Source organism: Luteitalea sp. TBR-22 (assembly GCF_016865485.1).
Lineage (GTDB): Bacteria > Acidobacteriota > Vicinamibacteria > Vicinamibacterales > Vicinamibacteraceae > Luteitalea.
This window is the reverse complement of the sequence record NZ_AP024452.1, coordinates 4,321,016-4,378,686: the sequence shown is the minus strand read 5'-3', so window position 1 is coordinate 4,378,686 and position 57,671 is coordinate 4,321,016. Positions and strand designations below refer to the sequence as shown.

The 57,671-nt window shown below is 70.3% G+C and carries 42 protein-coding genes (2 of these 42 running past the window's edge); 18 read left to right on the top strand and 24 right to left on the bottom strand.

What is annotated here, in order from left to right:
• A protein-coding gene (locus tag TBR22_RS18305) for an aldehyde dehydrogenase family protein (RefSeq protein ID WP_239489292.1) crosses the window boundary here: on the top strand, positions 1 to 621 show its 3' portion. 873 nt of this gene lie to the left of the window's left edge; 621 of the gene's 1,494 nt are visible here — the last part of the coding sequence; the start codon falls outside the window, past its left edge; its stop codon occupies positions 619 to 621.
• Positions 622 to 974: 353 nt separating this feature from the next.
• Here the strand turns inward: TBR22_RS18305 and TBR22_RS18300 are convergent, their stop codons facing one another.
• The 4 genes from TBR22_RS18300 to TBR22_RS18285 all read right to left on the bottom strand — a co-directional run bounded on the left by TBR22_RS18300 (position 975) and on the right by TBR22_RS18285 (position 9,326).
• Entirely contained in the window at positions 975 to 4,127 is a 3,153-nt protein-coding gene (locus tag TBR22_RS18300; protein ID WP_239489291.1) for a TonB-dependent receptor, read from the bottom strand.
• Positions 4,128 to 4,408: 281 nt separating this feature from the next.
• The gene (locus TBR22_RS18295; protein ID WP_239489290.1) at positions 4,409 to 5,824 is read right to left on the bottom strand and encodes a TolC family protein; all 1,416 of its coding nucleotides are present in this window, start codon (positions 5,822 to 5,824) and stop codon (positions 4,409 to 4,411) included.
• Positions 5,824 to 7,176 carry an HlyD family secretion protein gene (locus tag TBR22_RS18290; protein WP_239489289.1) on the bottom strand — a complete coding sequence of 451 codons (1,353 nt, stop codon included), beginning with the start codon at positions 7,174 to 7,176 and terminating at the stop codon, positions 5,824 to 5,826. Before TBR22_RS18290 ends, TBR22_RS18295 begins: the two co-directional genes overlap by 1 nt.
• Positions 7,173 to 9,326 carry a peptidase domain-containing ABC transporter gene (locus TBR22_RS18285; RefSeq protein WP_239489288.1) on the bottom strand — a complete coding sequence of 718 codons (2,154 nt, stop codon included), beginning with the start codon at positions 9,324 to 9,326 and terminating at the stop codon, positions 7,173 to 7,175. The genes TBR22_RS18290 and TBR22_RS18285 overlap by 4 nt, the downstream gene beginning before the upstream one ends.
• 245 nt (positions 9,327 to 9,571) lie before the next feature.
• On the opposite strand from TBR22_RS18285, the gene TBR22_RS18280 reads away from it, so the two are divergent.
• Positions 9,572 to 9,943: a metalloregulator ArsR/SmtB family transcription factor gene (locus tag TBR22_RS18280; RefSeq protein ID WP_239489287.1), complete on the top strand. Its 372-nt coding sequence runs from the start codon at positions 9,572 to 9,574 to the stop codon at positions 9,941 to 9,943.
• Here the strand turns inward: TBR22_RS18280 and TBR22_RS18275 are convergent.
• Positions 9,932 to 10,636 carry a TRAP transporter TatT component family protein gene (locus TBR22_RS18275; RefSeq protein WP_239489286.1) on the bottom strand — a complete coding sequence of 235 codons (705 nt, stop codon included), beginning with the start codon at positions 10,634 to 10,636 and terminating at the stop codon, positions 9,932 to 9,934. The two genes, TBR22_RS18280 and TBR22_RS18275, sit on opposite strands and share 12 nt — an antisense overlap.
• 25 nt (positions 10,637 to 10,661) lie before the next feature.
• On the opposite strand from TBR22_RS18275, the gene folE reads away from it, so the two are divergent.
• Complete coding sequence (gene folE, locus TBR22_RS18270; protein WP_239489285.1) at positions 10,662 to 11,207, top strand: GTP cyclohydrolase I FolE; 546 nt, start codon at positions 10,662 to 10,664, stop codon at positions 11,205 to 11,207.
• 115 nt (positions 11,208 to 11,322) lie between these two features.
• Here the strand turns inward: folE and TBR22_RS18265 are convergent, their stop codons facing one another.
• The 3 genes from TBR22_RS18265 to TBR22_RS18255 all read right to left on the bottom strand — a co-directional run bounded on the left by TBR22_RS18265 (position 11,323) and on the right by TBR22_RS18255 (position 14,970).
• Positions 11,323 to 11,946 (bottom strand): LON peptidase substrate-binding domain-containing protein, encoded by a 624-nt coding sequence (locus TBR22_RS18265; RefSeq protein WP_239489284.1) that lies wholly within the window; start codon positions 11,944 to 11,946, stop codon positions 11,323 to 11,325.
• Between the two features lie 94 nt (positions 11,947 to 12,040).
• A complete protein-coding gene (locus TBR22_RS18260; RefSeq protein WP_239489283.1) occupies positions 12,041 to 13,285 on the bottom strand; it encodes a VWA domain-containing protein in 1,245 nt (414 codons plus the stop codon).
• Positions 13,286 to 13,437: 152 nt separating this feature from the next.
• Positions 13,438 to 14,970 (bottom strand): hypothetical protein, encoded by a 1,533-nt coding sequence (locus TBR22_RS18255; RefSeq protein ID WP_239489282.1) that lies wholly within the window; start codon positions 14,968 to 14,970, stop codon positions 13,438 to 13,440.
• A gap of 131 nt (positions 14,971 to 15,101) precedes the next feature.
• Between TBR22_RS18255 and TBR22_RS18250 the strand changes: the two genes are divergently transcribed.
• The gene (locus TBR22_RS18250) at positions 15,102 to 15,884 is read left to right on the top strand and encodes a glycerophosphodiester phosphodiesterase (protein ID WP_239489281.1); all 783 of its coding nucleotides are present in this window, start codon (positions 15,102 to 15,104) and stop codon (positions 15,882 to 15,884) included.
• Positions 15,885 to 15,986: 102 nt separating this feature from the next.
• Here the strand turns inward: TBR22_RS18250 and TBR22_RS18245 are convergent, their stop codons facing one another.
• From TBR22_RS18245 to TBR22_RS18225, 5 genes are read right to left on the bottom strand one after another with little or no spacing between them, the layout of a single operon-like run.
• Positions 15,987 to 16,715, bottom strand: coding sequence for a hypothetical protein (locus TBR22_RS18245; RefSeq protein ID WP_239489280.1), 729 nt, complete (start codon positions 16,713 to 16,715; stop codon positions 15,987 to 15,989).
• Positions 16,712 to 17,230 (bottom strand): hypothetical protein, encoded by a 519-nt coding sequence (locus tag TBR22_RS18240; RefSeq protein ID WP_239489279.1) that lies wholly within the window; start codon positions 17,228 to 17,230, stop codon positions 16,712 to 16,714. Before TBR22_RS18240 ends, TBR22_RS18245 begins: the two co-directional genes overlap by 4 nt.
• On the bottom strand, positions 17,227 to 17,919 hold the full coding sequence (locus tag TBR22_RS18235; protein WP_239489278.1) for a lactate utilization protein: 693 nt from the start codon (positions 17,917 to 17,919) through the stop codon (positions 17,227 to 17,229). Before TBR22_RS18235 ends, TBR22_RS18240 begins: the two co-directional genes overlap by 4 nt.
• On the bottom strand, positions 17,916 to 19,328 hold the full coding sequence (locus tag TBR22_RS18230) for a LutB/LldF family L-lactate oxidation iron-sulfur protein (protein ID WP_239489277.1): 1,413 nt from the start codon (positions 19,326 to 19,328) through the stop codon (positions 17,916 to 17,918). Before TBR22_RS18230 ends, TBR22_RS18235 begins: the two co-directional genes overlap by 4 nt.
• Positions 19,325 to 20,116, bottom strand: coding sequence for a (Fe-S)-binding protein (locus TBR22_RS18225; RefSeq protein ID WP_239489276.1), 792 nt, complete (start codon positions 20,114 to 20,116; stop codon positions 19,325 to 19,327). Before TBR22_RS18225 ends, TBR22_RS18230 begins: the two co-directional genes overlap by 4 nt.
• Before the next feature lie 145 nt (positions 20,117 to 20,261).
• On the opposite strand from TBR22_RS18225, the gene TBR22_RS18220 reads away from it, so the two are divergent.
• A complete protein-coding gene (locus tag TBR22_RS18220; RefSeq protein WP_239489275.1) occupies positions 20,262 to 21,248 on the top strand; it encodes a Gfo/Idh/MocA family protein in 987 nt (328 codons plus the stop codon).
• Positions 21,249 to 21,348: 100 nt separating this feature from the next.
• On the opposite strand, the gene TBR22_RS18215 is transcribed toward TBR22_RS18220, so the two are convergent.
• Positions 21,349 to 23,661 carry a fused MFS/spermidine synthase gene (locus TBR22_RS18215; protein WP_239489274.1) on the bottom strand — a complete coding sequence of 771 codons (2,313 nt, stop codon included), beginning with the start codon at positions 23,659 to 23,661 and terminating at the stop codon, positions 21,349 to 21,351.
• A gap of 37 nt (positions 23,662 to 23,698) precedes the next feature.
• Here TBR22_RS18215 and TBR22_RS18210 point away from each other — a divergent pair, with 37 nt between their 5' ends.
• Both TBR22_RS18210 and TBR22_RS18205 read left to right on the top strand, forming a co-directional pair.
• Positions 23,699 to 25,870, top strand: a complete 2,172-nt coding sequence (locus tag TBR22_RS18210; protein WP_239489273.1) for an ATP-dependent RecD-like DNA helicase — start codon at positions 23,699 to 23,701, stop codon at positions 25,868 to 25,870.
• Between the two features lie 97 nt (positions 25,871 to 25,967).
• The gene (locus tag TBR22_RS18205) at positions 25,968 to 26,897 is read left to right on the top strand and encodes a universal stress protein (RefSeq protein WP_239489272.1); all 930 of its coding nucleotides are present in this window, start codon (positions 25,968 to 25,970) and stop codon (positions 26,895 to 26,897) included.
• Positions 26,898 to 27,174: 277 nt separating this feature from the next.
• Here TBR22_RS18205 and TBR22_RS18200 read toward each other — a convergent pair whose 3' ends face one another.
• The 8 genes from TBR22_RS18200 to TBR22_RS18165 all read right to left on the bottom strand — a co-directional run bounded on the left by TBR22_RS18200 (position 27,175) and on the right by TBR22_RS18165 (position 38,183).
• Positions 27,175 to 28,470 carry a virulence factor gene (locus tag TBR22_RS18200; RefSeq protein ID WP_239489271.1) on the bottom strand — a complete coding sequence of 432 codons (1,296 nt, stop codon included), beginning with the start codon at positions 28,468 to 28,470 and terminating at the stop codon, positions 27,175 to 27,177.
• A 10-nt stretch (positions 28,471 to 28,480) separates the two neighbouring features.
• Positions 28,481 to 29,614: a UDP-galactopyranose mutase gene (gene glf, locus TBR22_RS18195; RefSeq protein WP_239489270.1), complete on the bottom strand. Its 1,134-nt coding sequence runs from the start codon at positions 29,612 to 29,614 to the stop codon at positions 28,481 to 28,483.
• 7 nt (positions 29,615 to 29,621) lie between these two features.
• Complete coding sequence (locus tag TBR22_RS18190; RefSeq protein ID WP_239489269.1) at positions 29,622 to 30,842, bottom strand: glycosyltransferase family 1 protein; 1,221 nt, start codon at positions 30,840 to 30,842, stop codon at positions 29,622 to 29,624.
• Positions 30,843 to 30,965: 123 nt separating this feature from the next.
• Complete coding sequence (locus tag TBR22_RS18185) at positions 30,966 to 32,750, bottom strand: glycoside hydrolase family 2 protein (RefSeq protein ID WP_239489268.1); 1,785 nt, start codon at positions 32,748 to 32,750, stop codon at positions 30,966 to 30,968.
• A gap of 64 nt (positions 32,751 to 32,814) precedes the next feature.
• A complete protein-coding gene (glpK, locus tag TBR22_RS18180; RefSeq protein ID WP_239489267.1) occupies positions 32,815 to 34,308 on the bottom strand; it encodes a glycerol kinase GlpK in 1,494 nt (497 codons plus the stop codon).
• Between the two features lie 103 nt (positions 34,309 to 34,411).
• Complete coding sequence (locus TBR22_RS18175) at positions 34,412 to 35,203, bottom strand: MIP/aquaporin family protein (RefSeq protein WP_239489266.1); 792 nt, start codon at positions 35,201 to 35,203, stop codon at positions 34,412 to 34,414.
• An 8-nt stretch (positions 35,204 to 35,211) separates the two neighbouring features.
• Entirely contained in the window at positions 35,212 to 36,639 is a 1,428-nt protein-coding gene (locus tag TBR22_RS18170) for a hypothetical protein (protein WP_239489265.1), read from the bottom strand.
• A gap of 155 nt (positions 36,640 to 36,794) precedes the next feature.
• On the bottom strand, positions 36,795 to 38,183 hold the full coding sequence (locus TBR22_RS18165; RefSeq protein ID WP_239489264.1) for an APC family permease: 1,389 nt from the start codon (positions 38,181 to 38,183) through the stop codon (positions 36,795 to 36,797).
• Positions 38,184 to 38,605: 422 nt separating this feature from the next.
• Here TBR22_RS18165 and TBR22_RS18160 point away from each other — a divergent pair, with 422 nt between their 5' ends.
• From TBR22_RS18160 to TBR22_RS18150, 3 genes are all read left to right on the top strand, one after another.
• On the top strand, positions 38,606 to 42,733 hold the full coding sequence (locus TBR22_RS18160; RefSeq protein WP_239489263.1) for an SBBP repeat-containing protein: 4,128 nt from the start codon (positions 38,606 to 38,608) through the stop codon (positions 42,731 to 42,733).
• Between the two features lie 369 nt (positions 42,734 to 43,102).
• The gene (locus TBR22_RS18155; RefSeq protein ID WP_239489262.1) at positions 43,103 to 47,251 is read left to right on the top strand and encodes a hypothetical protein; all 4,149 of its coding nucleotides are present in this window, start codon (positions 43,103 to 43,105) and stop codon (positions 47,249 to 47,251) included.
• A gap of 91 nt (positions 47,252 to 47,342) precedes the next feature.
• On the top strand, positions 47,343 to 47,843 hold the full coding sequence (locus TBR22_RS18150) for a nuclear transport factor 2 family protein (protein ID WP_239489261.1): 501 nt from the start codon (positions 47,343 to 47,345) through the stop codon (positions 47,841 to 47,843).
• A gap of 129 nt (positions 47,844 to 47,972) precedes the next feature.
• Here the strand turns inward: TBR22_RS18150 and trxA are convergent, their stop codons facing one another.
• On the bottom strand, positions 47,973 to 48,443 hold the full coding sequence (gene trxA / locus TBR22_RS18145) for a thioredoxin (RefSeq protein ID WP_239489260.1): 471 nt from the start codon (positions 48,441 to 48,443) through the stop codon (positions 47,973 to 47,975).
• Between the two features lie 326 nt (positions 48,444 to 48,769).
• On the opposite strand from trxA, the gene TBR22_RS18140 reads away from it, so the two are divergent.
• The 8 genes from TBR22_RS18140 to TBR22_RS18105 are packed head-to-tail and all read left to right on the top strand — an operon-like array spanning position 48,770 to position 57,002.
• Complete coding sequence (locus tag TBR22_RS18140) at positions 48,770 to 51,148, top strand: heavy metal translocating P-type ATPase metal-binding domain-containing protein (RefSeq protein ID WP_239489259.1); 2,379 nt, start codon at positions 48,770 to 48,772, stop codon at positions 51,146 to 51,148.
• Complete coding sequence (gene ccoS, locus TBR22_RS18135) at positions 51,145 to 51,309, top strand: cbb3-type cytochrome oxidase assembly protein CcoS (RefSeq protein ID WP_239489258.1); 165 nt, start codon at positions 51,145 to 51,147, stop codon at positions 51,307 to 51,309. The genes TBR22_RS18140 and ccoS overlap by 4 nt, the downstream gene beginning before the upstream one ends.
• A gap of 13 nt (positions 51,310 to 51,322) precedes the next feature.
• Positions 51,323 to 53,527, top strand: a complete 2,205-nt coding sequence (gene ccoN / locus TBR22_RS18130; protein WP_239489257.1) for a cytochrome-c oxidase, cbb3-type subunit I — start codon at positions 51,323 to 51,325, stop codon at positions 53,525 to 53,527.
• Complete coding sequence (locus TBR22_RS18125; RefSeq protein ID WP_239489256.1) at positions 53,527 to 53,742, top strand: hypothetical protein; 216 nt, start codon at positions 53,527 to 53,529, stop codon at positions 53,740 to 53,742. The genes ccoN and TBR22_RS18125 overlap by 1 nt, the downstream gene beginning before the upstream one ends.
• On the top strand, positions 53,739 to 54,329 hold the full coding sequence (locus tag TBR22_RS18120; RefSeq protein ID WP_239489255.1) for a cbb3-type cytochrome c oxidase N-terminal domain-containing protein: 591 nt from the start codon (positions 53,739 to 53,741) through the stop codon (positions 54,327 to 54,329). The genes TBR22_RS18125 and TBR22_RS18120 overlap by 4 nt, the downstream gene beginning before the upstream one ends.
• 7 nt (positions 54,330 to 54,336) lie before the next feature.
• Entirely contained in the window at positions 54,337 to 55,827 is a 1,491-nt protein-coding gene (gene ccoG / locus TBR22_RS18115) for a cytochrome c oxidase accessory protein CcoG (RefSeq protein WP_239489254.1), read from the top strand.
• Between the two features lie 3 nt (positions 55,828 to 55,830).
• Complete coding sequence (locus TBR22_RS18110; RefSeq protein ID WP_239489253.1) at positions 55,831 to 56,277, top strand: FixH family protein; 447 nt, start codon at positions 55,831 to 55,833, stop codon at positions 56,275 to 56,277.
• Entirely contained in the window at positions 56,274 to 57,002 is a 729-nt protein-coding gene (locus TBR22_RS18105; RefSeq protein ID WP_239489252.1) for a sulfite exporter TauE/SafE family protein, read from the top strand. The genes TBR22_RS18110 and TBR22_RS18105 overlap by 4 nt, the downstream gene beginning before the upstream one ends.
• Before the next feature lie 187 nt (positions 57,003 to 57,189).
• Here TBR22_RS18105 and TBR22_RS26805 read toward each other — a convergent pair whose 3' ends face one another.
• Positions 57,190 to 57,671: the 3' end of a sigma-54-dependent Fis family transcriptional regulator gene (locus tag TBR22_RS26805; protein WP_305068738.1), read on the bottom strand. The gene runs 649 nt beyond the window's last position; 482 of the gene's 1,131 nt are visible here — the last part of the coding sequence; its start codon lies beyond the right edge, outside the window; the stop codon is at positions 57,190 to 57,192.

The following is a 57,671-nucleotide window of genomic DNA, read 5'->3' as shown; positions in this document are numbered from 1 at the left end:
GTGCACGAGAAGGTGTACGACCAGTTCCTCGAGCGCTTCGTGGCTCGGGCGCGTCAGCTCGTGGTGGGCGACGGCCGCAAGGACGGCGTGCAGATGGGGCCGTCGATCCACGAGGACCAGCTCGCGAAGGTGATGGAGTACGTGGCGATCGGCAAGGCCGAGGGCGCGCGGCTGGTGCTCGGAGGCTCACGCCTGCAGGAAGGCGCGCACGCCCGCGGCTGCTTCCACGAGCCGACGATCTTTGCCGACGTCACGCCGTCGATGCGCATCGCGAAGGAAGAGATCTTCGGGCCCGTCGTGTCGGTGATCAAGGTGGGCTCGCTCGACGAGGCGATCGCGGTGGCCAACGACGTCGCGTACGGCCTGTCGGCGGCCATCTACACGCAGGACATCAACAACGCCTTCACGGCGATGCGCGACGTGTACACGGGGCTGTTCTACGTCAACGCGCCGACGATCGGCGCGGAGGTCCACCTGCCGTTCGGCGGCGTCAAGGCCACTGGCAACGGCCACCGCGAGGCGGGCATCGCGGCACTCGACGTGTTCAGCGAGTGGAAGTCGATCTACGTCGACTTCAGCGGCAAGCTGCAGCGCGCGCAGATGGACACGGAGCAGGTGTGACGCAGGACGCGTGCGTCCTGCGTCACACACGTCTGACGTTTAACGTCTAACGTCTGACGTTTAACGTCTAACGTTTGACGTTTAACGTTTGACGTTTGACGTTTAACGCATCGAACGCTTGAAGCTTGAAGCTTGACGTTGACCGGACGCGACTAGACCGCCGAAGCCCTCAGGCGAAAAGGTGAGGGCGAAGGCGGAAGGCCGAACGTGAAAGACAAAGGGCCCGGCGGGAGATTCCCACCGGGCCCTTCGTGTGTTCAGGCTGGCGTCAGCTTAGAACTCTGCCGAACGTCCCTGAGGACGTTCGGCAGTGAGCGTCGTGCACCGAGCCCGCGGCTGCGGGCGGAGGTGCACTAGAACTGGAACTTCACGCCGAACCGCACCGTGCGGAAGCCCTGGAAGGAGTTGGCCATGCCGTAGGCCGTGTCCTTGCGCTGGGGCGCCGCCGCGTTGTTCAGGTACGCGTTGTAGTTCGAGGTGATCCCGTTGGTCAGCACGTAGTTCAGCGCCGACGGCTCGTCGGTCACGCTGGCCGGCAGACCCAGGGTGCTGATGCTGGGGTTGACGCCCGCGTTGTTGCTGTAGAGGCCGAGCACGTTGGCCTCGTCGAACAGGTTCAGCACGTTCAGCTCGAGCGCCAGGGAGCGGCTGCCGAAGCGGAACCGGTGCGAGACCATCAGGTCCGTGTTGGTGAACATGGGCGTGCGGCCCATGTCGTTGCGGCCGTAGGCAACCGCCGCGGCGTAGAACGTGTAGAAGGTCGTCTGCGGCGTGCCCGACTGGAAGGTCGTGAAGGCCGAGATGTTGGTCGACTGGCTGCCGCCCCAGTTGAACAGGTACGACCCGAACAGGTTCAGCACGTGCGGACGGTCGGTCGCCAGCACGCCGTTGTCCGGGGTGCCGGCCGTCGTGAAGCCCAGGTGCGGGAGGTCGAAGAAGCGGTTCACACCCGGGGAGGTGCGGCCGTTCTCGTCCGAGCTGGCCAGGCCCGAGTAGTTGCCCTGCAGCTTGCTGTAAGTGTAGGCCGCCGTGAACTGGAAGTTGTTGGCAAAGCGGCGCTCGATGCGCGTCTCGAGGGCGTCGTAGATGCGCTCCGGCATGGTCGTCTTGGCGTAGCCGAACTGGCGCGCCGTCTCGGCGTGCAGGCCCTCACCGGGGTTGCCGATGATGTACGCCTCGGAGCCCTCGGCCGTCGGGAAGCCCGCGTCCTCGATGGCGTGGTCGACCTGCTTGTGCGTGTAGCGGACGCTGAGGAGGTACGAGCTCATGAGCTCGCGCTCGAGGCCGACCGTCCACTCGGTCTGCGTGAAGGGCTTCAGGTCGGGGTCGACCTTGCCGGTGTAGATGTCGGCGTTCGGGTCGTTGGACGCGATGCGGTAGTCGTACTGGCAGCGCGAGAGGCCGGTGCTGCCGGGGATCGGGCACTTGCCACCCATCACGTCGGTGTTGCTGCCGAGCACGCGGTTGAACGTGTAGTAGTCGTAGTTGGTGTTCTGCGGGAAGATCTCGAAGAAGTCGACGCGGTAGAAGTCCCCACCGAACGAGCCGCGCGGCAGCTCGAACTTCAGGCGATCCTGGAACCGGTTGAACGAGCCGAACAGCTTCGTGCGGCCGTCACCGGTCAGGTCGTACGCCACGCCGAGGCGCGGGACGACCTTGTCGCCCCAGCCGAAGTTGATCGGCGGCGCGTAGCCGTTGAACGACGGCAGGTCTTCCTTCTCCATGCGCACGCCGGCGTTGATCGTCAGGCGGTTGGTCGGCTGCCAGCGGTCCTGGAAGTAGAGCGAGTTGGCCGTGTTGGCGGCGGCGCCCACCGTGCCGAAGCGCAGCAACTGGCCAGCGCCGATCGCGCCAGGCGTGTCGGGGTCGTTGCGACCAGTCAGGTCGTTGATCGAGTAGCCGTAGTAGAGGTCCACGCGCCCGAGGTCCGCATAGCCGGTGTTGACGTCGTTGGCGACGCGCGAGTACTGGTGACCGACCTTGAACTCGTGACGGCCCGCGAGGTTGTCCACCAGGAACGCCGCGCTCGTGTCCACCGTCCAGCGCTCCGAGCTGTCCTCATAGCGCTGCGAGTTGCCCGAGGGCAGGTTGTCGAAGCCCAGCGAGCAGCCGGCACCCGCGGGCGGGGCGTTGCCCACGCAGCGGAAGCGCGTCTCCTGCGGGATGGCCTTGGAGTTGAGCAGCTCGTTCAGGTAGCCGCGCGCGACGCGCGAGCTCAGCACGACCCGGCTGCCCGGCGTCCAGGTGGCGCCCACCGAGAAGTTGTTGCCGTCCTGCTTGCCGCCCTGGCGCGAGGTCAGGTCGTTGCCCGTGAGGGTGCCCGTCGAGCCACCGAAGTTGACCGACGGCGGCGTGTTGCCCAGCGAGATCTGGTTGTGCGGGAAGATGCCGTCCTCGATGTACGGGTTGTACGTGTAGGTGCCCGTCAGGCGCAGCGTGTTGAGCGGCTGCGCGTCGACGCGGCCCTGGAAGTACTCGGCCTTGCGCTGGCGCTCGTAGGTGGCCTGGCCCGTCTTGGTGCGGGTGCGCGGATCGGAGGTGAAGTACTCCGTCGTGCGCTCCTCGTTGAAGATCTGCGGCGAGTAGCTGCCGAAGAACCACATCTTGTCGCGCAGGATCGGGCCGCCGATGCCGAAGGCCGGGTAGTAGTTGGTGTACTGGTCGGTCTTGTCGTTCAGGTACTCGTTCACCTGCACGAAGTTGGCGCCCGTGCCGCTGCGGAAGCGGTTCAGGCGGCCGCGCGGATCGCCGTTCAGGCCGTCGCTCTCGACTTCGACCCCGGCCATGCCGCGGAACTGGTTGGTGCCGCTCTTGGTCACCACGCTGATCACGCCGCCGGTCGCCCCGCCGAACTCGGCGTTGAACCCGGACGTCTTGATCGACATCTCCTGGATGAACTCGAAGGGCAGGTTGTTGTTGACGTTCAGCACGCCGGTGCGGAAGTTGCTCGTCTCGAGACCGTCGATGACGAACGAGTTCTCCGAGCCGCTGGCGCCGTCAATCTGGTACTGGCCGCTGAGGGGTTCGGCGCGCGCCGCCGGCGAGAGCTTGAGGAGGCTGCCCATGTTGGTCCCCTTGGGCAGGTTCTCGATGGCCGCCGCCGTCACGTTGGTCTGGATGGTGGTCTGCGCCGTGTCCACCCGGACCGCCGACGCCTCCACCGTCACCTGCTCGGCCAGGCCGCCGACGCTCAGCGACACGTTGACCGTCGCCGACTTGCCGATGGCCACCTGCAGATCGTCGACCACGCTGGTCTTGAAGCCCTGCAGCGTGGTGGTGAGCCGGTACGTGCCCGGGGGCAGCGCCGCGAACGAGAACTTGCCCTCGCCGTCGGTCACGGCCATCTGGTTGACCGCGCCGCCCTCGATCTTGACGGTGGCGCCAGGGATGGCCGCATTGGAAGTGTCGACCACCGTACCCGCAACGCGGCCCGTCGTTTCCTGGGCGAGCGCCGGGGTTGCGCAGAGCACTGCCGCAAGCAGCACCCAGAATGCGCGACGAATCATGTCCTACCCTCCTGAATTTCCAGGTCCCCACGTAATGTGGAACCGAGACCCGCGAAGGAGGGCAACTGGCTGATGAACTTACCTGCCAGCTCGCCCCACCAGCGGGACAGAGCGGCAATTGCACGGTGTGTACCGGATCTCTGGCGTGATGGAATCGTGACTATTTGCGAGATTCCGGCGGCAAGGGCTCATCGGATCCATGATGATGGATGATGACTATTCAATTTATTGAACCATAACCAGGGGCAGGGTGCCGGGATTCCGGGACGAGACGCGGTCGATCAGGGGCGGGCCGCCAGTGCCCCCAGGCGCGCCGTCGCCACGTCGTAGGCGACCCTCGCCTTGTGCGCCTCCGCCGTCGCGCTGATCTCCCGGAACGCCGCGTCGGCCGTCGCCAGCTCCCGCAGGTTCACCAGGAACTGCGTCGAGTCGCCCAGCGAGAACTTGTCCCGCTCTGCCTGCTCGAGTTCGCGGGCCACCGCCACCTCCGACCGCACCACCTCGAGCACGTCGAGCGCGGCGGTCAGCGCACTGGCCGCATCCTCGATTTCAGCCCGCACCCGGTCGCGCGCGATCCGGAGCTCGGCGTCGAGCCGCGACAGCGCCGCCAGCGCCACCCGGGCCTGGCCCTTGCCCTGCCGACGCTGCACCGGCAGCTGGAACGTCGCGCCGGCGTCCAGTTCCGTGCCCTGCAGGGTCCGCGAGCCGTCGCCGACGTCGCGCGACACCTCGGCGAACAGGTCGAAAGTGGGCAGCAGCTCGTTCCTGGCCAGTTCGAGCGCCACCTCCTGCTGCTGTCGGCTCAGGACGATCGCCCGTACGTCGGGGCGGGCGTCGAGCGCCTGCTGGATGTCGGCGTCGACCTGGGCGCGCGTCAGGCGGGGCGGGGGCGGCGGCATCGTGCCCGGCAACTGCCCCTCGACGGGGCGCAGCATCGTGCCGTCCGTGGCGCGGTAGTAGAGCGACACGTTGATCGCCTGGCGCTCCGTGTTGCGGCGCGCCGTGACCACGCCGCCCTGCCGCTGCAGGATGGCGCGCCGGTTGTCTACCCGCTCGACGGGCGCGATCGACCCGAGGCCGATCGCGTCGGCGAGGTCCCGGTCGCGCGCTTCCGCGATCTGCAGCAACTGCGCGGCCACCCCCTGCTGGCTGCCGGCCGCCACCCAGTCCCAGTACCGCACCGCCGCTTCGCCGAGGAAGCGCAGCCGCGACGCCGCGACGCGCTGGTCGGCCAGTTCACGGCCGATCGCGGTCCGCTCGAGCGCGCCACGCCGGCTGTCGAGGGCCCGATTGCGCAGCAGCGGCAGCGACAGGCCCGCCTTCCACTCACCGTCGGTGAGCGTCTGCGCCTTACCGTCGTAGGGAGCGTAGGTGCCGCGCCCGATGCGGTAGCCGCCGAACACGTTGGCGCCCGCGAACGTGAGCGGCTGGTAGAGGCTCACCGAGGCGCCCTCGTTGTCGTACACGTTGCCGCGGAACACGTCGGCGCTGCCCAGCAACCGCAGGTCGAACGCCCCCTGCGCGGCCGTCGCCTCACCGGCGGCGGCCTCCTGTTCCTGCCGCGCGGCGTCGAGCAACGGGTACGCCCGGTCCACCGCCGCCAACACCTCGTCGACCGTCAGGGGGGACTGCGCCCCCGCGGGGCGCGCCGCGCCCGCCAGGGCCGCCAGCGCGGCGGCCATCACGAGTGCGCGCATCACTTGGCGCCCTTGACCTTGACGACGTTGCCGTCGGCGTCCTTGCCGCCGTCGGGATCCTCCATCGCGACGACCGGCGGGAAGCCGTTGAACTGGCGCCACAGCTCGTAGCCGAGCGAGACCACGTCGAGGAGCACCCAGCCGTTGGCGCGGACGCCCTGACGCAGGTACTGGGCCGCCGGCCATGGCTCGTCGTTAGGATCCGGCTCCACCAGCACCCGGAACTTGCCCTTGCCGTCGTCGGTCGCGTCGACCAGCAGCACCCGCCCGCCGAACGTGCCGACCGCCACCGACGGCCACCCACTGAACTGCAGCGCGGGCCAGCCCTCGAACTGCAGCCGCACGGTGCGGCCCTGGCGCACCATCGGGACGTCGTTGCCGTTCAGGTACAACTCCACCACCGTCCGGCTCGTCGTCGGCACGATGACCACGAGGGTGGCGCCGGCCTTGAGGTACTCGCCGTTCTGGCGCGCGACGACGCGCCAGACGGTGCCGTCGACCGGCGCGTGGACCTTCTGGGTGGCCTGGCGCGCCACGCGCACGTCCAGCCGCGTGAGGTCGGCGCGGGCCTTGGCCAGGTCACTTGCCGCCGAGGCGTGGGCCGCCCAGGCCTCGTCGATGCGGGTGCCGGCGTCGGCGCCGGTGCGCAGGCGCTCCTGGTCGAGCGAGCTCTGCTCGGCACGGGCGGCGTTCAGCGCGGCGACGGCGCGGTCCACGTCGGCGACGCGCGTCGCCGCCTCGAGTTCCGCGAGTTCGACGAAGCGGGTCGAGGTCAGGCCCTTCTTCTCGAGCGCGCGCTGCCGTTCGAGGTTCAGGTCGGCCGTGTACTTGGCGGCCTTGGCCGCCGACAGCGCCTGATCGGCGGCCGAGACGCGCTCGCGCGCCATGCGGACGCGCAGGTCCGCTGCCTCGACGCCGGTGACCTGCGTGTCCTTGAGGCCGGCGACGCGCTGCTCGATCGCGCGCATGCGGCGCTCGGTTTCGGTGATGCTGCGGACCAGCGACTCGCGCTCCTCGGCGAGGCGCTGCATGATCGACGGGTCGTTGTCGGTGAGGTCGACGATGGGATCGCCCTTCTTCACGGGCGAGCCCTCGACGACGTACCACTGCGCGATCCGCCCGTCGATGGGCGTCTGCACGTTCTGCGGCCGCTCCTCCGGGCTGTAGGCGATCACCCGCCCGGTGCCCGGGATGTTCTGCTGCCACGGCGTCACCACCAGCAGCACGGCGGTCAGGCCCAGCAGGAGCAGCAAGAGGCGGGCCAGCACGCGCGAGGCGCGCGGCGCGTGCAGCGCCTGCAGCGCCACGCGTCCTTCGGTTCGCCACTGGTTCGAGGTCGTCACGGGCTTCATGCCTCCACCTCCCTGGCGCCGAACCCACCCTCGCGCACCTGGCCGTCCTGCAGCGTGACCACGCGCGAGCAGCGGGCGAGCAGGTCGGGATCATCGGTGATGCAGACCAGCGTCCATGGCGCGTCGGCGCCGAACAGCAGCTGCATCAGTCGCTCGCGGTCCTCGGAGTAGTCGATCTGGTCCAGCACGCCGTCGACCACCAGCAGTCGCGGGCGGCCGGCGATGGCGCGCGCCACCATCAGCCGCCATGCCTGGCGCGACGACAGCGGGCGCGCCGTCGGGTGCAGCTTCGTCGAGAGCCCGTCGGGCAGCGCCTGCAGTTCGTCGAGCAGGCCCACCCGGCGCAGCGCCTCGTTCACCTCGGTCAGGCCGAGATCGTCGCGCCCGAGCCGGACGTTGTCGATCACCGTGCCGGGGAACACCTCGATGCTGCGCACCAGCGACACGCACTGCCGCAAATCGGCCAGCGGGATGTCGCGCGTGTCGAAGCCGTCGAGGACCAGCGTGCCTCGCGACGGGGCGCGCAGGCCGAACAGGATGTCGGCCAGCGTGCTCTTGCCGGAGCCGATGGGCCCCGACACGCCGAGGCGCTCGCCCGCGGCGATGTCGAGCCGGGCGACGCTCAGCGCCGCGTCCTCGCCATCAGGGTAGCGCACCTGCACGCCCTGCACGCTGACCGCCGCCGGACCCGCCGGCGTGAGGATCGCCTCGCCGCCGGCAGGCTCCAGCGGCAGGTCGACCAGGGCGCCGAGCTTGTCGATCGCGGCCGCCAGGTCGTAGAACACCTCGAGCTGCTTGCCGAACTTGGTGAACGCGCTGACCATCAGCGCGACGATGAGCTCGCTGGCCACCAGCTGGCCGAGCGTCAGCTGGCGCTCGATGACCAGCCACCCGCCGATGCCGAGCAGCGCCGAACTCGCCACCGCCTGCAGCGCGAACGAGCCGATGATCTGCCGCAGCAGGATCTTGAAGTGCTTGGCGCGATAGGTGAGGTAGTCCTCGAGCAGCGCCTGCGACCGGCGCGTGGCGTACTCGGCGCCGCCCTTGGACTTGAACGTCACCAGGTGCGAGGCAATCTGCTCCAGCCAGGCTTCGAGCGCGTACTTGGCCTTCGACTCGCCGATGCTGGTGTAGATGGCGCCGCGTCCGAGCACGAACACGATGACCAGCATCGCCGCCACCATCAGCACGTCGAAGGCGAGCAGCCACGGGTGGTACAGCGCGAGCAGGACCATCCCGATGATCGTCTGCATCACCACGCTCAGGCCGTCGATGAGCAGCAGCGCCGCCGACTTCTGCACCGTGACGACGTCGAAGAAGCGGTTGACGAGCTCGGGCCCGTGATAGCGGTCGAACGCCTCGGCGCGCACGCGCAGGAGGCGGTGCGTGACGTCGATGGCCGTCCGCGCGAACAGGCTCCGCTGGATGATCTCGACCACGCCGGCCCGCAGGGCGTTGATCGCCGCCGAGAAGCCGAGGCCGACCGCGACCAGCAGCGTGAGCACCACGAGTGGCTGCGTCGCCGAGCCGAACGCGATGGTGTTCACCAGCGACTGCACCGCGATCGGCACGACCAGCGACAGCAGCCCGATGACCACCGAGTAGACGACGGCCACCCACAGCGTCTGGCGCTCCCCCTGCAGGAGGGCCTTGAGCCGGGCGATGGGGTCCATCGGCTCGTCGCCGCGGGAGCGCATGGCCGCGAGGGGCGCCACCGACTCGGCCACCATCCAGCGGACGTGGGCGCTGGTGTCGGGCAGGCCGAGCTGCTCGGCGAGGTCGCGCAGGCGCACCGTCCGCGGCCGTGGCGAGTTCATGGGGTCGACCACCGTCACGTGACCCCGGCGGGCGGCGCCGAGCACCGCGACGGGGGACAGGCGGTCGTGCCTGGCGCCGAAGGTCACCCAGGGATGGGCAGGCTCGGCGTCGCGGACGACCTCGTCGAAGGGCCGGTCGACCAGGATGCCGTCGAGGCCGACCTGCTGCAGCACCCACACCAACTGGTCCACGGGCGCGTCGGTGTGGCGGACTTCGAGGCGGCGGATGGCGGCGTCGAGGGCGTCCTGCGAGACCTCGACATGGTGAGTGCCGGCCATCCAGCGGACGAGCGCGCGCCACGCGGCCGGATCGAAGGTAGATGAGGTGGACATGGGGTCACTCATGGCTCGTCATAATGTGCAAACATTTGCACATACAGACATACGTGAGAGATACGACGCATGTCAACCCAAATTGGTCGCCATTCCTGCTGCCATCCGGGACTGGCTGTAGGACGCCCTACCTGAAGCATTGGCTGCATGAGTCGCGGCCTCTCTCGCTTGACGGCGGGAAAGGAGGGGCGTAGCCTCAATCCTGTCGTCACATGCACATATCTGCATGTGAGCAAATCTGAGCCATGCCCCATCGCCAACTGGTCGCCAAGGAACTGGGACAGCTGTTCGCCGTCTTCAGCCACCCCGACCGCATCCGCATCGTCGAGGAACTCCGCGGCGGAGAGCGCGACGTCAACGCGCTGCAGGCCGCCCTCTCGACCACCCACTCCCGCGCCTCGCAGAACCTGGCCATCCTGCGCGCCCACCGCCTCGTGTCCGAGCGACGCGAGGGCCGGCACGTCTACTACCGGCTCGTGAACCCCGACATGGCCCGGTGGGTGCTCGAGGGCCTGCGCTTCATCGAGGCCGACCTGGAACACGAGCAGCGCCGCCGCTCGGCAATCGAGGAAGTCCGGCAGTTGTGGCAGCCCGAACCCGGCCCCTCATCGTCGTGAGCTGAGCGAGCGGAGGCGTTCGAGCGCCTGGGCCTTGTACGCGCGGTCCTCGGCCGCCCATTCCTTGTGCACCGGCGTCTCGAGCACCTGCTGCAGCAGCCGGCGCGCTTCCTCGGGACGGCCCTCGTCGGCATACAACTCGGCGAGGAAGAAGAGGCTCACCGTCGACTGCGGGTTGTACGTGAGGCTCTTGCGCAGGTGCTGCTCCGCCTTGGCCGCGCTGCCGCCGAACAGGCCGGGCACCTTGTGGTACCAGCGGCCGAGCGCGCGGTCGGCAGATCCCTCCATGAAGGCCGGATCGATCGCCAGCACGCGCTCCAGGGCCTGCCTGATACGAGTGCGGTACTTGAGGCCCTGGCGCAATCCGTACGACTCGGCGAGCGCGCCCATGTTGGCCGCCAGCCAGAAGTGGCCCTCCGGGCGAGCCTGGTTCAGCGCGATCGCGTCGTTGGCCGCCGCCAGCCCGGTCTCCAGCCACATGCGGCGGTCGCCGGCAGGGCCTTGCGTGCCCATGAAGTAGCTGACGCGCGCCAGCTTCCACGCGCCCACGAAGTCCTGTGGCGACGCGCGGTGGTGCGACAGATACTGGTCGGCCGCCTGTCGCGCCGCCACCGGATCCTCGCGTCGCGCGAACAGCGCGTCGGCCGACGCAGGAACCTGCGCCGCGAGCGCGGCGTCCACACACAGGGCCATGACGGCCGTAAGGTAGACTGACCTGATGCAGACTCTCATCCGATCCCTGCTGGAGCAACTGGGAGAAGATCCTAGCAGGGAGGGGTTGCTGAAGACGCCGGAACGCGTCGAGAAGTCGATGAAGTTCCTGACGAGCGGCTACTCGGCCGACGTCGAGCAGATCCTCAACGGCGCGCTGTTCACCGTCGACTACAGCGAGATGGTGATCGTCCGGGACATCGACTTCTACAGCCTCTGCGAGCACCACCTGCTGCCGTTCTTCGGCAAGTGCCACGTCGCCTACGTGCCGCGCACGCGGGTGATCGGGCTCAGCAAGATCCCCCGCCTGGTGGACGTGTTCAGCCGTCGCCTGCAGGTGCAGGAGCGGCTCACCAACGAGATCGCCGAGTGCATCCGCGAGGCCATCGACCCGCTCGGCGTGGCCGTCGTCATGCAGGGGACGCACCTGTGCATGGCGATGCGGGGCGTCGAGAAGCAGAACTCGGCAACGGTCACCAGCGCCATGCTCGGCACCTTCCGCAGCGACGCGCGGACCCGCGCCGAGTTCCTGCAGCTCATTCAGCGCACGTAGCGGCCTGCGTCGGCCAAGGCCGACGCCTACACCCGGTACCAGGTAGGGCGGGGTGTCCCACCCCGCCGTTGGTTAGGGAATGACGGCGCGGTCGGAGACCGCGCCCTACCCTGGCCTAATGGACCTGTCCTGATCCGGACAGCCGGATCAGCAGGCGCTCCAGAATCGGCAGCAACGCGAGCCCGCGCGTCACCACGTCGGGCTTCTCGAGCAGGGCGAGCTTCTCCACGATCGGCACGTCGATCGCCTGGCACACGGCGTTGACCAGCGCCTGGTCGCTCAGTTCCGTCGGCAGGCGCACCTCGCCACGCGCCACGGCCGGCAACAGCAAGGTCTCGACCTGCCGCCGCACGCGTGTGACCGCGGGCCGTGTGCCCTCCGCGTCGGTCTCGGCGTGCCAGCGTACCTGCGCGACGCGATACGGCGCCCCGGTCTCGAGCTCCCGCTCCACCTCGAAGCGCGCGACGCCCTTCAGCACGATGTTGTAGCGCCCGTCCTGCAGGCGCTCGTGGTGGACGATCGTGCCGGCGCAGCCGGTGGCGTAGATCGGCGGTGTCCCTTCGTAGTCGCGCTGCCAGCCCTCGCGCAGTACGGTCATCCCGATCAGCGCCTGCCCGGCCAGGGCATCGCGCGTCATGGCCCGGTACCGCTCCTCGAAGATGTGCAGCGGCAGGAACACGTCCGGGAAGAGGACGACGTTGGAGAGCGGGAAGAGCGGGAGTTGATCTGGAAGCGTCACGGGACGGCCTTCGTCATGCGGCCTTGGGCCTTCGAGACTCCATCACCCGACCCGGCCGCCGACGGCGCGGTGGGACACCGCGCCCCACCGCCGGTCAGTGGACGGTGCGCGTCTTGTTGTTCATGTAGTCGGTCAGCACGTACTGCCCGAGCGTCATCGGCGTCGTGAAGTACGCCTTGCCATGACAGATCTGGGCGACGCGCCGCACGAACGCCATCAGCTCGTAGTCACGCGCCAGCATGAACGTGTTGATCATGATGCCGGCCTTGCGGCAGGCGGCGACCTCGGCAAACGTCTCGGACACGATGTAGGGATCGAGGCCGAAGGCGTTGCGGTAGATCTGCCCGTCGGGACGCGTCAGCGCCGACGGCTTGCCGTCGGTGATCATCACGATCTGCCGCATGTCCTTCATCTGCCGCTCGAGGATGCGCCGGGCCAGCCGCAGGCCCTCGCGCGTGTTGGTGTAATACGGCCCGACGCGCACGCGGGCGAGCTGCTCGACCGGGACTTCCTCGGCCGAGTCGTGGAACAGCACCGCATTGAGCGCGTCGCCGGGGTACTGGTGCCGAATCAGGTTGGCCAGCGCGAGCGCCACGCGCTTGGCCGGCGTGAACCGGTCCTCGCCGTACAGGATCATGCTGTGGCTGCAGTCGAGCATGACGACCGTGGCGCAGGAACTCTGGTACTCACCCTGCGTGACGTGCAGGTCCTGGTAGTCGAGGTCGAAGCCCTCGCCGGGGCGGGGCAGGCCGTTGCGGCTCACCGCGCTGAGCAGCGTCGCGGCCGGATCGAGGTTGAGCGTGTCGCCGAACTCGTAGGGCTTCACGGCGCCGCCGGCGTCGATGCCGGTGGCCATGTCGCGCGTGTCGTGTCGGCCGGCGCTGCTGCGACCCAGTGAGCCGAGCAGGTCGCGCAGGGCGCGGTAGCCGAGGAAGTCGATGCCCTTGTCGGTGACCTCGAACTTCACCGGCGGCAGGTCCTTGCCCTGCTGGCCGCCGCTGAGCGTGCCCTGCTCGGGCTGCGGGGTGAGGTAGCCCTGCTGGCCCATGCGATCGATGAGCTTGTCGAGCAACTGCTCGAGACCCGACGTGCTGTCGCCGTCGGCAGGCTCGCCGAGCAGTCGCTCCATCTGCTCTGGCGAAAGCAGCCCGTTGGTGAGCAGCGCCTCCATGATGGCGTCACGCAACTCGTCGCGCGTGTGCCCATGTGCGTTGGGGTCCGGCTCGTACGGATTCTCGAAGCCGCTCGACAGCAGCAGGTCCGACAGCTTCGAGAGCAGCTGCTCGAGGTCGATGCCCTCGAGGTCGTCCGGGATGAACTTCGTGTACTTGTATTTCATGTCCCGGCCTTCGTCATGGGGCCTTCGGCCTTGGTGACCGCCCGAGAATCGCAGGATTTCAGGAACTTCAGAATTTCACTCGCGCGCGGTTGCAGGTCGTCGATGCCCGGTGATGAACTTCTGCAATTCCTGCAATTTCGAAATGGCCTGCGTCAGTTGTAATACCGTCCGCCCCCGCCCCCACCGAACCCGCTGTCATCGTCATCGTCTTCGCGCAACTGCCGCTCGCGACGCTTGTCGGCCTTGCCGCTGCGCCGGACGGGTTCCTCGCCTGCCGTGTACTTGCCCGCCTCGGTCCGGCTGATGCGCTTCTGGGCGTGCAGGCCTTCGAGGATGAAGTCGAGCGCCGAGGCGACCGACGGCGCCGGCGCGCCGCCCGGGATGCCGAGGTGTTCGGCCAGGTCGGTCAGCCCCTGCACCTTGCGCGTCGCGTCGAGCAGGGTCCGCGCCGAGGAGGTGTCGTCGAGCTGCAGCGACCCGCCCATGTCGAACCACTCGACCACCTGCCGCACGTTGGCCGAGCCGAGGTGGGCCTCGAAGACCTGGCCGACAGCCGCGCGGATGATGTCGGTTGCGACCTTGTCGGCGCCCTTCAGCTCACCCTCGTACTCGAGTTCCAGCTTGCCGGTGATCGCCGGCAGCGCCGCGTAGACGTCGGACACCCGCGGCACGGCGATGCCCTCGCCGTTGAGCACGGCCCGGCGCTCGGCGTTCGACACGACGTGCTCCAGCACGGTGATCGGCAGGCGCTGGCTCACGCCGGAACGCTTGTCGACCTTCGGTTCCTTGCGCGCCTGGAACGCGACTTCCTCGACCACCTCGCGCACGTACCGGGGGACGTCGATCTTGTGGCTGCCCTCCGACGCGCGATCGGTCCACGCCTCCTGCTCGGTGATCGCCACGCCCTCGGCGAGCGTCGAGGGGTAGTGCGTCCGGATCTCGGATCCGATGCGGTCCTTGAGCGGCGTGATGATCTTGCCGCGCGCCGTGTAGTCCTCGGGGTTGGCGCTGAACACCAGCAGGATGTCGAGCGGCAGCCGCACCGGGAAGCCCTTGATCTGCACATCCCCCTCCTGGAGGATGTTGAACAGGCCCACCTGGATGCGCCCGGCGAGGTCGGGCAACTCGTTGATCGCGAAGATGCCGCGGTTGGCGCGCGGCACCAGTCCGTAGTGCATCGTCAGTTCGTCGCCGAGCGCGAGGCCGGAGCGTGCCGCCTTGATCGGGTCGATGTCGCCGATCATGTCGGCGATCGTCACGTCGGGCGTGGCGAGCTTCTCGACGTAGCGGCGCTCGCGCGGCAGCCACGCGATGGGCAGGTCGTCGCCCGCCTCGGCCACCTGCTGGCGACCGAAGGCACTCAGCGGCGCGAGCGGGTCGTCGTTGATCTCCGAGCCCGGGATCACCGGGATCTCGTCGTCGAGCAGCAGGGTGAGCGCCCGCAGCAGGCGGCTCTTGGCCTGGCCGCGCAGGCCGAGCAGGATGAAGTGATGACGCGCGAGGATGGCGTTGACCACCTGCGGCACGACGGTGTCGTCGTAGCCGAGGACCCCGGGGAAGATCGGGCCGCCCGACTTCAGGCGTGCCAGCAGGTTCTCGCGGAGTTCGGTGCGCACGGGGCGGCGCGCGACGTGTCCGGCCGCGATCGCCTGCTTGAGCGCGCCCAGCGTTGTCGGTCGGGACATGGGGCGATAGTATCAGGTCGATTCCTGTCGAGCCGGCATGGCTCGAGGCCGCACTCTCGATGCGGCGGCGACCTCCTTCCTAGGACTCCGGCCCGGCCTGCATGGTTGCTCCGCACCCCACATCCCACCCCGTGCTCTCCCTCGACGCGCCCCTCGTGTTCGCGCACCGGGGTGGATCGAAGTTGCGCCCCGAGAACACGATCGTCGCGTTCGACCACGGCCTGGCGCTCGGTGCCGACGGACTCGAGTTCGACGTCCGGTTGTCGCGAGACGGCGTGCCGATGGTGCACCACGACGAGACCCTCGACCGCACGACGAGCGGCAGCGGACCGCTGGCCGGCCTGACCGCCGACCAGCTCCAGGCCCTCGACGCCGGCCACCACTTCCAGGGGCTCGACGGCGAGTCGTGGCGCGGGCGCGGCGCACGCATTCCCCGCCTCGCGGAGGTACTCCAACGCTACCCGGCGTGTCCCTGCATCATCGAACTGAAGGGCACCGACCCCGAGGTCGGCCGCGTCGCGGCCGCCACGGTGCGGCAGGCGGGAGCGCTCGGACGCGTCTGCTTCGGCGGCTTCACCGACGACGTCGTGCGTGCGGCACGCGGGACGGGCGCGGACGTGACGACGAGCGCGGCCAGGGAGGAGATTCGCTGGTTCCTGTATCGCTCGTGGCTGGGCATGGCGCCACGCTCGACGGCGTTCCGGGCGTTCCAGGTGCCGGAGACGTCCGGGGCGACGCGCGTCGTGTCGCCGCGGTTCGTGCGCGCCGCGCGCCGCGCCGGGCTGCCGGTCGCGGTGTGGACCGTGGACGACCCGGCGGCGATGGAGCGGCTGCTCGGCTGGGGCGTGATGGGGCTGATCACCGATCGGCCGGATCTCGCGGTGCCGCTCGTGGCTCGCTGGAAGAACGGATAGGCGTGGCCGGGACCGTCGACCAAGGTCGACGGCTACACGTCTGGATGATCGCCGGCTACACGTCCGGATGATGGACGGCTACACGTCCGGACGATGGACGGGCTACACGTCCGGCGGTAGTCGTCGGCCTTGGCCGACGCGGGCCGCGACGTCGTCATCACCATCCGCGAGATGGCGAGACGCGTGCCCTCGGTCGTTCGCGACCTCCTGGCCGGGCAGGAGCACCAGCGCGAACAGGTACGCCAGCACCGTCGCGAACGCCACGTACGCCGTCGCCGGGCCGTGGGCCGTGTACCCGAGCGCTCCGAGCGACACGCCCTCGAGCAGCGTCGTCACGACCCGGCGCGCCAGGCTGCCCTCCGGTGCGTACAGCGCGTCGAGCACCACGTGCTTGAGCACGAAGGCCGACAGCAGCACCACGCCGAGACTCTGCATCGCGCGGGCTCGCGTCGGCACCGCCGCGAGCGTGTTCAGGAGCATCAGCAGGAAGAACACCGAGGCCAGCACGCTCAGCAGCCCCGTGTCGGGCGCCAGGGCCGTGAACACCTGCGCCGACCCCAGGAGCAGGGCGACGAGCACCACGGCGCCGTTGGCGTTGGCCAGGCCGGTGCGGTGCGGGCCGACCAGCATCCACGGGGCCAGTACGCCCGTGCGCACGAGCACGCCGACCTGCAGCACCGCGAGCACCAGCGCCATCGGCGACGGCGGCACGAAGCGCCAGGCCCCCGTGACCACGTCGGAGCGGAACCCACCGCCGGTAGCCACGGCCACCAGCAGCAGCGGCAGGACGAACGCTTCACGCGTCACCAGGCGCGACCAGGGAGTGGTCATCGGCGCTTGCGCAGCACGCGCAGGGGGTTGAAGTCGGAGGCGTCGCGGCGCAGGCCCTGCTGCAGTTCGGCCTTGAGTTCGTCGGCCGTGTGCATGTCGAGCGACGGGTCGTCGACGCGCAGCGACCCGCCCGGCGCGAGCGCGATGGCCCGGTTCACGGCCGCCAGGCCCTCGCCGAAGAGCGTGTCGTCGCTGTAGACGCGGCCCCAGCCCTGCCGGTAGTAGCTGTATGCGATGTAGAACTGCGTGAGCGCGTGCCGCGTGGCGGGGTCGGCGCGCTGGAAGGCGGCCCGCGCCTCCTCGAACTCGTCCTGCCTGAAGAACTCGCGCCCCTGGTCGAAGTCGGCCTGGTTGATCTGGTAGGCGCCCACCGACGCGGCCACGCCGCCGGTCAACTGCGCGAGGCTGGCCGGCTGGTGCACGAACAGCCACCCGAGCGCGATCAGCGCGCCGACGCTGGTGGCAAGGCCGGCGCCGCGCACGAGCGGCTCTCGCATCGCCGCGGTGGCCGTCATCCGACGAACACCACGTGCACGACGCGCGGGCCGTGGACGCCGCGGGTGAGGGTCATCTCGATGTCGGCCGTGCGGCTCGGACCGGTGACGACGACGACGTTGGCGGCCTGCCGGAGGAGGTCCGGCTCGGCCGCGAAGAGGGCGCCCAGCGTGGCATGCAGCCGTGCCACCTCGACGATCGCCACGTGCACGGGCGGCAGCAACGACACCAGCCGCCCGCGCCCCTCGCCATGCACCAGCGCGAGCGAGCCGGTGTCGGCAAGTGCGGCGTGCGCCCCGGTGATGCCGACGACCGCCGCGTCGAGGCGCCGGTAATCCTCGTCGCGGTCGACCTGCGTGGTGCCGACGACGGCGTCGAGCCTGCGGGCGCCGCGCGCCTCGACGTACGCCGGCACATCGGGCAGCGCCAGGTGCGCCCCATCCCAGGCGACGAACGCGCCAGGGCCCTGCTGGTCATGCGCGCGCCAGTCGGGGGCCTCGAGGTAGCCGAGCACGACGTCGGCCGCCTCGCCGGTCGAGCCGGCGCGGGACACGCGGCCGCCGACTGCCTCGATCGCCGCGGTGAACTGCGCAATCGTCGCGTCGAGCCCCTCGGGCATCGGAGCCGTGGCAAACGCACCGGGGTGAGGGACCTGCCGCGTCGGCGCGAGCCGCTCGAAGAACTCGCCGGGGAAGATGTCGTGCGTCATGCGCGCCCCTCGCGGCGCCGCCGCTCGGTGAAGGTCTCGGCAGCCATCGGCGGGAAGTGGCGATGGCGCGTCCACCCGGCGAGCGGTCCCGGCAGGCGATCGAACCCGCGGGGGCCGAGCCATCGCGAGACGCGGCGCACCACGGCCGAGGCGGCGCGGAACAGGCGCGGTCGCGTCGCCACCATGCGGAACACGCGCAGGCCGTCACCGACCCACCGCGGCGTGTGCCCGCCCTCCTCGGCACGCGCGCGCAGGGCGAGCAGCATGCGCGGGATGTCGATGCGCACCGGGCAGGCGTCCTTGCAGGCGCCGCACAGGCTGCTGGCCTGCGGCAGGTCGGCCCACGGCTCGAGCCCGAAGGCGCCGGGGGTGTAGACGGCGCCGACCGGGCCAGGGTAGACGCTGCCGTACGCGTGGCCGCCGATCTCCTGGTACACCGGGCAGACGTTGAGGCAGGCGCCGCACCTGATGCAGTACAGGATCTCCTCGAGCTCGGTGCGGAGCATCTGCGACCGGCCGTTGTCGACGATGACGACGTGCAGTTCGGAGGGGCCGTCGGGATCGTCGGCCCGGCGCGGGCCGGTGATCACGTTGGTGTAGACGGTGAGCGCCTGCCCGGTCCCGCTGCGCGCGAGGACGCGCAGCGCCACGGCCAGGTCGGCTGCCGTGGGGACAATCCGCTCGATGCCGAGCAGCGCCACGTGCACCCGCGGCACGGTCGTCGACAGGCGGCCGTTGCCCTCGTTCTCGACCAGGCACAGGCTGCCGCTCTCGGCGACGGCGAAGTTGACGCCGCTGATCCCCAGGTCGGCGGCGAGGAACTCGGCGCGGAGCCTGCGCCGCGCGAAGGCGGTCATCTGCGGGATGTCGGCCACCTCGGCCTCGGTGGCGCCCAGCTCACGCTGGAAGGTCGCCGCCACCTGCTCCTTCGTCTTGTGGATGATCGGCGCGATGATGTGCGACGGCACGTCGTGATCGAGCTGGATCACGTACTCGCCGAGGTCGGTCTCGACCACGCGCATGCCGGCCGCCTCGAGCTCGGCGTTGAGCGCGATTTCCTCGGACACCATCGACTTGCCCTTGACGATGCGCTTCGCGTCGTGGCGGCGGGCGATGTCGACCACCAGCCGCGTCGCCGTGGCGGCATCCGGGGCGAAGTGCACGTGCGTGCCGTTGGCGCGCGCGGCCTCGACAAACTGCGTCAGGTAGCGGTCGAGATGCGCGATGGTGTGCGCGCGGATGAGGCGCGCGTGGTCGCGCGCCTGCTCGCCGTCGGGGATCACCGCGATCGCCTGACGGCGCGCCGTGACCATGCGGGGCGTCGCGCGATCGAGCGCCGTCTGCAACTGCGGGTCGTCGAGCGCCTGGCGGGCCCGCGCGTAGAAGGGGAGCGGCGAGACGTGGCTCACCGCAGGCCCCCGGCGATGACGTCGGCCACGTGCTGCACCTTCACCGCCTGGCCCTTGCGGTCGAGGCCGCCCTGGATGTGCATGGCGCAACTGACGTCGGTGACCACGACGGTGTCGGCGCCCGAGGCCGCGATCTGGCGGCACTTGCGATCGAGCATGGCGCCGGAGATGTCGGGCAGCTTCACCGCGAACAGGCCACCGAACCCGCAGCACGTGTCGTGCTCGGGGAGGGGCACCACCGCCGCGCCCGCGACCCCGGCGAGCAGGGCCCGCGGTTGGGCGTCGATGCCGATGCCTCGCAGGCCGTGACAGCACGCGTGATAGGCCAACGTCCCCGTGGTGCCCGTGCCGGACACTCCTTCGACGGCGCTCGGGGCCAGTCGGGTGACGCCGAGCACGTCGACCAGGAACTGCGTGAACTCGTAGGTGCGCGACGCGACCGCAGCGGCCCGCGCGCTCCAGTCCGGATCGTCGGCGAGCAGGGCGGGCGCCTGGTGGACCAGCATGTCGGTGCAGGAACCCGACGGCACCACCACCGGGGCCGGATCCCGCTCCAGCAGCGCGATGGTGTGCCTGGCCATCGCCGCAGCGTCGGCTCGCGCGCCGGCGTTGGCCGCCGGCTGACCGCAGCAGGTCTGGTCGCCGGGCACGATCACCTCGAGACCCTCCCGCTCGAGCACCCGCACTACGGCCGCGGCCGTGTCGGGGGAGAAGTGGTCCACCAGGCAGGTGACCAGCAACTGCACCCGTGTCGGCCGCCCCCCGGGCGTTCCCGCGACGCGTTCCATGCCGCGATTATGGATCGGCAGTGAGACGGCCTTCGTCATTGGGCCATCGGCCTTCGCCCCGTGCTTCTACCTTCCCCCCTTCTTCCTTCTGCCCCTCCGGCATTCGGCATTCCGGCATTCCGGCATTTCTGGGTACGATCCCCCCGTGACCGACACTGCCACGCCGTTCCGCTGGGGGATCCTCGGGGTCGCCCGCATCAACCGTTCCCTCGTGGGCCCGCTCGCCTCCAACGGGCACCAACTCCTCGCGGTGGCCTCACGCAGCCTCGCACGGGCCAAGACCTATGCCGACGTGCAGGGCATCCCGCGTGCCTACGGCAGCTACGAAGAACTCCTCGCGGACCCGGAGATCGACGCCGTCTACATCCCGCTCCCGCACTCGCTGCACGTCGAGTGGGCGGTGAAGGCCGCCGAGGCCGGCAAGCACGTGCTGGTGGAGAAGCCGGTGGCGCTCGAGGGCGCCGGCGTGCGCACGCTGCAGTCGGCCGCCCGCACGCACGACGTGGTGATCACCGAGGCGTTCATGTACCGCCACCACCCGATCGTCGCCAAGGCGCGCGAGCTGACGCACGATGGCACCATCGGCCGCCTGCAGGGCGTGCGGGGCACCTTCTCGTTCGCCCTCGACAGGCCGGGCGACACGCGCCTCGACCCCGAGTACGGCGGCGGCAGCCTCTGGGACGTGGGCTGCTATCCCGTCTCCTTCGCGCGCACCATCGTCGGCGTGCGCCCGGTCTCGGTGCAGGCGGCGGCCAACTGGTCGCCCGCCAAGGTGGACCTGTCGTGCTTTGCCCAGATCCTGTTCCCGGACGACGTGGTGGCGCACGTGCACAGCAGCTTCGAGTCGCCGTTCAAGACCGAGATGGAGATCATCGGCAGCGAGGGGCGGCTGCTGATCCGCCGGCCGTTCAAGCCGGAGACCAGCGAGACCATCGAGGTGATGACCGCCAAGGGCACCACGACCGTCACGGTCGAGGGGCCCGCGCTCTACCAGGGCGAGGTGGACGACGTGCGGGCCGCGGCCCGCGAGGGCCGGCCGCCGCTGGTGACCCTCGACGAGAGCCTCGACAACATCGAGACGCTCGTGGCGATCCTCAAGGCCGCCCGCAACGGCAACACGGTTGACGTCTGACGTGTGACGTCTAACGTTTGACGTCTAACGTATGACGTGTGACGTGTGGCGCTTTCCTCGTCATCAAACGTCAAACGTCACACGTCATACGTCAAGAGCGTCAGGGCGCTTCCACGGCCTGGCGGCCCTCGCCACGGAAGCGTGAGAGGTCGACCATCGTCTCGCGGTCGCGGAGCGAGCGGTGGTACTCGATGCGCGGGCGGTCATCGGTCAGGATGGGGCCCTTGCCGACGAAGGCGCGCATCGCGTCGGCGTTGCCGCTGAACTGCCCGAGCAGCGCGTCGTAGGTGCCGAGGCCGACGGCCGAGAGGGCCGCGGCGGTGCGCGGATCGGCGAGCTTGCGCGCGAAGGCGGCGCGGCTCACCGTGAGCGGCCGCCTGCTGCCGGCCATGAGCGTGCCGCCGTTCCACAGCGTCGCGTCGGGGAAGACCTCGAGGAACGTCCGCATGATGAGGTCGTATTCCTCCTTCGGACGATGCCCGATCCACTGCAGCATGATCCCGTCGTCGTGCAGCACGGCGCGAGCGAGTTCGAAGTACTCGCGCGAGTAGACCAGGCCGGCGCCGGCGTGCTGCGGCTGGATGATGTCGGCGGTGATCACGTCGTACCGCTTGCCGGTCAGCGCGAGGTAGTTGCGGCCGTCGGAGACGCGCAGGTGCACCGAGGGCTGCCGCAGCACGTCGTTGTTGACGTGCGCGAACCGCGCCGCGCCCTTCACCACGCTGTCGGAGAGCTCCACCACGTCGACGTCGAGGCCCGCGTAGCGGCTGACGGCGCCGGCCGTCACGCCGCCGCCCAGGCCGATCACCAGCACGTCGTGAGGCGCCGGGTGCAGGGCGAGCGGGAACAGGCCGATCTGCGCGTGCACCTGCACCATCGAGAAGGAGTCGTTGGCCTGGTGCAGGCCGTCGAGGTACATCACCTGCGTGCCGCCGGGCGCCCGGTTCACCGAGACCGTCGTCTGCACCCCTTCCTCGCGCCACAGCACCCGCTCCCCGCGCGGGTAGCGCCGTCCGATGGTCACGTCGAACAGGTCCGGCTGCACGCGCACGATCTGCGCGCAGGCCAGCGCCGCCACCACCGCCGTCGCCAGCAGGCGGCCGCGATGCTGGCCTCGCGTGGACAAGGCGATGCCGCTCGCCAGGTAGAGCCCGGCGGCCAGGGCGAGGCTGTTGCGACTGCCCATGAGTGGCAGCAGCACGAAGCCGCCCAGCACCGCGCCGCTGATGGCGCCCGCCATGTTGATCCCGTACGCGACTCCCGTGCGCCGCGCCACGTCCCGTGCGGCGCCGCCGCCCTCGCCCGTCCACACGCGCAGGCCGACGGGGAAGGCCAGGCCCATCAGGATGGCGCTCGGCAGGATCGCGACCACTGACGCCTGTATGGCACCGGACGTGCGCCAGCCCGCGGCGTAGCTGGTGGCCAGGGCGAACAGGGACGCCAGCACGGCCAGGGCGGTTGCCAGGTTCAGTCGCGACAGCGTGCCCACCCAGTCGCGGTCGCGCCCCAGCAGGCGCGACGCGATCGCGCTCCCCGTCGCGATGCCCCCGAGGACGGTGGCGAGCATCGTCGTGAACGCGTACGTCGTGGCCGGCAGGATCAGCACCAGCATCCGGAACCAGATCACCTCGAGGGCGAGAGAGGCCAGGCCCGAGAGGAAGAAGTACAGCAGCACGAGCTGCGCCGTGGTCCCCGTGGCGGCCGGGCGCGACGTCACGTGGTCGTCGATCGTCGGCGACGAAGCGGGCTCGGGCGCTGTGCCTGACGCGGCCGGCTGTCGCGTCGACAGCCACCACGCGCCGGCTGCCACGACCGCGTTGAGCGCCGCGGCGACCAGGAACGTGCCGCGCAGCCCGATGCCGCCTATCAGATAGAATCCGGCCAGGATCGCGCCCGTGATCGCCCCCCCGGCGTTGACCGCGTACAGCAGGCCGACGCGTGAGCCGACGTGATCACGTCCCACGGCCGCGCGGACGACGAAGGGCAGCGTCGCGCCCATCAACGCCGTCGGGACGAGGAGGATCACGGCCGAGCACGCGAGGCGCGCCACGGTGAGGGCCAGCATCGTGTCGGGAACGGCTCGTGCCACACCGGCGTACAGGTGCTGGGCCGCCCCGAGGAGCCACGGCGTGACGAGCGCGGTTGCGCCGATGCCGGCCTCGATGCCGGCAAACCACAGCAATGGGCGCCGGGAGCGGTTCGCGATGCGGCCTCCCGCAACGCTGCCCAGCGCGAGTCCGCCCATGAAGCTGGCCAGCACCGTGCTCGCCGCGTAGGCGGTGACGCCGAACACGACCGAGAGCAGGCGCAGCCACAGCACCTGGTACATGAGGCCGCTGATGCCCGACAGGAAGTACAGTGCGGCCACCACGCGCCACGGCGCTTCGTCAGCCCGAGCAGATTCTGCACGCATGAGTCGGCGTCATCATACACGACCCGTTCGGTCGCCAATGCTCGACGATGGGCAGGAAAAGGCCGAGTACGTCTCGGGGCAGGTGGAGCGCGTCACGTTCCACGACCCGGAGGGTGGCTTCTGCGTCCTGCGCGTGGCGATGCGGGGGCGGCGTGAGCCCGCGACGGTCGTCGGGCATGCGGCGCAGGTCGCTGTCGGCGAGCACGTCCACGCCACGGGGGCGTGGGTCCATGACCGGACGCACGGACAGCAGTTCAAGGCCGACTGGATCCGGATCTCGCCGCCCGACTCCCCTGAGGGCATCGAGCGCTACCTGGGTTCGGGCCTCATCAAGGGCATCGGCCCGCACCTGGCGCGGCAACTCGTCGAGGCGTTCGGCACCGGCGTGTTCGACGTCATCGATCGCGAACCCGATCGACTGCTCGACATCCCTGGCATCGGCCGGGTGCGGGCGCGTCGGATCGTCGACAACTGGCAGGGGCAGCGCGCGGTAAGGGAGATCATGGTCTTCCTGCACACGCATGGTGTGAGCACCAGTCGTGCCGTCCGTATCCACCGGACGTACGGCGCGGAGGCCGTGCAGGTGCTCACCGAGGATCCGTACCGCCTCGCGCGCGACATCCGCGGCATCGGCTTCCTGACGGCGGACCAGATCGCGCGCAAGGTCGGCGTCCCCGCCGACGCGATGAGCCGCCGCCGGGCGGCGCTGCAGCACGTGCTGGGCGAGGCCGTGGATCAGGGACATTGCGCCCTGCCGGCGACGGAACTGCGCGACCGCACCGCCGCCCTCGTGGAACTGGCCGCACCCCTGATCGAGGAGGCGCTGGTGCTCGAGGTCGATTCGGGGGCACTGGTGTCCCTCGACATCGACGGCACGCCGGCGCACGCGCTCGCCTCGTTGGATGCCGCCGAGCGCACCGTCGCCGACCGATTGACGTCGCTGGCCGCTCGCCCCCGCCCCTGGCCCGACATCGACGCCGAGCGGGCGGTCCCGTGGATCGAAGGGCGCCTCGGCCTGGCCCTCTCGGCCAGCCAGCGCGTGGCGGTCACCGAGGCGCTGCGGTCGCGGTTGCTGGTCCTCACCGGCGGGCCGGGGGTCGGCAAGACCACCGTGTTGCGCGCCATCCTCGGGATCCTCATGGCCAAGGGCGTGCGGCCGCTGTTGGCGGCACCGACCGGGCGCGCGGCCAAGCGGATGACCGAGGCCACCGGCCTCGAGGCGAAGACCATCCACCGGTTGCTGGAGATCAACCCGCAGGACGGCCGTTTCCGTCGTCGCCCCGGCAACCCGCTCGAGGGCGACCTGCTCGTCGTCGACGAGTCGTCGATGGTCGACGTCGTGCTGATGGCGCACCTGCTGCAGGCGGTGCCCGAGTCGATGGGCATGCTGCTGGTGGGCGACGTCGACCAGTTGCCGTCGGTGGGGCCCGGGCAGGTACTCGCGGACGTGATCGCCTCCGGACGGGTGCCCGTTGCGCGACTGACCGAGATCCACCGCCAGTCGGCCGAGAGCCGCATCGTGCTGGCCGCGCACGCCATCAACGCCGGACAGATGCCGGCGTTCAGCCAGGCGGGGCAGGGCGACTGCTTCTTCGTCGAGGCCGCCGATCCGGAGCAGGCCAGGCAACGACTCCTGCAGGTGGTCTCCGAGCGCATCCCGCAGCGCTTCGGCCTCGATCCCGTGCGCGACGTGCAGGTGCTCTGCCCGATGAACCGCGGCGGCCTCGGCGCGCAGGCCCTCAACCAGGAACTGCAGCGGCTGCTGAACCCGCACGGCGCGCCGACCATCGAGCGCTACGGCCAACGCTTCGCGGTCGGCGACAAGGTGATGCAGATCGAGAACGACTACGACAAGGAGGTCTACAACGGCGACCTCGGCGTCGTGCGCGCGATCGCCGTCGACGACGAGACGATGACCGTGGAGTTCGACGGGCGCGCGGTGACCTTCGACTTCGGCGACCTCGACCGGCTCGTGCTGGCGTACGCGACGACGGTGCACAAGGCGCAGGGCTCGGAGTATCCGGCCGTCGTGATCCCGGTGACGACGCAGCACTACCCGATGCTGCAACGTCACCTGCTGTACACGGGCGTCACCCGCGGCAAGCGCCTCGTCGTGCTCGTGGGGCAGTCGCGGGCGCTCGGGATTGCCGTCCGGGGCGGGCAGTCGCGTCGTCGCTGGTCCCAGCTCCGCGCCCTGCTCCAGCGGTAGGCGCGGGCCACTGCCGGACACCGGCGCCCGGCCCCCGACGTCGGGGGCCCGGTCGTCCGCCCTTGACGCGCCGGTGCGCATGGAGGACGCTCGTCGCATGGCGATCCTCTGCGCCGTCGACTTCTCGTCGCCGTCGGCACTCGCGCTCACGGCCGCGTCTCGCATCGCGTCCACGTTCAAGCAACCGCTCACGATCCTCACCGTGGCCGATCCGCTGCTGGCGGCGGCCGAACAGATGCAATCGGGCACCGACGCGATCGCGGTCCTCACGGGGGCGCTCGCCGAGTTCGTCGACGAGACCCTGGGAGCCGGCGCGTCCACCGCGCACCATCTCCTGGTGACCGCCGGCGATCCCTCCAGCCAGATCCTCGACCGCGCCGAGGCCCTCGGCGCCGACCTCGTGGTGCTGGCGACGCAGGGCGCGAGCGGCGTGGCCAAGTTCGTGTTCGGGTCGGTTGCCGAGCGCGTGCTGCGCACCAGCCATCGCCCGGTCCTGGTGGTGCCGCCGGCGGTCGCCGACGGCCCGATGCGCACGCTCGGCGCGATGCAGGAGGTGCTGGCGCCGATCGACTTCCACGAGCACGCCGAGGCCGACGCCCGCCTGGCTCACCGGGTGGCGCGCGCCAGTCACGCCCGCTTGCGGCTGCTGCACGTGATCGGCGGCGGCGACGCGACGCGGTGGACCGTGCTGCGGCAGTCGATCGCGACGCAGTTCGAGGAGTACCTCGGCGGCAGCCGTGCCCGGCAGGAGGAGAGCGCGCGGGCGGCACTGGAGCGCCTCTCCGAATCGCTCGGTGGCACGCCCGGACCGACGCTGGAGGTGGTGGAGGGGCCGGCCGCCGAGCAGATCGCCAAGGTGGCCGAGCGCGCCGACGTGGACCTCATCGTGCTGGGATTGCGCGGCGAGCCGGGCTTGCTCGGCGCGCGCGTCGGCGCCGTGGCCTATCGCGTGCTGTGCGCGTCACCGGTCGCCGTGCTGGCCGTGCCGCACGAGGCGCGCGGGCGCGCCCTGCCGTTCCTGGATTGACCGTCGGACTCACTCCAGGCGTACGCGCGCGGGCTCACTCCCGCCGTAGGCGTCGGGCTCACTCCCGCCGTAGGTGTGGGCTCACTCCAGGCGTAGGCGTCGGGCTTGCCCGACGCGCAGTGAGGCGTCCCTGACCGTCGCCCAAGGGCGACGGCTACATCTCCAGGCGGCGGCGACATCTCTCCAGGCGGCGGCGACATCTCTGCAGGCGGCGGCGACATCCCTGCAGGCGACGGGGACATCCGTGCCGGCGACGGCGAGATCGGATGGGCGCCCCTCAGTGTGTGCCGAGGGGGCTGTGGTCACGCTGCTTCACGAAGGTCGCGATCTCGGTGGCGAGGACGTCGGCGCGTCCGTTCGTCTCGATGACCCGGGCGCGCCCGGCGGCAGCCAGGGCCTGGCACACCGGGACCGTGGCCGTGCCCTGCGCATGCGTGACGCAGAGCGTCGGCCTGTCGAGATCGGCCACGGCGACGTGCGTCGACCAGTCGGCCGGGCTCATCGCCCGCAGCGGCAACGCCGGAGGCTCGACCTCGAAGAACGCGGTCGGCCCCGGGTCGACCAGCACGACACCGGTGATGCGGCGCGTCGGCGTCATCATCTCGCCCACCACGGCGATGGTCTCCGCGCCGAACTCCCGTCCCCCGATGTACACGGGCAGGCCGGTGGTAGCGAGCGCATCGGTGAGGCGCTGCAGCTCCAGCGCGACGTCGCGGGGCGACCGCCGCTGCCAGAACGACCGCAGCGCGTCGATGCCGACCACGTGCACGCCCTGATCGGCGAGCTGATGCGCGAGCGCCTCTTCGGGCTGTCGCCAGCCACGCGCCGACGACAGCAGCACCAGCATGGCCCTGGGCTGCGACGACCACGCCGCCGTGAGCGGCAGGTCGAAGTGCTGCAGCCAGCGCTGGATGGGCGTGATCTCGTGCGGCGGCTCCTGCGTGGCCGCGGCGAGCGCCTCCTCGAGCGGCGAGCGCAGCGCCTGTGGTGTCGGCGCGAACCGCCACGCCGCCGGCGGCTCGCCACGCCTGTCGATGGCCTCGCAGGACACCGGCACGGTGGTGGCCTCCGCCCCGACGGCCACCGCAGCCGGCACGGCTTGCAGGGGCGCCGCTGCCACGACGGCGCGCGCCACCGGCAGGGCGCCCGCGGTACTCACGATCACGGGGCGCAGGTAGGCGGTGAGGCCGGCGTCGCGCTGGGCGCGGCGCGAGATGTCTTCCAGTTGGTCGGCGAGGCGCCGGCACGTGTGGGCGCGCCCGCCCTCGAGTCGCGTCGTGTCGACGTCGACCAGCAGCACGTGCCAGGGCACCGCCTCGGCGAAGGCGGCGCGCTCGGCCTCCGACCCCTGGCGATGGAGCCAGAGGACCACGCCGGTCGGCGTGGCCCGCGGCACCAGGACCTGCGTGGTGCCGAGATGGGGGAGATCGAGATGGACCGCGCGCGCGCCGAGCCGCCCACCCGGGGCGCTGCGCAGGTCGTCGCCCAGGCCGACGCTCGCCGCGAGCGTCAGCGCGCAGCCGGCGACGAGTCGCCGGGCTGCTTCCCGTGAGGGCGAGGGAACATCAGGCATGCCGACCGATTCAGGCTAGCACGCCTCCCCCCTGCGCCCGTTCGGCGCGCGGGCGACCGGACAGCTTGGCGAACAGCGTGAGTGCCTGCGCTGTCACCTGGTCCATGTTGTAGTACTTGTAGGTGCCGAGCCGGCCCACGAAGTGCACCCCGGGCGTCGCGTCGGCCAGCGCCTTGTACTGCTGGTACAACGCGGCGTTCTCCTGCCGTGGCACCGGGTAGTACGGATCGCCCTCGGCCTGCGGGTACTCGTACACCAGCGTGCTCTTCGGGTGGACCTGCCCGGTGAGGTGCTTGAACTCGGTGACGCGCGTGTACGGCTGCTCGTTCGGGTGGTTGATCACGGCCACCGGCTGCACCTGCGGCACGTCGTGGGTCTCGAACGCGAAGCGCAGCGACCGGTACGGCAGGCGGCCGAAGCAGTACCCGAAGTACTCGTCGATCGGTCCGGTGTAGATCACCTCGTCGAACGACACCTCCTCGGCGATCTCGGCAAACGTCGTGTTGAGCATCACCTTGATGCCGGGATGGTCGAGGATCCGCTCGAACATCCGCGTGTAGCCGTGGCGCGGCATCGCCTGGTACGTGTCGGTGAAGTACCGGTCGTCGCGGTTGGTCCGCACCGGGACGCGCGCGGTGACCTGCGCGTCGAGCTCTGACGGGTCCATGCCCCACTGCTTGCGCGTGTAGTTGCGGAAGAACTTCTCGTACAGCTCCCGCCCGACGCGGTTGACGATCACGTCCTCGGACGTCTTCACCTGCTCGCAGCGCTCGGCCGCCGCGCTGAAGAACCCCTCCACGTCGTAGGCACTGAGCTTCAGCCCGTAGAGCGTGTTCACCGTATCGAGGTTGATGGGGATCGGCAGCAACTGGCCGTCCACCGACGCGCGCACCCGGTGCTGGTAGGGCCGCCACTCGGTGAACTGCCCGAGGTAGTCGAAGACCTCCCGCGAGTTGGTGTGGAAGATGTGCGGCCCGTAGCGGTGCACGAGCACGCCCGCCTCGTCGTGGTGGTCGTACGCGTTGCCGGCGATGTGCGGGCGCTTGTCGATGAGGAGCACGCGCTTGCCGGCGACGCGCGCCATCCGCTCGGCCAGCACGCTCCCGGAGAAACCTGCCCCGACGATCAGGTAGTCGAATGCCATGGCGACCTCAGGCAGCCGGACCGGCGGCGACGGTGCCGACGGGGGCAGTGGCGACGGCGCGACCCTGCGAGGCGCGACCCATGCGGCGTGCCGCCGCGCGGACGAGCGCGTGCATGCCCTGCCATGTGCGGTCCCACGAAAGGTCCGCGAGGAACGCGTCGGCGCGGGCCACGTGCGCCGCACTTCGCGACGGCGCGATCCCCTCGACCGGATCACGCAGCGCCTCGGCCAGCGCCTGGTCGATCGCCTCGGCGAACGCCTGCGGATCGTCGGCGATGCGCGCCAGCTGCTCGGTGCCGTACGGGTGCACGACGTCGGTGATCGAGGTGGAGACCACCGGACACCCGGCCGCGAGGTACTCGGGCGTCTTGGTCGGGCTGATGTACCGTGTCGCGTCGTTGCGCGCGAAGGGCAGCATCGCCACGTCCCAGCCCGCGAGGTAGGCCGGCAGCTCCTCGTAGCGCTTCATGCCCAGGTAATGCAGGTTGGACGCTGTGGGCAGCGAGGCCGGATCGATCTTCACGACCGGGCCGAGCAGCACGAAGTGGTACTGCGGTCGCAACTCCGCGAGGCGGCCGATCAACTCGATGTCGAGGCGCTCGTCGATGACGCCGAAGAAGCCGACGCGCGGCCCGGGCGTCGCGGCCTGATCCGGCGGTGGCGCCAGCGTGCCCGACCGCGCGCGCATGAAGTGCGACTTGTCGACGCTGCTCGGGAAGGCGTGCACCGCCTCGTGCTGATGCTTCTTGGCTTCGTACAGGCTCACGCCGCCGGTGAACACGAGATCGGCGCGCTCGAGCAGCTCCATCTCGAGCCGGCGCAACGCCGGCGGCGCGCCCTTGAACAGCGAGAGTTCGTCCATGCAGTCGTAGACGACGACACCCGCCGCGAGCGTGCGCGTGAACGGCAGCGCCATCGGCGTGTAGTACCAGAGGAGCGGGCTGTCGAAACGCTGCTCGCGCCACCAGGTGGCCAGCAGCTCGCGCTGCCGGCGGCAGCTCGCCTCCGGATCGAGCCCGGCCGGCAGGAGCGGCACGACGACCGAGAGACGGTCCGACACGGCGCGAACGTCCAGTCGTGGCTCACCATCGGTCTCGCGCGGTTCCTCGACGAACCACACCCGGCGGTCTCGTGAGGCGCGGCTCAGCAGGTGCTGCGGTCGCTGCCAGACGAAGTCCCAGCGCAGGTGGGAGAAGCAGATCAGATCCGAGGAGGCAGGGGGATTCATGCCGTCCCCCCTTTTCAACATGTGTGCCGCCGGCCGCCGACCAGCACTGCCGTGGCTGGGACGGCGGACCGGCCCCGTCCTCGTCGTATCAGGACGCTACCGGGCGCACACCACGGCGACAGCTCATCGACGACTCACGCCGCGTGTCGCCCGCTGGATGTCGTCCAGAGGGAACTTCGGGGTCCGGTCGGCGGACAGGAGCCCGTTGGCTTCCTGATACGTGTCGGCGAACTGTGTGTAGCAGAATCCTGCGAATATCCGCGAGTCGTGCACCGCCTGCACGAGTTCGGCGTAGCGGGCCTGCAGCGCTTCGCCCGTGTCGCAACGCGAGTAGCCCCAGGTCCGCTGCTCGGCCGAGCAGGCGATACCGCCGAACTCCGACAGCACGATCGGGTGGTCGAGATTGGCGTGCCCCTCGAGCACGAGCACACGTCCGCCCGGACGTTCCTTGCGGAAGAGCCGCGGCACGATGTCGTCGGAGTGATAGCGCGCGCGCAGTCGCTGCGGATCGGCGTCGTAGTCGTGGATGCCGACGAGATCGGTGGCGCTGCTCTCCCATCCGTCGTTGCCGATCACCGGCCGGTGCGGATCGATCGTGCGCGTCAGGTGATACAGCGCCTGCACGTAGTGACGATGCGACGGGTTGTCGGGCAGGTTGGGCACACCCCACGACTCGTTGAACGGCACCCACGCGACGATGCACGGATGGCTCCGATCGCGGGCGAGCACGTCGAGCCATTCGCGGGTGAGGCGCTCGACCGAGACCGACGTGAAGCGATAGGCGCTCGGCATCTCCTCCCAGACCAGCAAGCCGAGGCGGTCGGCCCAGTACAGGTAGCGCGGCGCCTCGATCTTCTGGTGCTTGCGGACACCGTTGAAGCCCATCGCGCGAGCCAACTCGACGTCGCGCTGCAGGGCCGCGTCGTCGGGGGCCGTCGAGCCACTGTCGGGCCAGTAGCCCTGGTCGAGCACCAGGCGCAGGTAGTACGGCCGTCCGTTGAGCACGAACCGGTCGGCGCTGACGGCGACCTCGCGAAGCGCCGTGTAGCTCTCGACGACGTCGACGCGCTCGCCCGCGACGGTGCGGAGTTCGAGCGTGACGTCGAGCAGGTGCGGCGACTCGGGGCTCCACAGCAAAGCGTTGCGCGAGTCGTCGATGCCGGGGTCGGAGAAGGCGATCCGACGCGACAGCTCGTCGCCGGTCACCTCGTAACAGTCGCGCGCGAGGAGGCGCTCGCCCGACATGATGGTCACCTCGAGCTGCAGCGGCTCGGACAGGTCGCCGCCGAACCAGCACTCGAGGTGGAGATCCCACGCGACGAGGCTGGGCGTCCAACGGAGTCGCTGCACCCAGGCGCGCGGTACACGCTCGAGCCAGACCGACTGCCAGATGCCCGTCGTGCGCGGATACCAGATGGAGTGGGGCTCGAGCAGCCAGTCCTGCTTGCCGCGCGGCTTGGCCAGATCCAGCGGATCGTCGTCGGCCCGCACCACCACCGTGACCGGGCGTCCCGCGCGCATCGCCTCGGTGATGTCGCATTCGAACGGCGTGTAGCCCCCCTCGTGCCTGGCGACCGGGCGATCATCGACCCAGACGGTGGCGCGGTAGTCGACGGCCCCGAAGTGCAGGAAGACCCGGCCGTCGCCCGGATCCCAGGGCTCGAGCGTGCGGCGGTACCAGCAGCGCGCCAGGAAGCCGGTCTCGTGGATGCCACTCGCGCGCGTCTCCGGCGCGAAGGGCACGACGATGGTGCGTCCCGCCCAGGTGACATCGGGCGGCGTTCGCCAGCGGGCCTGCGGATCGGCCACGAACTCCCAGGGCCCGTCGAGCGAGCGCCAGGAGTCGCGGCGGAGTTGCGGTCGGGGATAGCCGTGGAGCGCGTCAGTCGAGGACCGGGAGTCAGACACGCGGCCCAGCCATCCAAATTGGATGCCGAACGGCCAGGGGAGGGCGGCGGGTCCGCGCCCTCCCTCAGTCTTCCCGCGCCCAGTCGCGGGCGCGGGCGACGGCGCGGGTCCACCGCCGGTAGCGGCGGTCACGCTCGTGCTGGTCGATCGTCGGCGCGAACTCGCGGTCGAGCGCCCAGTTGCGACGCACGTCTTCGTAGTCGTTCCAGTAGCCCACGGCCAGTCCGGCCAGGTACGCGGCGCCGAGGGCAGTGGTCTCGCCGACGGCCGGACGACGCACGGGCACGCCCAGCAGGTCGGCCTGGAAGTCGAGCAGGTGGGTGTTGACGGTGGCGCCGCCGTCGACCTTCAGGCTCGACAGCGTGATGCCCGAGTCCTGCTGCATGGCGTCGAGCACGTCGCGCGTCTGGTACGCCATCGACTCGACGGCGGCGCGGGCCAGGTGCGAGGCGGTGGTGTTGCGGGTCAGGCCGATGATGAGGCCGCGCGCGTACTGGTCCCAGTACGGCGCGCCGAGGCCGACGAACGCGGGCACGAGCAGCACGCCGTCCGAATCGGTCGACTCGAGCATCAGGCGCTCGACGTCGGCCGAGGTCGGGATCAGCTTCAGCCCGTCGCGCAGCCACTGCACGACCGCTCCGGCGATGAACACCGCGCCTTCGAGCGCGTAGGTCACCTCGCCGTTGCGCTGCCAGCCCACCGTGGTGAGCAGCCCGTGGCTGGACGGCTTGGGCGTCGCGCCCGTGTTCATGAGCAGGAAGCAGCCGGTGCCGTACGTGTTCTTCGCGCTGCCCGGCTCGAAGCACGCCTGGCCGAAGAGGGCCGCCTGCTGGTCGCCGGCCGCGCCGGCCAGCGGGATGGGCGCACCGAAGATCTCCGGCCGGGTGTGGCCGTACACCTCGCTGTTGCTGCGGATGGCCGGCAGCATCGCGCGGGGTACGTCGAGCAGCGCCAGCAACTCGTCGTCCCAGTCCAGCGTGTGGATGTTGAACATCAGCGTGCGCGAGGCGTTGCTGACGTCGGTGACGTGCACGGCGCCGCCCGAGAGCCGCCACAACAGGAACGTCTCGATCGTGCCGAACAGCACCTCGCCGCGCATCGCGCGGGCCCGCAGCCCCTCGTGCGTGTCGAGCAGGTGCTTGACCTTCGTACCCGAGAAGTAGGCGTCGACGACCAGGCCCGTCTTCTCGCGGATCATCGCCTCGTGCCCCTGCTGCTTGAGGCGATCGCAGATGCCCGCACTGACGCGGCTCTGCCACACGATCGCGTTGGCGACCGGCTTGCCGGTGGCCTTCTCCCAGAGCACGGTGGTCTCGCGCTGGTTGGCGATGCCGATGGCGGCGATGTCGGCCGCCGTCAGCCCGGCCGTGGCCATGGCCTCCTTCGCGACGGCGATCTGCGACGACCAGATCGCCTCCGGATCGTGCTCGACGAGCGCCGGCCCCGGGAAGATCTGCGGGAATTCCTGCTGCGCGGAGGCGACGACCCGCCCGTCACGGCCGAAGACGATGGCGCGGCTGGACGTGGTGCCTTGATCGAGGGCGAGGATGTAGGACATGAGGACGCTCACGGCCTTCGGCATCCAGCCGTCGGCCTTCGGGGTCGGGAGTCGGGAGTCGGGAGTCGGGAGTCGGGAGTCGGGAGTCGGGAAGGCTCGCGCGCTACTCGACGCGGCGCGCCGGATCGCCGATGCGGTTGGTGTGCGCGGGGTGGTGCGCGCGGATCAACAGGTCGTAGACGGTGCCGCCCAGCACGGCGCCGATGCAGGGCGCCACGACCGGCACCCACCACCAGCCGTTGCCGGCCGTGAAGACGCCGCCGCCCCAACCGGCGAGGGCCGTGAAGAGGCGCGGACCGAAGTCGCGCGCCGGGTTGATCGCATAGCCGGCGTTGGCGCCGAATCCCATGCCGATCGCCATCACCGTGAGGCCGACGAACACCGGGGCGAGCGACGCCGCCGGAGGCGCGTTCCGCTCGTCGCTGATCGCGAACACCATCGCCACGAGCAGCGCCGTGCCGACGATCTGGTCGATGACGCCGCCGAGGATCGACAGGTACGGCGCGGGATAGGTCGCGAAGATGCCCGCCGTGCCATGCGGGCCGAGCACCTGTCGCATCCCGCCGTCGAAGGCCGTGATCGCCTCCCGGTAGGTGAGGTACACCACCGCCGCGCCGACGAACGCGCCGAGCAGCTGGGCGACGACGTAGGGGCCGACCTTGCTCCACGGGAAGCCGCGCCGGACGGCGAGCGCCAGCGTGACGGCGGGATTGAGGTGCGCGCCGCTGACCCCTGCCGAGGCGTACACGCCGAGGATCACGGCCAGTCCCCAGCACAGGTGGATGCCGAGGGGACTGCCGGCCGCGCCGCCGCTGGTCACCGTCTGCGCGACGACGCCGAGGCCGAAGGTGAGGAGGAGGGCCGTGCCGAGGAATTCCGCGAGGGCTTCACGCATCGTCGTGGCTATCCGGAGTGGCTCACCGACTTCAGGTCGGCGCGTTGTTCCGCGTAGGAAGTATCGAAGGCGGCCACGCGCGGATCGTGGGGCCAGCCGAGGCGGCGGCACGCGTCGGCGTACAGCGCCGGCCACCAGTTGTCGTGGTTGGTCAGGCCGTCGCGCTTCCAGGCGCCCCAGTCCATCAGCACGCGCGACCACGCGCGGTCACCGGCGCGGAGCGCCTCCTGCTGGCTCGGCATCGCCGCCACGTACCACTGCTTGCCGATGCGGGCGTGCAGCACCTCGTCGGCCCAGTCGTAGTCCTGGAAAGTCGCCGCGAGCGGCGAGCCGGCGGCCTGCGCGATCTCCCACTCGTAGCGCTTGCCATGCCGCGGCATCAGGCCCTGCTCGATGAAGTACAGCACCGCGTGGCGATCGAGCGCGCCGATCTGCGTGTTGAGCCCGAGCGACCAGGTGAAATTGACGCGCACGAGCGCCGGCCAGTCGACGCCGAGGGCGGCAAACAGCACCTCGCCCATCATCGCGTGACGGGCCTCGTCCCAGAGCTGCCGCGTCATGTCGCGGACGTAGCCCCACGGCTTGCCCGGCGTTTCGACGATGATGCTGGCCATCATCTCCGGCACGTCGATCTCGCGCAGGCGCTTGTACGCCAGCATGAGCAGCTTCGGTTCCGGCGGGAACGACGTGTCGTAGATGAAGGCCTCGGCGTTGACGGCCATGTTGTACGGGTCGGGGAAGCGGGCGTCGCGCCGCGGCACGGGGTCGAAGCGACGGGGCGTTGCCGAGAAGCGTGGCGAAGGGGCCGCGACCGCCTCACCGGCCGTGCCATCGACGCCGCCTGCCGCGGCCAGTGCCTGGCGCACCTCGCCGAGCCAGGTGGCGTCGGGCGAGGAGACCGCCGCGAGCGCGTCGGCGGCCTGCCGGCCGTGCATGAGGATGTCGGCCAGGTCGAGCCGGGCATGCCGGAGCAGGTGGCGGGTCGGCGCGTCGGCCAGCGGATGGGCGTCGGCGTGCAGGGCGCCACAGGCCTCGTCAAGCGCCGGCAGCAGGACGGTGTACAGGCCGGCGCACAGGTGCGTGCCGTCGGGCGCGTGCGTCACCTCATCGAGGGCGAGCTGAAGAGCCGGATCGAGCGGATCCTCGAGACCGAGCGGCGGCTCGCGCATCTCGCCGACCCGGGCGCGAATGGCCGCGACAAGTTCGGCGAGCAGCCACGCATGGTGGCTGTACAGCATCTTGAGCTCGTACTGCGGCTCGGCCGTGAGTCGCGAGACGAGCGCACCGTGCGCCGCGCGGGCGACCCCGTGCAGACGCTTCAAGCGGGCGACCGTCGCGTCGACGCTCAGGCCGGGCGCCGTGGCTTGCGCGATCGTGCAGAGGCCCGCGAGGACGGGCAGGCCGGGGACAGGAGCGGGAGGCGGCGTCACGGACATGCAGGTCTCCGGAATGGCCGCAGTGTAACGCGTAACGCGTGACGCTAGATGTCTGGAGGCTCAGGGCTCACGGCTCCGAGCTCACGGGTCGGGGCCTGCCGGGAAGTTCGCCGACGGCCGACGGCCGAACGACCACGGCCGAATGATGAAGACCGTCAGTTGACGGCGAACGGCCAGCGGCGCGTCTGCTTCGACCAGATCAGGAAGGCCACGCCGCCGGCGGCAAGCAGCCCGAGACCGAACAGGATGACGAACGGGTCGGTCGTCGCGAACAGGAAGATCCAGCCGAAGAGTGCCACCACCAGCGGGACCGGGTAGAGCCACACGCGGAACGGCCGGGGGAGGTCCGGTTGCTGGCGGCGCAGCAGGACCAGGGCGCCCATCTGCCCGATGAACTGCACCAGGATGCGCATCGTCACCAGCGCGTCGATGACGATGCCCAGCGACAGCGTGCTGCCGATCATCGCCAGCAGGCCGACGGTGAGCAGGGCGACGTGCGGGAAATGCTGCGTCGGGTGGAGGCGGCCGAACACCGTGAAGAAGGTGCCGTCGAGCGCCGCCGCGTAGGGGATGCGCGAGTAGCCGAGCAGGAGCGCGAACACCGACCCGAACGCCGTCCACAGCACGAGGAGGGTGAACACGCTGGCCACCGACGTGCCGTACAGGCGCTCCATGAACACCGACACGATGAAGTCGGCCTTCGGGTAGCTCGAGGCCGGCACGAATTCGCGCCAGGAGACGACGCCGATGATCGACAGGTTGATGGCGATGTAGATCAGCGCGACGGCGAAGACGCTGAAGATGATCGAGCGCGGGATCACGTAGCCCGGCTCGCGGACCTCGTCGCCGATGTAGCAGATGTTGTAGTAGCCCAGGTAGTCGTAGATGCCGACGCGCGCCGCGCCGCCGAGGCCGAGCAGGAAGCCGAGCGAGAAGTCGAACGCCCCCGGCGGGAAGTCGAAGGCCACCGACGACTGGAAGAACAGCGCGCCGCTGACGATGACGGCCAGCGTCGTCAGCAACGTGCCCACCCAGAGGGTCACCGTGAGTCGTCCCACCGACTCGATGCGCCGATAGAGCAACGCGATGTTGACCACGCCCACCGTCATCGCCAGGGCGACCACCCAGCTGCGCGGCATCGCGGGCCAGAAGTAGCGGGCGTACTGCGCGAAGCCGATGTAGCCGGAGGCGATCTCGAGCGGCCCCGACAGGATGAACTGCCAGATGAAGAGGAAGGCCATCAGGCGCCCCAGCTTCTCGCGGCCGAATCCCTCCCGCAGGTACTGGTAGGTGCCGCCCGAGCCGGGCATGGCCGCCCCGAGTTCGCTCCAGATCAGGCCGTCGGCGATCACGATCACCAACGCGACCAGCCAGCCGAGCAGCGCCTGCGGGCCGCCGAGGGCGGTCATCAGGAGGGGGATCGTGATGAACGGCCCGATCCCGATCATGTTGGACATGTTCAGCGCCGTGGCCTGGAGCAGGCCGAACTGGCGCACCAGTCCGTGGGGCTGGCCGGGATGCGGGGGCGGGGGCGCGCTGCTCATCGAGTGGGGCGAAGTATACCCGTCGGGCGGGGGGCGCCCGACGGGAATGCCGCGATGCCGCGATGCCGGGAATGTCGAGGGCCCGAAACACCGCCCCCTCACCTCCGCAGGTCGCCTGCAGCCCGCAGGCTGCCGCCTGGCGAAACCCGCCGTCGCCGGCAGCGCGAGCACCGGGCACGCCACGCCGTCACCGGTCGGGCGATCACCGGGCAAGCCACGCCGTCGCCCGCTGGGCGATCACGGGGCAAGCCACGCCGTAGCCCGCAGGGCGAAGGCGGGTCACGTTTGGCCTCGCCGGAGCCACTCACCCTCGTACACGTGGGTGTGCACTCCCGGAGGCTCGTTTGCTCAGAACTCCCCGTCGTTCACGGCCCCGCGCCTGGCGCGTTGCCTCGCTTTCCCTTCTGTGTCTGCTGGCGGCGGTGTCCGTCCAGACCCGGGGGCTCCGGCCGGGCTCCCCGCCGGATGCTCCCGCCGATGTCGCTCGACCACTCACCGGCGCGGCGCGCGCCACGGCGATCGAGGCGATCAACAAGGCGCCGCTGCACTTCGAGCCCAACGCCGGGCGCGTGCAGGGGGCGGTGGATTACCTGGCGACGGGCTACGGCTATCGGGTCGCCCTCGCCGGGCACGGGGCGCAGATCGCTCTGGCCGATCGCGACGGCGCGGGTGCCCTGATCGGCATGACGCTCGTCGGGGCCCGCACGGGGGCGTCGCCCGAGCCGCTCGAGACGTTGCCCGGCGTGACCTCGGTCTACCGGGGCAACGACGCGCGGCAGTGGCAGCGCGACCTGCCGACGTTCCGCCGCATCCGCTACCCGGGCGTGTGGGACGGCATCGACGTCGTGTACTACGGCAACCAGCAGCGGCTGCAGTACGACTTCGTGGTGTCTCCCGGCGCGGACGTGGCCCGGATCGCCGTCGAGGTGACCGGCGCCGACCAGGTGCGCCTGGCCCCCAACGGCGACCTGCTGATGACGGTCGGCGATCGCACGGTGACCCAGGACCGCCCCTTCACCTACCAGGACATCGACGGCGTCAGGCGTGAGGTCGGCAGCCGCTTCGTGCTCGACGGACGCCGGGTGCGCTTCGCGGTGGACGCCTACGACGTCACCCGCCCGCTGGTGATCGACCCGGTGGTCGGCTATTCGACGTGGTTCGGTGGCTCCGGCGAGGAGGGCATCCTCGACATGGCCATCGACGGCGGCGGGAACCTCGTGGCCCTCGGCTTCACCGTGGACCAGGAGTTCACGACCAAGTTCCCGACGACCAACGCGATCAAGCCGACGCGCAACCTGGAGTCGGACGCGTTCGTGGTCAAGTTCACCAGCGCCGGGGCCGTGCTCTTCTCGACGCTGCTCGGCGGCAACGGCGCCGAACTGATCTCGCCGTACGCCTTCGACGGTGGGCTCGCCCTCGACGGCGCCGGCAACATCTACGTCACCGGCACGACGCGCTCGACGGACCTGCCGCTGGCGGGGACACCGGCCGACGGCGACTACAACGACGACGACCCGGGTGCGACGGGCAACCTCGACGGCTTCTACATCAAGCTCACGTCCACCGGCCAACTGGCGTACGGCACCTACCTCGGTGGCCGCCGCATCGACCTGCCGCACGGCATCGACGTGGACGCGGCCGGCAACGTCTACGTGGTCGGCTCGACCGATTCGGACACCTCCCTCGGCGCCACCGGAGGGTTCACGGTCACCGGCAACCCGTACGACGCGACCTACAACGGCTCCGGCGACATGTTCCTCCTGCGCTTCAACGCGTCGGGCGCGCTGACCTACGGCACGTACCTCGGCGGCACGAGTGGCGACGCCCTGCGCGCCACCAACGTCCGCGCCTCTCGCGTCGCCTCCAACGTCGTGTACGTCGTGGGCGACAGCAGCAGCGCCGCGTTTCCCACCACGGCGTCCCGCGCCGAGACCTACGATGGGTCGGGAGCGCCCGACGCCGTGCTCGTGAGGCTCGATCTGGGCCAGGCCGGCGTCAACCAGCTCACCTACGGCACGTTCCTCGGCGGCACGGGCGACGAGTACTTCTCGTCGATCGCCCTCGACTCGACCGACAAGGTGTACGTCGCCGGCGCGACCTCGTCCTCGGCCGCGACGTTCCCCCGGGCGGCGACGGTGACCGGATCGATCGCTCCCAGTGGCACGGACGTCCTGGTGGCCAAGTTCGACACCAGCCAGTCCGGCGCATCCAGCGTCGTGTTCGCCACCCGGATCAACGGCTACTACACCGACATCGCCACCGACATCGCGCTCGACTCGGCCAACCAGCCCTGGGTGGGCGTGGACAGCGGGTCGTTCGCGGCCACGCCGAACCCGGCGCAGGACTTCCCGCTCGTCAACACGCTGCAGACGACGCGCTCCGGCAACGGCGGACACCAGGCCGTGGTGCAACTGAATGCGGCCGGTAACGCCCTGCTGCTCTCGTCACTGGTCGGCGGCAATTCCGGGCGCGGCGGTCCCGTCGCGCTCGCCATCACGGCCACCGATGACGTGTTCGTGGGCGCGACGAGCGCCGGCGGCACGACCATGCTCGCGCTCGCCAACCCGATCCAGTCCACGTACGGCGGCGGCGACGCCGACGCCACGCTGCAGCGCCTCGGCGCGGCAGCCGACATGTCGATGACCAAGGTCACCGACAAGCCGTACCCGCAGTTCAAGGTGCTCGCCGGCGAGTCGGTCACCTACACGATCACCCTGAGCAACCCGACCGGCGACACGGCCAGGAACATCACGGTCACCGACAACCTGCCCAGCGAGGTCGTGTTCGTCTCGTGCTCCACGAGCATCGGCACCTGCGGCGGCAACGGCAACAACCGCACCGTGTTCATCCCGTCGCTGCCGACGGGGCAGACGGTGACGATCGTCATCGCGACCGTCGCCGCGCCGCAGGTCAGGGAGGGCATGGTGTGGACCAACACCGCGACCTTCCAGACCGACACCGTGGATCCGAACCCCGGCAACAACACGGGCAACGAACCTGGCGGAGGCACGCCGACCACCAGCACCGACCCCGAGGGCGACGCCGACAACGACGGCCTCGTCAACGAGTTCGAGGACGCGTTTGGCCTCAACAGCGTCAAGGACAGCGGTGACGACGGCGCCAGCGGCGACCCCGATCACGACGGCAAGACCAACCTGCAGGAGCAGGCGGACCTGACCCATCCGCGCGGCACCGACGTGGTCTACCTCGCCGAGGGCGCCAACAACTCGACGTTCGACACGGAACTGGCGCTGGCCAATCCGACCGACACGAACGCGCTGGTGCTGAGCAGCTACCAGAAGGGCGACGGCACCGAGGTCAAGACCTACCAGCAGATCGCGCCGTTGACCCGCGCGACCTTGAACCTGAAGAACATCCAGGGGCTCGGCACCGCGGAGTTCTCGACGCTGGTCGAGGCCGACACCGGCCTGGTCGCCGACCGCACGATGGTGTGGGGGCCGGGCGGCTACGGCAGCCATGCCGAGCGCGGCATCGTCACGCGCAACCAGACCAAGTGGTACTTCGCCGAGGGCGCGACGTTCGGCCCGTTCAACCTGTTCTATCTGATCCAGAACCCCACGACCACCGACGCCGTGGTGAAGGTGACGTACCTGCTGCCGGCGCCGGCGGCACCGCTGGTGAAGACCTATCCGGTAGCCAGACAGAGCCGCTTCAACATCTGGGTGGACAACGAGGGCGTGGTGGACCCGGCGTTGGCGGCGCTGGCCTCGACCGACGTCTCGGCGATCGTCGAGTCGACCAACGGCGTGCCGATCATCGCCGAGCGCGCGATGTACCTCGACCAGCCAGGGCAGGCTTTCGGAGCCGGCCACGAGAGCGCGGGCGTCAATGCACCGGCGACGACCTGGTTCCTTGCCGAGGGGGCGACCGGCGAGTACTTCGATCTGTTCATCCTCCTGGCCAACCCGAACCCGACCAAGGCGGTGGTCGAAGTCGACTACCTGCTGACGACCGGCCAGGTGATCACGCGTGCCTACGAGGTGGCAGGCAACAGCCGCTCGAACATCTGGGTGGACCAGGAGCCCGGCCTGGCCAACGTGGCGTTGTCCTCGCGCGTGCGATCGACCAACGGCGTGCCGATCGTCGTCGAGCGCTCGATGTGGTGGCCCGGACCGACGTCGGCCACGTGGCACGAGGCGCACAACAGCTTCGGCGAGACCAGCACGGGCACCCGGTGGGCGTTCGCCGCGGGTGAGGTCGGTGGCGAACGCCAGACGGAGACCTACGTCCTCATCGCCAACACGTCGGCGTTCCCTGCACGGGTCCGTGCGACCGTGATGTTCGACGACGGCACGGCGCCGATCACGCGCGAGGACTTCGTGTTCGCGCCGACCAGTCGCGACAGCATCGTGCCCTCCGTGCACTTCCCGGCAACGGTCGGCAAGAAGTTCGGCATGCTCATCCAGAGCATCCCCGCGGCCGGACAGTCGTCCCCGGCGCAGATCGTCGTCGAGCGGGCGATGTACTCCGACGCCAATGGCGTCCACTGGGCCGCAGGGACCAACGCACTGGCGACGAGACTCCAGTGAGGTAGGTCGGCGGGCGTGACGCCAGCAGGGACGGGCGCGACGATCACTGGTCGTCGCGCCCGTGCTGCGTCATGGCCGTTCGCTTCGACGCGGTGATCCGTTGCACCTCGGCCATTCGATGACGTAAGCGCAACCGTACAAAAAAATCGGGTGTCCGTTTCCGGACACTCGCTGCGTGTCGCCCGGTCGAACGTGCGAAGCGCGCCGACCGAACACGCGTTCCTGTCGATTTTTCCAAGAACTTTCGGCGATCAGCGCCCGTCTACGAGGCCGGTCCGCAAGCGTGGCGGTCCGGGGTCGTGCTCGCACGGCGGGTCCCGGCGCAGCGCGCGGACGCCGCGCCAATCCGCGGCAACGGAGGTCGCCAACGTGAACGCCAGTCATACATCCGTCATCAGATCCACTGCGGCCCTCGCCGCGACACTCCTCACCATCGGGGCCACCAGCCCGTGGCGTGCGACCACCGCGGTGCATGCCGCCGCGGGCACGTCGGCTGCGGCGTCGTCGGCGGTGCCCTCGTCTCGGGCACGTGCTGCCGCCACGCTGGGCGCGTTGCCCATGACCTTCGAGTCGCGGCCCGTGTCGGGCACGCCTCGCTTCGTTGCCCGCGGTCAGGGCTACCACGTGTCGGTCACGCCTGCCGGCGCCACCCTCGCCCTCACTGCGGCTGACCGCCGCGCGGAGGTCAGCTTCACCGTCGACGGTCGGGCGCACGGCCTCGACGGCATGGATCGCCAGCCGGGCGTGCTCCATCGCTACGTCGGCACGCGGGCCGACTGGCAGGCCGGCATCGACGTCTACGGGCGCGTCCGGGCCGCGCAGGTGCGTCCGGGCATCGACGTCGTGTACTACGGGAACCAGCAGGAGCTCGAGTACGACTTCGTGATCGCCCCTGGCGCCGACCCGGCCGACGCCGGCATGCTCGTGTCGGGCGCCGACCGCGTCGAGATCGAGGCGTCCACGGGCGACCTCGTGCTGCACGTCGGGGCGCAGCAGCTGCGCCAGCGTGCCCCCCTCGCCTACCAGGAGATCGGCGGGCGTCGCGTCGTGGTGCCCAGCGCCTTCACCTGGGATGCCGCCGCACGCCGCGTCGGGTTCCGCGTCGGCGCCTACGACCGCTCGCAGCGCCTCGTCATCGACCCGGTCCTCGTGTACTCGACCTGGTTCGGCGGCGCGAGCGAGGAGACGATCCTCAGCATGAAGGTGGACGCGGCCGGCTACATCTACGTGCTCGGCGTCAGTGCCGACCACGGCGGCTTCCCGGTCACGCCGGGGGCCGTGCAGCCGCAGCGGGCCGGCACGCCGGCGCCGGGCGGACAGTACCCGGTGGACTACTTCGTCAGCAAATTCAACCCGGCGGGCACGGCGCTGGTCTACTCGACGCTCTTCGGGGGCAGCCTCGACGAGGGCACCTGGCCGTACACGCCGGGCGGGCTCGACGTCGACGCGCAGGGCCGCGTGTACTTCGTCGGTGACACGATGTCGCCCGACTACCCGGTCACTCCCGATGCGGCCGATGGCACCTACTCCGTCGATGCGCTGAACGTCAACGCTGACGCGGTGTACACGCGGCTGAACGCCGACGGGACCCTGTCCTACTCGACCTACATCGGCGGCCTCCGTCGCGAGGCGGCCACAGGCGTCGACGTCGATGCGGCGGGCAACGTGTACGTCCTCGGCAAGACCGCGTCCAACAGCACCACCGACGGCTTCGTGACGACGCCCAACGCCTATCGCACCACGCGCTCCGGCGGCGACGACGTGTTCGTGCAGCGGTACTCGCCGGCCGGCGTCCTGCTGTACTCGACGTACTTCGGCGGCAGCCAGGGCGAGATGACCAACAAGGGCGACATCGTCGCCAACGGCGACGGCAAGGTCACCTTCGGCAGCGACACCAGCACGGGCGACCTGCCGACCCTGAACGGCTTCGCGCCGCGCATCGGCAACTCGACCGACGGGTTCGTCAGCCAGATCGACACCGACATCGCCGGCACGGCCGGACTGCTGTACTCCACCTACATCTCCGGCGGGTCCACCGACCACGTGTACGCGCTCGACATCGACGCCAACGGCTTCGTGTACGTCGGCGGCGAGACCCGGTCCTACCAGGACTTCCCGGTGACGCCCGGTGCGGCGCGCGCGGTGAACGCGCCGGTGGGCTTCGGGCAGGAGCCCTGGGACGGCTTCGTCGTGAAGCTCGACCTCACCAAGACCGGGGCGGCCTCGCGTGTCTACACGACCTTCACGGGCGGCAACAACTTCGACGACCTGCAGGACCTCGCCGTCGACGCGCAGGGACGCGTGCACCTGGTCGGCAGCACGCGGTCGGCCGATCTGCCGCAGATCGGCGCGCTCGCCGGCTTCCAGATGTGGCAGATGCCGCCGTACGTGCAGATCCTCAACGCGGCGGGCACGGCGTTCGTGTTCTCGAGCTACATCGGGTCGAACACCAACGGCCAGGCGCTCTACACGGTGGCCGTCAACAGCGCGGGCGAGACGTACCTTGGCGGCACCACCAACGCCAGCTCGTTCTACACGCCGCAGTTCCCCGACCGCTTCCGCCTCGTCAACCCCTTCCAGACCACCTACGGCGGCGGTGACCGCGACGCCGTCATCCAGAAGCTCGGCTTCGAGGTGGATCTCACCCTGACCAAGACCGTCAACGTCGCGACGGTCCTGCCCGGGCAGGACGTCACGTTCACGCTGCTGGTCAGCAACACGAGCGGCGACGCTGCCTCCGGCGTCGTCCTCACCGACACGCTGCCGGCGGGCCTGCAGTACGTGTCGTGCACGGCGACCCTCGGCGGCGCCTGCGGCGGCACGGGTAACGCGCGCACCATCACGTGGGCGTCGCTGGCGCCCGGCGCGACGGCCAGCGTCCAGATCGTCGCCAAGATGCTCGCGACGACGCCCGGTCAGCAGATCACCAACACCGCGACGGTCACGGCCGGCGTGCTGGATCCGGTCCCGGCCAACAACACGTCCACGGCGACGGTCGGCCTGCCGACGCTGGAGCCCACCGGCGATGCCGACGGCGACGGCCTCAGCAACGACTTCGAGACCAAGTACGGGCTCGATCCGTTCGGCGGCCCCGGCTCGGGCCCCAACGACGACCCTGACGGCGACGGGCGCACCAACCTGCAGGAACTGCAGCAGGGCACTCACCCGCGCGGCTTCGTCATCACCTACCTGGCCGAGGGCGCCACGGGCAGCTTCTTCAACACGCGGCTCGCGATCGCCAACCCGACGGGGCAGCCGGCCCTGGTGCTCACGCGGTTCCAGCGCGCCGACGGCGCGACGATCCGTGACTACCGCATCGTGCCGGCGATGAGCCGGACGACGATCGACGTCGACACGGTGCCCGGGCTCGAGAACGCCGAGTTCTCGACGCTCGTCGAGGCCGACGTGCAGGTGGTGGCCGATCGCACCATGACGTGGGGTGACGGGCAGTACGGCAGCCACGCCGAACGCGGCATCCTGACGCGGACGGCGACGCGGTGGTACTTCGCCGAGGGCGCGACGCTGGGCAACTTCAACCTCTTCTACCTGATCCAGAACCCGAACGACACGGCGGCCCAGGTCAAGGTGACCTACCTGCTGCCGGCCGGCGCACCGCTGGTGGAGACGTACGTGGTGCAGCCGCAGAGCCGCTTCAACATCTGGGTCAACGACGAGGGCCGCAACAAGCCGGCGCTCGCGGCGCTGGCCAACGCGGAACTGTCGGCCATCGTCGAGTCGACCAACGGCGTGCCGATCATCGCGGAGCGGGCGATGTATCTCGACCAGCCCGGGCGTCCGCTCGGCGCCGGCCACGAGAGCGCCGGCGTGACGGCCCCGTCGACGCAGTGGTTCCTGGCCGAGGGCGCGACGGGTGACTACTTCGACCTGTTCATCCTGATTGCCAACCCGCAGGCGGCCGATGCGGCGGTCCAGGCCGAGTTCCTGCTGCCGAGCGGGCAGGTGATCACCAAGACCTACACGGTGGCGGCCAAGAGCCGCTTCAACATCTGGGTGGACCTGGCCGACGCGGCGCTGGCCGACGCGGCAGTGTCGACGCGGATCACGTCGACCAACGGGGTGCCGATCATCGTCGAGCGTGCGATGTGGTGGCCCGGCCCGACCTCGGCCACCTGGCAGGAGGCCCACAACAGCCCGGGCGAGACGACGACCGGCACGCGCTGGTCGATTGCCGAGGGCGAGGTCGGCGGGCCGTTGGAGACCGAGACCTACGTGCTCATCGCCAACACGTCGTCGGTGGCCGGCACGATTCGCGGGACGGTGCTCTTCGACGACGGCAGCGCGCCGCTGGCCCGTGAGTTCCCGATCGCCGGCAACGCCCGCTTCAACATCGCGCCGTACTCGGACTTCCCGGAGACCCGCGGCAAGAAGTTCGGCATGGTCGTGGAGAGCATCGGCGGCGCGCCCGTGCAGATCGTCGTCGAGCGCGCGATGTACTCCAACGCCGGCGGGGTGCGCTGGGCCGCCGGGACCAACGCCCTCGCGACGAAGATTCAGTGAGGTAGGGCGCGGTTCCCACCGCGCCGCTGTCCGGGCGCGGCGACCACACGGTCGTCGCGCCCGTCGTCCGTTTCTCCTACAATCGCGCACCATGCGCACACCCTGCCGCCGCCTCACGACGTTCGCCCTCGCCGCCGTCGCTTCGTTCGCGCTCGTCGTGCCCGCCGCTGCACAGGCGCCCTCAGCCGAGGAGCGCGAGGTCATCGCGGCCACGCAGAGGTTGTTCGATGCGATGGCGGCCTGTGACGAGGCGGCCATCCGTGCGTTGACCGTGCCAGAGGGACGCTTCTACCGCGTGACCGTCGGCGCCGACAGGCCGCCGAGCAGTGTCACGCTGGACGAGTTCGCGACCAGCTTCGGCAAGTGCGGCCGGAAGATGCTCGAGCGCATGTGGGCGCCGCAGGTCCGTGTCCACAAGGGCATCGCCACGCTGTGGGCGCCCTACGACTTCTGGCTGAACGGCGCGTTCTCGCACTGCGGCATCGACAGCTTCGAACTGGTGAAGGTCGGCGACGGGTGGAAGCTCACCGGCGGGACCTACACGATGGAGCGCGACGGCTGCGCCCCCAGCCCGCTCGGACCGCCGAAGTAGACGCCGAACGGCGACCGCCGAAGCGTCACGAAGGCTCGAGGCTCAGGGGCCAGGGCTCGGAGACCATGCCCCCTCGACTCAGCAGGCTCTCCGAGCCATGAGGCATGAGCCGCACACCGTAAGCCGGGCTCAGTCGCCGTCGGCGATCGCGTCCCTCACGAACGCCTCGATCCGGTCGGCCGGCATCGCGCCGGCCGTGCGGGCGACGAGGTCGCCCCGGTCGAACACGGCCAGCGTGGGGATCGATCGGATACCGAGCCGGGCCGACAGGTCCCCGAGGGCGTCGGTGTCCACCTTGGCGACCAGCAGCCGGCCGCCGTTGCGCTGCGCGACGAGCGCGACCTGCGGCGCCACCATCCGACAGGGCCCGCACCACTCGGCCCAGAAGTCCACCAGCACGGGCAGGCGCGACGACAAGACGAGCGCGTCGAACAGGGCGGTCGAGGGGACCTCGACGGGCTCGGTGGGCGCCCCGATGTCGGTGTGGCACTTGCCGCAGCGCGTCGGCTGGCCGAGGTGCGCGAACGGGAGGCGGTTGGCGGCGCCGCACGACGGGCACGTCGTGATCAGGCCGCGGGCGTCCACATGCAGGCCGGACATGGTTGTCTCCTCGGGCCACGCCCTGGTCGCGGCGCGGCCCCTCCGGGCACTGTAGCGCGGCGCGCGCGGCGGCGCACCGCGGCGTCGTGGCCTATCGAAGGGTGGCGACGCGGGCGCGCCACCGGACCGCCGAATTTTCGGCAACCGGTGGGGAATAATGCCGGGCGCACGACGCTCCAGCGGCAGCCCGCTGCGTGAGGCCGCCTGCATTCGCCCCGGTCACCTCTGGCCCGGATGTTGCCTTCGCTGGTCATACCTGCGCCCATCCGCGCCGGTCCCCTGCGGTGACGACTGCGTCTTCTTCCACGCTCGACTGCGCCGGAGCCTTGTCCGAGGCGCCCGTGCTCTGCCTCCACTGCGGCGACACGTGCGCCGACCAGGGCGTGAGCACGCCTGCCGGGACGTTCTGCTGCACCGGCTGCGAGTCGGTCTTCTCGATCCTGCAGACGCACGGCCTCACGCAGTTCTACGCCTGCGACACGGGCGCCGGGCTGTCGCAGCGCACCGCGACATCGCGAGACGCCGCGCGCTTCGCGCCACTCGACGATCCGGCCGTCGCCCAGCGCTTCATCGACGCGAATGACGGCACGTGGGCCCATGCCACCCTGTCGGTGCCCTCCCTGCACTGCGCCTCGTGCCTGTGGTTGCTGGAGCAGCTGTGGCGGTTCGACGAGGGCGTCGGCACGAGCGAGGCCGACCTGATGCGCCGCACCGTGCGCATCGCCTTCCGTCCCGACCGGACGACGCTGCGGGCCGTCGCCGAGCGCCTCGCCTCCCTCGGCTACGAGCCGGTCATCGACGGCGAGCGTGCCGCGGGCCGGATGCCGGCGGCACGGCGCGACCTGTACCTCAAGCTCGGCATCGCCGGCTTCGCCGTCGGCAACATGATGCTGTTCAGCATCCCGCGCTACGCCAACGGCGCGCCGCTCGAGCCGGCCTTCCAGCGGTTGTTCGACTCGCTCAACGTGCTGTTCGCCATCCCGGTCCTGCTGTACAGCGCGTCGGACTTCTTCCGCTCGGCCTGGCACAGCCTGCGGATGCGGGCCATCACCCTCGACGTGCCGGTGGCCATGGGCCTGGCGGTGCTGTTCCTGCGAAGCATCCACGACATCCTGACCCGCAGCGGCGAGGGCTTCCTCGACTCCTTCGCCGGGCTGGTGTTCTTCCTGCTGATCGGCCGCCTGTTCCAGCAGATGGCGTTCGACCGCATCGCCTTCGACCGCACCGTCCGCTCGTTCCTGCCGCTCTCGGTGCGGGTCGCCGCCGGCGGCACGATGACGATGCGCCGGATCGAGGAGCTCGAGCCCGGCGACGAGATCGTGCTGCGACCCCAGGAGGTCGTGCCGGCCGACGCCTGCCTGCTCGACGCGCGCGGGCGCATCGACCTGTCGTTCGTCACTGGCGAGCAGGAGCCGGTGGCGGTCCACGCCGGCGAGACGGTGGGGGCCGGGGGGCGCGTCGTCGGCGAGGCGCTGCACCTGCGCGTGCTGCGTCGCGTCTCGCACAGCCGGCTGGCCGAACTCTGGAACAACCCGGTCTTCGCGCAGCGCGAGTCGCACTGGCTGACCGAGGTGTCGGCCCGGTTCGGGCACTGGTTCACGGTCGGCGCCGTGGCCCTGGCCGCCCTGGGCTTCTGGGCGTGGTGGCCGGATGCACGGATGGCCGCGCAGGTGGCCACCGCCGTGCTCATCATCGCCTGCCCGTGTGCGCTGACGCTGGCGGCGCCGATCACGCTGGGCACCGCGCTCGGCAGGCTCGGCGAGGCGGGCGTGTACCTGAAACAGGGCGCGGTCGCGCTCGACCTCAGTCGCGTCGATGCCGTCGCGTTCGACAAGACCGGCACCCTGACCACCGCGGAGGCGGCCGCCGCAATCGACCTGCACGGCCTCGACGAGGCGGACTGGGCGCGGGTGCGTCGTCTGGCGGCCGAGTCGGTGCACCCGGTCAGCCGGGCGCTCGCCGGCCGGCTCGCCGTGGCGGGCACGGTGCACGACGTCATCGAGCGGGTCGGCGAGGGCATCGAGGGCGTGGTCGACGGGGTGCCGGTGGCGGTCGGCGCGGCGCCGTTGGTCGCGCGGCTCGCGGGGACGCCGATCGCGGCGGTGCCGGGCCGCACCTGGGCGTGCGTCGACGGCCGCGTCGGCTGGCTCACGCACCACACCCCGGAACGTCCGGGCATGACCGAGGTGGCGGCACGCCTGGCGCGGACGCGCGAGGCGTGGCTGCTGTCGGGCGATCACGACGGCGAGGCGCCCCGCTGGCGCCCCGTCTTCGGCGATCGGATGCGGTTCCGGCAGGCACCGGAAGACAAGCTCGCGGCCGTGCGCGAGCGGCAGGCCGCGGGCCGGCACGTGCTGATGGTGGGCGACGGGCTCAACGACGCCGGCGCGCTGGCGGCGGCCGACGTCGGCATCGCGGTCTCCGACGACACGGCGTGCCTGGTGCCGGCGTGCGACGCGGTGATCCGCGGCGATCGCCTGACGCTGCTGCCCGAGGTGCTGGCGTACGCGCGGCGCGCCCGGGTGGCGATCCTCCTCAGCTTCTGGGTATCGGTCCTCTACAACACGTTCGGCCTGTGGCTCGCGCTCACCGGCCGTCTCACGCCGCTCGCCACGGCCATCCTGATGCCGGTCAGTTCCATGACCGTCGTCGGCGTGGGCGTCGGACTGATGCGGTTCAGGGCCCCTGGAGGGGCAGCGCGATGAACGTCATCTTCTTCCTCATCGCTGCCGGCGCCGTGGTCGCCGGCGGTTTCCTGGCCGCCTTCGTCTGGGCCGTGCGGTCAGGGCAGTTCGACGACACCACCACGCCGGCTGTCAGGGTGATCCTCGACGAGCCAGGCCGGTCCGCCCCTCGACCTAAGTGAAGGGTCCCAATCCATGCATGACGTGAATCAGTCGCCCGGTGCCGGGCCCAGCGCGCAGCAGTCGGCTGCCGTCGAGACCTTCGCGTACGACAACGCGATCGTCAGGAACTTCATCATCGCGACCTCGATCTGGGGCGTGGTCGGCTTCCTCGTCGGGCTGATCATCGCCCTGAAGCTGGTGATGCCGGAGTTCCTGAACTTCATCCCGCAGCTGTCGTACGGCCGCCTGCGCCCGCTGCACACCAACGCGGTGATCTTCGCCTTCGCGGGCAACGCGATCTTCGTCGGCGTGTACTACTCGCTGCAGCGCCTGTGCAAGGCGCGCATGTTCAGCGACCTGCTGTCGACGCTGCACTTCTGGGGCTGGCAGCTGATCATCGTCTCGGCCGCGCTGACGCTGCCGTTCGGCATCACCACGAGCAAGGAGTACGCCGAGCTCGAGTGGCCGATCGACATCGCGATCACGCTGGTGTGGGTGGTGTTCGGCCTGAACATGCTCGGCACCGTCTTCAAGCGGCGCGAGCGCCACATGTACGTGGCGGTGTGGTTCTACCTGTCGACGTTCATCACCGTGGCGCTGCTGCACGTCGTCAACTCGTTCGAGCTGCCGGTCACGTTCCTCAAGAGCTACTCGTTCTACGCCGGCGTGCAGGACGCGCTGGTGCAGTGGTGGTACGGCCACAACGCGGTCGCGTTCTTCCTGACCACGCCGTTCCTCGGGATCATGTACTACTTCATCCCGAAGGCCTCGGGCCGGCCCGTGTTCTCGTACCGGCTGTCGATCATCCACTTCTGGGCGCTGATCTTCATCTACATCTGGGCCGGCCCGCACCACCTGCTGTACACGGCGCTGCCCGACTGGGCGCAGACGCTCGGCACGGTGTTCTCGTTCATGCTCATCGCGCCCTCGTGGGGCGGCATGGTCAACGGCCTGCTGACGCTGCGCGGCGCGTGGGATCGGGTCCGCGAGGATCCGGTGCTGAAGTTCCTCGTCGTCGGCGTCACCGCCTACGGCATGTCGACGTTCGAGGGGCCGATGATGTCGCTCAAGAACGTCAACGCCATCACGCACTACACGGACTACATCATCGCCCACGTGCACGTCGGCGCCCTCGGCTGGAACGGCGGGCTGACGTTCGCGATGCTGTACTACATCGTGCCGCGCATCTACGGCACGAAGCTGTACTCGGTGAAGCTGGCCAACACGCACTTCTGGCTCGCGACGCTCGGCGTGCTGTTCTACGCGATCCCGCTCTACATCGCCGGCATCACCCAGTCGCTGATGTGGAAGGAGTTCACGCCGGACGGCGCGCTGCGCTACGGCAACTTCCTGGAGACCGTCGTCCGGATCCTGCCGATGTACTGGCTGCGCATCGGTGGCGGCACCATCTTCCTGGTCGGCTCCCTGCTCGCGCTCTTCAACCTGTACAAGACGGCGAAGTCCGGCGTGTTCCAGCCGGGCGAGGAGGCGCAGGCCGTGCCGCTGCGCGCCCTGCCGGAGAAGGCCGGCACCGCGTGGCACCGCGCCCTCGAGGGACGGCCGACGCAGTTTGCCGTCCTGACGCTGCTGGCCGTGATCATCGGCGGCGCCGTGGAATACATCCCCACCGCGCTGATCCGCGCCAACATCCCGACCATCGCGACGGTGCACCCCTACACGCCGCTCGAGCTCGAGGGCCGCGACCTGTACATCCGCGAGGGCTGCCTCGGCTGCCACTCGCAGATGATTCGCCCGATGCGCGCCGAGACCGAGCGGTACGGCGAGTACAGCAAGCCCGGCGAGTTCGTGTACGACCACCCGTTCCTGTGGGGATCCAAGCGCACCGGGCCGGACCTGCACCGCGTCGGCGGCAAGTACCCCGACTCGTGGCACTTCCTCCACATGAAGAACCCGCGGTCCACCTCGCCGGGCTCGATCATGCCGGCCTACCCGTGGATGTACACCGACAAGCTCGACGACACGCACATCGAGGGCAAGATCATCACCCTGCGCAAGCTCGGCGTGCCCTACCCCGATGGCTACGAGCAGCAGGCCCGCGCCGACATGCAGGCGCAGGCCGCGCAGATCGCCGAGCGCCTCAAGGGCGCCGGCATGGACACGTCCGCCGATCGCGAGATCGTCGCGCTCATCGCCTACCTGCAGCGCCTCGGCACCGACGCCAAGGCGAAGCCGGAGGCCACGCAGGCGGCGCTGCTGCCGAACGGGGGAGGCCGCTGATGTACAAGGAAGTGCTCCGCACGATCGTGGGGATCGAGGTGTTTCCCGTCCTCTCCCTGCTCATCTTCCTGACCGTGTTCGTCGTGATGCTGGTGTGGGCGCTGCGTCTGGATCGCCGCGACCTGGCGACCTACGCGTCCCTGCCGCTCGACGATGATGCGTACCCGTCCGCGCCCGAGGCGCGCCGCGACGCCCTGCGAGGAGCCAAGCTGTGAGCGACAAGAAGGACGAACTGCTCAGCCACGAGTACGACGGCATCCGCGAGTTCGACAACGCGCTGCCGCGGTGGTGGCTCTATGGCTTCTACTTCACCATCGTCTTCGGGATCGTGTACGCGATCAATTACCACATGCTTCCCACGCCGATCTGGGGGCAGCCGGGCATGGTGGCCGAGTACAACGCGGAGGTCGAGGCGGCCAATCGCCTCGCCGCCACCCGGCCGAAGGCGGCCGGGCCGACCGCGACGCTCGCCGCCCTCACCGACGCCGACAGCCTCGCCAGGGGCCAGGCCATCTTCGAGGGCAACGACAACCTGTGCCATTCGTGCCACCGCAAGGACCTCGGCGGCCTCGTGGGCCCGAACCTCACCGACAACCTGTGGATCCACGGCTGCACGCCGGCGGAACTGGTCAAGAACGTGACCACGGGCTTCCCGCCGCTCGGCATGCTGCCGTACGGCAGCGGCAAGAAGCTGTCGGACGAGCAGCTCCTGCAGGTGGTGAGCTACGTGCTCTCGAAGCAGGGGAGCAACCCCGTCAACCCGCGCGCGGTCAACCCCGATCGGGAAAAGCCCTGCAGCTAGCCAGACCATGACGACCGAGACCACGGCGCCCCACGGGTTCGACGAGGATCACGACGACTTCCGGAACGAACTGGCCAGCGTCCACAAGGACGGCCGGCGCAAGTGGGTCTATGCACGCAAGCCGTCCGGGCGGTTCTACGCCGCCCGGACGTACGTCAGCTACGTGCTGCTGGCGCTGCTGTTCTTCGGGCCGTTCGTCACGCTGCACGGGCAGCCCATCCTGCTGCTCAACGTCCTCGAGCGGAAGTTCATCGTCTTCGGCATCGTCTTCTGGCCGCAGGACTTCTACCTGCTCGTGCTGTGCGTGCTCACCGGCTTCCTGACCATCGCCCTGGTGACCTCGGCGGTCGGACGCATCTGGTGCGGCTGGATGTGCCCGCAGACGATCTTCCTCGAGATGCTGTTCCGCAAGATCGAGTGGCTGATCGAGGGATCGGCGCAGCAGCAGGTGCGGCGCGACAAGGCCCCGATCACCTTCGACACCGCGTGGCGCAAGGCGCTCAAGCACGCCATCTTCTTCGGGCTGTCGTTCCTGATCGCCAACGTGTTCCTGGCCTACATCATCAGCGCCGACACGCTCTGGACCATCGTCACCGACCCGCCGCGCGAGCACGTCGCCGGCCTGTTCGCGATCACCGTCTTCAGCCTCGTGTTCTATGCCGTGTTCGCGCGCTTCCGCGAGCAGGCGTGCACCCTGGCGTGCCCCTATGGCCGGGTGATGGGCGCGCTGGTCGACCAGAACACCATCACCATCACCTACGACCGCACCCGCGGCGAGCCGCGCGGTCGCATGACCCGCGGGGCGCAGGAGGCGGCGAGGGGCGACTGCATCGACTGCGGGCAGTGCGTCACCGTGTGCCCGACCGGCATCGACATCCGCAACGGCATCCAGCTCGAATGCGTCGCGTGCACCGCGTGCGCCGACGCCTGCGACGACGTGATGGCGCGCATCGAGCGGCCGAAGGGCCTGATCCGCTACACGTCGGAGGAGGCGGTCCGCACGAGCCAGCCCAACCGCCTGAGCTGGCGCGTGAAGGCGTACGCCACCGTCTGGCTGCTGATGTTGGCGACGGCGGCGACGCTCATCGCGCGTCGTCCGGCGATGGACGTGCTGATCCTCCGCCAGCCCGGCACGCTGCAGACCACCCTCGACGACGGCGAGGTGAGCAACTTCTACAACGTGCAGGTGATCAACCGCACCAACTCGCCGTACACGCTGCAGTACCGCGTCGTCGAGCCGAAGGGCGGCAGCATCACGCCGCTCGGCCCGATCGGCGACATGGCGCCGTACGGCATCATCCAGAGCCGCTTGCTCCTGCGCCTGCCCGGATCGGCCGTGACCGGCACCAGCACGCCCGTCCGCATCGAGGTGACGCAGGCCGGCGAACTCGTGGAGATGGTCGACACGTCGTTCCTGGCCATTCCCAACGCCGAGGAGCACCATGACGGACGCGAGGAGCGCCACGACGGGCGCGAGCGCCGCGAGCGCAAGGACTGAGGCATGAAGATCCGCATTCATTGGGGCGTCGCGATCGCCATCTTCTACACGGCCTTCGCGCTGAGCACCGTCGGCTTCGTGGCCTTCGCCATGACCCGCGACGTCGAGCTCGTGAGCGACGACTACTACGCGCAGGCGCTCGCCCACGATCGCCGCATGCAGGCGACGGCCAATGCCGACGGGCTCGGCCAGGCCGTGTCGGCGCGCGTGGAGGGCGGGCAGGTGCGCCTGCAGTTGCCACGGGAGATGGCCTCGCGCGTGCGCGGCACGGCGACGCTGTACCGCGCGTCGGATGCGCGCGCCGATCGCGCCGAGGCGCTCGTTCCTGGCGCGGACGGTGCCCAGGTCATGGCCACCGCGGGCCTGCCGAGCGGGCACTGGCGGATCAAGCTGCAGTGGTCGGCCGACGGGCGCGACTACTACGTCGAGCGCGACATCCGCCTGCCATGACCGCGCTGCTGGCCGGCCTCGCCTTCGGCCTGGTGGGCAGCGGGCATTGCGCGGCGATGTGCGGGCCGCTCGTGCTGCTGGCGACGCCCAAGGGGCAGGGGCTCGGCGCCCACGCCCACGTGTCGACGCCGCGTCTGGCCACCCACGCGACGCTCTACCATCTCGGGCGCCTCTGCACGTATCTCGTGCTCGGCGCCGCGGCAGGCCTGGCGGGCAGCGCGCTCGCGCAGCTCGGGCTCGGCCGTGCCCTGGCGATCCTGGCTGGCGTCGCGCTCCTGCTGCAGGGACTGGCGGCGACCCGCGTCGTGTCCGCGCGACTGGGCACCCACCGGCTCGCGGCTGGCGTCACCGGCGCGCTCGGGCGCGCCGGCGCGTGGATGCGCACCCACCAGGTGAGTGGACCGCTGCTGTTCGGAGCCCTGAACGGTCTGCTTCCCTGTGGCCTGCTCTACGCCGCGCTGACGGCAGCCGCAGGCTTCGGGCACTTCGGTCAGGCGCTGCTGTTCATGGGCGCCTTTGCGGTGGGCACCACCCCCGTGCTCGCCGCGCTCGGCATCGCCGGCGGTGCGTTCACCGCCCGAGTGCCGCGCGTCATGCGCTCCGCCGCGCCCGTGGCCCTCGCGCTCGTCGGCGTGCTGCTCATCATGCGCGGCGTGTCGGCGCCCCACGGCGCGCATGCGCCAGCAGCCGCCACCGACACCGCCGTCCACGCACACCACCACTGACTCACGGTCGACCTGAAGGTCGACCGCTACGAACCGTCGGGAGTTCGCGCCGGCGATCAGTGGGCAGTCTGTGGCCGTCGACATTCATGTCGACGGTCAGTGATCTTCCTGCCGACTGCCGACAGCCGACAGCCGACAGCCGACTGCCGACTGCCGACTGCCGACAGCCGACTGCCGACTGCCATCCCTAGGGCTCGAGGCCGCAGCGGGCGATGCGATCGCCCAGCGTCGACCGCTTGATGCCGAGCAGGCGCGCCGCGCGCGACTTGTTGCCGCCGCTGGCCGTGAGCGCCGACGCGATGCACTCGGCCTCGACCCGCCGCAGGTACTCGTCGAGCGACAGCCCACCGAGCTGGCTGATTGGGCCCGGTGCGGCAAGTTGCTGACCGCTGGCGCCGCCGGGCTCGTAGGCGGGACCGGCCGGGGCGTCGAGTGGTCCGCCCGCGAGGTCGTCCCACCCCTGACCACCGTATGCGTGCCGGCCAGGCGCCTCGGACGGCCCCTCCTTTGGGACGTCGAGGCCAGCCTCGTCGAACAGGATGCTCGCGCCGAGGCATCCGATGCGGATCTGCCCGCACGTGCAACTCTCGGCCATCCGCTCACAGGCGTTCTCGAGCTCGCGGACGTTGCCGGGCCAGTCGTACGCCATCAGCGCCTGCATCACGCCAT

Coding starts and splice junctions, on each gene's coding strand:
- TBR22_RS18300 (WP_239489291.1), bottom strand. CDS start 4,127: ATGATTCGTCGCGCATTCTGGGTGCTGCTTGCGGCAGTGCTCTGCGCA.
- TBR22_RS18295 (WP_239489290.1), bottom strand. CDS start 5,824: ATGCGCGCACTCGTGATGGCCGCCGCGCTGGCGGCCCTGGCGGGCGCG.
- TBR22_RS18290 (WP_239489289.1), bottom strand. CDS start 7,176: ATGAAGCCCGTGACGACCTCGAACCAGTGGCGAACCGAAGGACGCGTG.
- TBR22_RS18285 (WP_239489288.1), bottom strand. CDS start 9,326: ATGTCCACCTCATCTACCTTCGATCCGGCCGCGTGGCGCGCGCTCGTC.
- TBR22_RS18280 (WP_239489287.1), top strand. CDS start 9,572: ATGCCCCATCGCCAACTGGTCGCCAAGGAACTGGGACAGCTGTTCGCC.
- TBR22_RS18275 (WP_239489286.1), bottom strand. CDS start 10,636: ATGGCCCTGTGTGTGGACGCCGCGCTCGCGGCGCAGGTTCCTGCGTCG.
- folE (WP_239489285.1), top strand. CDS start 10,662: ATGCAGACTCTCATCCGATCCCTGCTGGAGCAACTGGGAGAAGATCCT.
- TBR22_RS18260 (WP_239489283.1), bottom strand. CDS start 13,285: ATGAAATACAAGTACACGAAGTTCATCCCGGACGACCTCGAGGGCATC.
- TBR22_RS18255 (WP_239489282.1), bottom strand. CDS start 14,970: ATGTCCCGACCGACAACGCTGGGCGCGCTCAAGCAGGCGATCGCGGCC.
- TBR22_RS18245 (WP_239489280.1), bottom strand. CDS start 16,715: ATGACCACTCCCTGGTCGCGCCTGGTGACGCGTGAAGCGTTCGTCCTG.
- TBR22_RS18240 (WP_239489279.1), bottom strand. CDS start 17,230: ATGACGGCCACCGCGGCGATGCGAGAGCCGCTCGTGCGCGGCGCCGGC.
- TBR22_RS18235 (WP_239489278.1), bottom strand. CDS start 17,919: ATGACGCACGACATCTTCCCCGGCGAGTTCTTCGAGCGGCTCGCGCCG.
- TBR22_RS18225 (WP_239489276.1), bottom strand. CDS start 20,116: ATGGAACGCGTCGCGGGAACGCCCGGGGGGCGGCCGACACGGGTGCAG.
- TBR22_RS18215 (WP_239489274.1), bottom strand. CDS start 23,661: ATGCGTGCAGAATCTGCTCGGGCTGACGAAGCGCCGTGGCGCGTGGTG.
- TBR22_RS18210 (WP_239489273.1), top strand. CDS start 23,699: ATGCTCGACGATGGGCAGGAAAAGGCCGAGTACGTCTCGGGGCAGGTG.
- TBR22_RS18205 (WP_239489272.1), top strand. CDS start 25,968: ATGGCGATCCTCTGCGCCGTCGACTTCTCGTCGCCGTCGGCACTCGCG.
- TBR22_RS18200 (WP_239489271.1), bottom strand. CDS start 28,470: ATGCCTGATGTTCCCTCGCCCTCACGGGAAGCAGCCCGGCGACTCGTC.
- glf (WP_239489270.1), bottom strand. CDS start 29,614: ATGGCATTCGACTACCTGATCGTCGGGGCAGGTTTCTCCGGGAGCGTG.
- TBR22_RS18190 (WP_239489269.1), bottom strand. CDS start 30,842: ATGAATCCCCCTGCCTCCTCGGATCTGATCTGCTTCTCCCACCTGCGC.
- glpK (WP_239489267.1), bottom strand. CDS start 34,308: ATGTCCTACATCCTCGCCCTCGATCAAGGCACCACGTCCAGCCGCGCC.
- TBR22_RS18175 (WP_239489266.1), bottom strand. CDS start 35,203: ATGCGTGAAGCCCTCGCGGAATTCCTCGGCACGGCCCTCCTCCTCACC.
- TBR22_RS18170 (WP_239489265.1), bottom strand. CDS start 36,639: ATGTCCGTGACGCCGCCTCCCGCTCCTGTCCCCGGCCTGCCCGTCCTC.
- TBR22_RS18165 (WP_239489264.1), bottom strand. CDS start 38,183: ATGAGCAGCGCGCCCCCGCCCCCGCATCCCGGCCAGCCCCACGGACTG.
- TBR22_RS18150 (WP_239489261.1), top strand. CDS start 47,343: ATGCGCACACCCTGCCGCCGCCTCACGACGTTCGCCCTCGCCGCCGTC.
- trxA (WP_239489260.1), bottom strand. CDS start 48,443: ATGTCCGGCCTGCATGTGGACGCCCGCGGCCTGATCACGACGTGCCCG.
- ccoS (WP_239489258.1), top strand. CDS start 51,145: ATGAACGTCATCTTCTTCCTCATCGCTGCCGGCGCCGTGGTCGCCGGC.
- ccoN (WP_239489257.1), top strand. CDS start 51,323: ATGCATGACGTGAATCAGTCGCCCGGTGCCGGGCCCAGCGCGCAGCAG.
- TBR22_RS18125 (WP_239489256.1), top strand. CDS start 53,527: ATGTACAAGGAAGTGCTCCGCACGATCGTGGGGATCGAGGTGTTTCCC.
- ccoG (WP_239489254.1), top strand. CDS start 54,337: ATGACGACCGAGACCACGGCGCCCCACGGGTTCGACGAGGATCACGAC.
- TBR22_RS18110 (WP_239489253.1), top strand. CDS start 55,831: ATGAAGATCCGCATTCATTGGGGCGTCGCGATCGCCATCTTCTACACG.
- TBR22_RS18105 (WP_239489252.1), top strand. CDS start 56,274: ATGACCGCGCTGCTGGCCGGCCTCGCCTTCGGCCTGGTGGGCAGCGGG.